The organism is Streptomyces zhaozhouensis (genome assembly GCF_900230195.1).
GTDB lineage: Bacteria > Actinomycetota > Actinomycetes > Streptomycetales > Streptomycetaceae > Streptomyces > Streptomyces zhaozhouensis.
The window spans coordinates 1-56,174 of sequence record NZ_OCNE01000026.1 but is presented as its reverse complement, the minus strand read 5'-3'; the positions used below and the strand labels follow the sequence as shown (position 1 = coordinate 56,174).

Sequence of the window (56,174 nt, the reverse complement as noted above, 5' to 3'; positions counted from 1 at the left end):
CGACTGGGGCCACCGCCGCCTGGAACGGCTCGTCGAGGCGGGCACCGCGCCCGCCCACTGAAGCCACCGCCCGCCCTCACCCGCACGGCCCGGCCCCGGCCGCCCCCACCAGCCTGACGGCGGGGGCGGGCGACGCCAAGTACCCACTTTTTTGTGGGTGCCCCGGGACGCGGCGCCCGGTGCGGGTGCCCCCCGGGCTTGGTGCCCCGTGTCGTGGCCCCCGGCCCTAGCTCCAGGTCGCGGTGTCGGGATCGATCCCGTGGGCCCGCGCGTTGGCGTCCACCACGCGGCGGAACCACGCCGCGAGGCCGACCCGGACGCCGTCGTAGTGCGCCGCGAACCCCGGGTCGGACGCGTACATGCGGCCCAGGCAGACCTGCATCCCCCGGGTGAGGGGGAAGTACGAGGCGAAGACCTCGCGATGCCGCTCGGCGAGCGCGTTGGCCTCCGCGCTGCCCGGAGCGACACCGGCGTCCATCGCCTCGCCGAGCGCGCGGTCGAGGGCGGTGACGGCGTCGGCGACGGCCCCCCACTCCTCGGGCCCGCGCGAGGCCGCACGCTCGACGTACTGCCGCCACTGCGCCGTGTCCCCGTAGCGCCGCCGCGCCTGGGCCGGCCACCGTGGGTCCCAGTCGGGGCCGAAGAGCGCGGCCTGCTGCTCGACGGTCAGCAGCAGGCCGCGCTCGTGGGCCTCGATCATCCGGTCCAGCCCGGTGCCGAGCCGCTGGAGGCGCTCGATCCGCTCGTCCACCTGCGCGCGCTGCGCGCGCAACGCGCCCGGCACGTCCGCCGTCGAGTCGTCCAGGACGGCGCGGATCGCGTCCAGGTCGAGCCCGAGCTCGCGGTAGACCACGACGCGGTGCAGGCGTTCCAGGTCGCCGGCGCCGTAGAGCCGGTACCCGGCGGCCGTGCGCGACGACGGCCGGGCGAGTCCGATCTCGTCCCAGTGGTGCAGCGCCCGGACCGTCACGCCCAGACGCGCGGAGACCTGTCCGACGGTGAACCCTCCGGCGTCCGAGGGCTCGTCGGCGTCGACGGCTTCAGCCATGTTCCCCATTGTCGCCCCGGCCGGGGCGGGTGCCGGGGCCGGTGATCCCGATGGCCTCCAGGTTCCGCGCCTCCTGGCTCGCCGGGTCGAAGGGCTTCGCCGCGGTGAGCACGATCCGCGCGTTCTCGGGGGTGATCACCGTGATGTCGCGGGTGTTCCAGGGGGTGTCCCGAGGGCCGTCGACGGAGTCGGGGCGCAGCGCGCGGCAGTCCGCGACGACGCCGTCGAGCTGGCTCAGCACACACGCGAAGCTCAGACTCATCGCCGGCGGCCGTTCCTGGGCCTCGGCCTCCGAGACGAGCAGCACGTCCTGGAACGCCCAGCGCCGCAGGTGCACCAGCGTGCCGGGGATGCCGAACAGCTCGAAGAAGCCGAGCCCGCGCACCCAGAAGTCGACGGAGGCCGCCAGGTCGTCGGTCGGCACGGTGGCGAAGGCGGGCATCCCGTAGATGCCACGGAACGGCTCCGGCGGCACCGCCTCAGGGCCCGGCGCGGGCACGGGGCTGATCTCGAACGCGTCGTAGTGGTCGCTCATGGCCCCGACCCTCCCGCCTCACGCCGCGTGAGGGTCAAGCCGGGACCGGTCGGACCTGGCGTGCGGTCGCTCGGGCGCGGCCCCGTCCCGCGCGCCGGAAGCCGGCGACAAGGACGTCTGGAACCGCGACGCGCCGGCCGGCGTAGTGCACCGAGACAGCGCCCGTGCGCTGCGCCGAGACGACGAGACGGAGACCGCGACGTGCCTGCCGCCGAGGACCGCGCCCAGTCCGCACCCGCCGCCCGGGTGAACGACTACGACAGCTTCGCCGAGACCTACTCGGCCCTCAACGAGACCAGCCTCCTGAACGCCTACTACGAGCGGCCCGCGATGCTGTCCCTCGCCGGGGACGTGGCCGGCCGCCGGATTCTCGACGCCGGCTGCGGCTCCGGCCCGCTGTTCGCCGCGCTGCGCGACCGAGGCGCCCTCGTCACCGGCCTCGACTCCAGTGCCGAAATGGTGGAGCTGGCGCGGCGGCGGCTGGGTGCCGGCGCGGACCTGCGGGTGGCCGACCTGGGCGACCCGCTGCCGTTCGCCGACGGCGCGTTCGACGACGTCCTCGCGTCGCTGGTGCTGCACTACCTGGAGGACTGGGGCCCGACGCTGGCCGAGACGCGGCGCGTGCTCGGGCCAGGCGGCCGACTGATCACGTCGGTGCAGCACCCCTTCGTGGACTACGCCCACCAGGACCCCCGGCCCGACTACCACGCGACCACCGAGTACGCCCAGGACTGGACCGACCTGCTGGGGCGGCCGGCCCGGATGACCTTCTGGCGCAGGCCACTGCACGCGATGACCGACGCCTTCACCGCGGCCGGCTTCCGTCTGGCCGTCATCAGCGAGCCACAGCCCGATCCGGCCGCCCGCGAGCTGTACCCCGACGACTTCCACGACCTGTCGACCAGGATGTGCTTTTTGTTCTTCGTGCTTGAGGTGCCCTCGGCCACCCCATAGCCTGCCGCAAGCAGGACGCTTGCAATAGCTAGCACGTTGGTGCACGCTGGAGCGCATGGCTTCACTCGGTGTGGGAGACCTGGGCGCGTTCCTGCGGGAGCAGCGGCGGCAGGCGCAGCTGTCCCTGCGGCAGCTCGCCGACGCGGCGGGGGTGTCCAACCCCTATCTCAGCCAGATCGAGCGCGGGCTGCGCAGGCCCAGCGCCGAGATCCTCCAGCAGCTCGCCAAGGCGCTGCGGATCTCCGCCGAGACGCTCTACGTGCAGGCCGGCTTTCTCGACGAGCGGGTACAGGAGGAGGCCGACGCGACCCCGGGCCCCGGGGTGCGCGAGGCGGTGCTCGCCGACCCCGGACTGACCGAGCCGCAGAAGGCGGCCCTGATCCAGATCTACACCTCGTTCCGTGCCGAGACCGCCGCGACCGCCGCGACCGAGCCGCGCGGGGCGGCGGACGAGGCGGCGGACGAGGCGCCGACGCCCGGGACCCCGCGCGGCGACGAGAGGCGCCACACAGGCGACGCGCACGCCGCGCACGAGACGCACGCCACGCACGACGACCACTGACCACCGAATCCCGGAGACCCACGGGAACCCACGGGAGGGGAAACCACCATGGCCATCACGGACGACCTGCGGAAGACGCTGACCGAGTCCACGCCGCTCTATGTGGCGGCCGGCACCGCCGATCTCGCCGCGCAGAAGCTGCGCGAGCTGCCCGCCACCCTGGAGCGGCTGCGCGCCGAGGCGCCCGAGCAGCTGCCCCGGATCCGCGAGCGCGCCCAGCACGCCGCGCTGACCGGCGTCGGAGTGGCGCTTGAGTACGCGGTCAAGGCGCGGGAGACCTATGACGGCCTCGCCGAGCGCGGCAAGACCGTGGTCGAGCGCCGCCGCGCCGAGGAGGAGGGCGCGGGCGACTGGGACGAGGTGACGGTGGAGCGCGCGTCGGTCACCGACCCGGTGGGCGCCGACCCGGTGGGCGCCGAGCCGTTCACCGAGCCCGCCAGCGTCACCGAGGAGGCGGAGGCCGCAGCCAGGGCGGCGGCCACCGCCACCGAGAAGCCCGAGGCGTCGGCCGAGCCCGCCGCGAAGAAGGCCACGGCCGCCAAGCCGCGCCGGGCCAACGGCACCCGCAAGACCAACACCGCGCCGCCCAAGCGGATGCCGCCCAAGGACTGAGCGCATACCGCGCCGACGGCCGGGAACCCTGGGCATTACCGACCGGGGCTCCCGGCCGGTAGCGTGGAAGGCAACCATCGGCAAACAGCCGCAAACGGACACAGTGGGTGGCGGAGCATGTTTTACGAGACGTTTTTGTCGCTGTGGTTCTACCTCTTCCTCGGGCTGCTGATCCTGAGCGGCTACGCGCTGATCCACGCGGCCCTCCAGCGGGAGGACGCGTTCCGCGCGGCGGACAAGCAGACCAAGCCGACCTGGCTGATGATCCTCGGCGGCGCGGTCGCCGTTCAGCTGGTCTTCCCGTGGCTGCTGCTGGTGCTGGTGTCGACCGTCGCCACCATCGTCTACCTCGTCGACGTCCGCCCGGCGCTGCGCGCCGTGACCGGCGGTGGCGGGCGCGGCGGCTGGAGCAGCAGCGACGGCCCCTACGGCCCGTACAACGGCGGCCGCTGAGGCGTCGGGCGGCGCGGGACGTGGGAGGGTTAGCCGTGGCTTGTTCCTGCACTTAGCATCAACAGGACAACAGCCGCTGAACGCCAGAGGAACTGCCGTGCGCTTTCGCCTGAAGCCGAAGGAGACCAGCTTCTACGAGCTGTTCGCCACCGCGGCCGACAACGTGCTCAGTGGCTCGAAACTGCTCATGGAGCTGCTCGGCGCCGACGCCGCTACGCGTGTTGAGATCGGCGAGCGGATGCGCGCCGCCGAGCACGCGGGGGACGACGTCACGCACGCGATCTTCCACGAGCTGAACTCCTCGTTCGTCACCCCGTTCGACCGGGAGGACATCTACCGGCTGGCCTCGCTCCTCGACGACATCATGGACTTCATGGAGGAGGCGGTCGACCTCGTGGTCCTCTACGAGATCGACGAGCTGCCCAAGGGCGTGGAGAGCCAGATAGAGGTGCTGGGCAGGGCGGCGGAGCTGACCGCCGCCGCGATGCCGAGGCTGCGCGACATGCGCGACCTCAACGAGTACTGGATCGAGGTCAACCGCCTGGAGAACCAGGCCGACCAGGTGCACAGGAAGCTGCTCGCGCAGTTGTTCAACGGCGGCTTCGAGGCCATCGAGGTCATGAAGCTGAAGCAGATCGTGGACGTGCTGGAAGAGGCGGCCGACGCCTTCGAGTCGGTCGCCAACACGGTGGAGACCATCGTGGTCAAGGAGTCCTGAAACCACCGTGGACACCCTCGCACTGGTCGTCGTCATCGGCGTCGCGCTCTTCTTCACCTACACCAACGGATTCCACGACTCCGCGAACGCGATCGCCACCTCCATCTCCACCAGGGCGCTGACCCCGAGGATCGCGCTGGGGATGGCCGCCGTGATGAACATGGCGGGCGCCTTTCTGGGCTCGGGCGTGGCCAAGACCGTCAGCGAGGGGCTGATCGCGACCCCGACGGGCCGACAGGGGATGGTGATCCTCTTCGCGGCGCTGGTCGGGGCCATCGCCTGGAACCTGATTTCCTGGCACTACGGGCTGCCCTCGTCGTCCTCGCACGCCCTCTTCGGCGGGCTGGTCGGCGCGGCGCTGGCCGGCAGTTCGACGGTGCACTGGGACGGGGTGCTCACCAAGATCGTGCTGCCGATGTTCCTCTCGCCGCTGATCGGCCTGGTCCTCGGCTATCTGGTGATGGTCGGCATCCTGTGGGCGTTCCGGCGGGCCAACCCGCACCGCGCGCAGCGGGGCTTCCGGATGGCGCAGACCGTCTCGGCGGCGGGCATGGCGCTCGGCCACGGGCTCCAGGACGCGCAGAAGACCATGGGCATCGTGGTGATGGCGCTGGTGATCGCCGACGTCCAGGACGAGGACGACGGCATCCCGGTCTGGGTGAAGATCTCCTGCGCGCTGATGCTCTCGCTGGGCACCTACGCCGGCGGCTGGCGGATCATGCGGACGCTGGGCCGGCGGATCATCGAGCTGGACCCGCCGCGCGGCTTCGCCGCCGAGACGACGGCGGCCTCGGTGCTCTACTCGGCGTCCTACTTCTTCCACGCGCCGATCTCCACGACCCATGTGATCACCTCCGCGATCATGGGCGTGGGCGCGACCCGGCGGGTCAGCGCGGTGCGCTGGGGAGTGGCGGGGTCCATCGTGCGGGGCTGGTTCATCACCATGCCGGCCGCGGGCGGGGTGGCGGCGCTCTGCTACTGGCTGGTGCACCTCGCCGTCGGCTGAGCGCCGGGGAGAGGGCCGGGGCGGCGGCTGAGAAACCATACGCGACCGTCCAGAAAACGCCCACGCATCGCCATGGTCACGAATCGGTCACAGCCCCCACACGCTTCCCACCCTCAGAGGCATGGCCTCCGGCTCTCCCTCTCGCCAATGATCGGAGTCGGGGAGGAGCTGTTTCTCCCGCCAACTACTGTTGTCAGGGGTAGATTTGAGATTTCGTCAAGGCAGGGAGGGCGGCCGCGCGGCCGGCCGGCGGACCGGGTTCCGGGTCACCACCGCCGCGACCGCCACGGCCGTCGCGCTCGCCGTCACCGCGGGCCTCACGACCACCGCCCAGGCAGAGACCTCGCGCGCGGGCGAGGTGCCCACCGTCACCGAGAAGCAGGCCGGGGGCGAACGCCTCACGTTGATCACCGGCGACCAGGTGGTCCTCGGCCACGACGGCGAGGTCGCCGGGCTGATACCGGCCGAGGGCCGGGAGTCCATACCGGTGCGCACCGCGCGCGTCGGCGACAGCGTCCAGGTGCTGCCGGCCGACGTGCTGCCGTTGATCCACGAGGGGAAGCTCGACCGGCGCCTCTTCGACATCACCGCCCTCGGCGCGGCGCGTGACCAGTCGGACGCGCTGCGGCTGATCGTCAGCTACTCCGGGGACAGGAGTGCGAACGAGCTGTTCGCCGACGCCGCCCCCGAGGTCGGGGCCACCCTGGCCTCCGTCAACGGCGAGGCGCTGTCGGTCGCCGACGCCACCGACGCCGCCGCGCTGTGGGGCGCGCTGACCGAGCGCGCCGACGGCGCGGCCACGCTCTCCACGGTCCCGGCCGTCGAGTCGGTCGCGCTGGACGGCGTGGTGACCAAGTCCCTCGACGTCAGCGTTCCGCAGATCGGCGCCCCCGACGCCTGGGAGGCCGGCTTCGACGGCACCGGCGTCACCGTCGCCGTCCTGGACACCGGCATCGCCGCCGACCACCCCGACCTCGGGGCGGACCGGGTGATCGCGGAGCAGAACTTCTCCGACTCGGACTCCGCCAGCGACCGCGACGGCCACGGCACCCACGTCGCCTCGACCGTCGCCGGCACCGGCGACCCGTACAACGGGGTGGCGCCCGGCGCCTCGCTGCTCAACGGCAAGGTGCTGGACGACGGCGGCAGCGGCTGGGAGTCCGACATCATCGAGGGCATGGAATGGGCCGTCGGCGAGGGCGCCGACATCGTCTCCATGAGCCTCGGCGGCCCGGCGCTCGACGAGGTCGACCCGATGGAGGAGGCCGTCGACAACCTCTCCGCCGAGAGCGACTCCCTCTTCGTGATCGCCGCCGGCAACTCGGGCCCCTTCGAGGCCAGCATCGGCTCCCCCGGCACCGCCGAGTCCGCGCTGACCGTCGGCGCGGTGGACGACGACGACGCGCTGGCGGACTTCTCCTCCATCGGGCCCCGGCTGCGCGACGGCGGCGTCAAGCCGGACGTGACCGCGCCCGGCGTGGACATCGCCGCCGCCGGCGCCGAGGGCGCGGCGATCTGGGAGTACGGCACCCCGGTCGACGACACCCATGTCGCGATCTCCGGCACCTCGATGGCCACGCCCCATGTCGCGGGCGCCGCCGCGCTGCTGGCGCAGGCCGACCCGGACCTCACCGGCGAGCAGCTGAAGGCGGTCCTCGCCGGCTCGGCGATCGGCGCCGACGGCTACACCCCGTTCCAGCAGGGCACCGGCCGCGTCGACGTGCCCGCCGCCCTGGCGCAGCAGGTCATCACCGAGGGCGCCGGCCTCAACTTCGGCCGGGTGGAGTTCCCGCACGAGGACGCCGAGCCGGTCACGCGGGAGCTGACCTACCGCAACCTCGGTGACGCCGACGTCACCCTGGAACTGACCGCCGAGGGCACCGACCCCGAGGGCGCCCCGGCGCCCGAGGGCCTGTTCTCGCTGAGCGCCGAGGAGGTGACCGTCCCGGCCGGCTCCACGGCGACCGTCGAGGTCACGGCCGCCACCTCCGCCGGCGAGGCGTTCGGCGCCCACACCCTCACCGTCACCGCCACCGGCGACGACACCACCGTCACCGCGGTCGGCGCCGTGGAGCGCGAGGAGGAGCTGTTCGACCTCACCGTCGAGGGCACCGACCGCGAGGGGAACCCGTCCGCGGAGTTCGACGCGACCGTCATCGACACGGCCACCTTCGACTCCTACCGGCTGCTCGGCTCCGAGGGCACCGCGACCGCGCGGGTGCCCGAGGGTGAGTACCTGGTCGAGGTGGGCCACTACCTCATCGACGAGGAGGCCGAGGAACTGGTCGGCCTCGACTGGCTGGTGGAGCCCGAGGTCCAGGTCTCCGAGGCCACGACGGTCGACGCCGACGCCTCCGTCGCCGCGCCCGTCGAGTGGACGGTCGAGGACGAGGCCGCCGGGGAGAACGACCTGAACGTCGGCTTCAACCTGCTCGACCCGGAGTCCGGCGAGACGACCCTCTCCTACGGCTGGTCCGCGGGCGGCCTCGCCCAGGGCTTCCACACCGGCGCGCTCGACACGCCGGACAACCCCGACGCGTTCCTCGGCACCGCCGACGCCAACTGGCTGAACACCGAGGAGAACGCCCGCTACGCGGACGCCACGACCCTCCCGGGCGAGTTCCCCACCGGGCTGACCGAGCACCTGGCGCTGGACGAGACCGCGCTGCTGCGGACGTCCGTCGGCTCCTCGGTACCGGACACCACCGGCTCACTGTTCGTCTACCCCGAGGCGTCCGGCTGGGTGTCCTCCCCGATCGTCGCGCTGCCGCTGACCGTCGACCTCCACGTCCGGGCCGGCACCGGCTGGGCGATGGACTTCACCCAGGACACCGAGGAGGTCCCCTTCGCGGTCTTCGGCTACACCGACGGCTACACCGCGTACGAGGCGGGCGAGACCCACGACGTCACGTTCAACGTGGGCGTCCACGGGCCCTCGGCCGACGGCGGTACCGGACTCTTCCGCGAGGGTGAGCTGCTCTACGGCACCGCGGGGCCGTTCACCGACGGCGGCGGCAACGGCGCCTGGAGCGAGTACGACGCGGGCTCCACCACGCTCTACCGCGACGGCGAGGAGTTCGCCACGGCGGAGAGCCCGTTCGAGGAGACGGAGTTCACGCTGCCCGCCGAGGAGGCCGAGTACCGGCTGGAGACCACCGTGTCCAGGAGCGCGCCGGTCGCGGCCGTCTCCACCGAGGTCAGCGCCGCGTACACCTTCACCTCCGCGGCGACCGAGGAGCCGACCGAACTCCCCTTCAGCGCCGTCCGCTTCGCCCCCGAGCTGGCGCTGGACAGCACCACCCCGGCCGGTGAGACGCTGGACGTGCCGGTCACCGTGGAGGGCGCGGCGGCCGACAACGCCGACGCGCTCGTCCTGACCTACTCCACCGACCGCGGCGAGAGCTGGCAGGACGTCGAGGTCGTCGACGGCGTCGCCCGGATCCCCAGCCCGGAGGCGGGCGGCAGCGTCTCCCTGCACGCCGAGATCGAGGACGGCCGGGGCAACGCCCTGGAACAGACCATCCTCGACGCCTACCTCACCAGGTAGGCGATGCGCGGGCCGCGTTCCCCTCCCCCTCGGAGGGGAACGCGGGCCGTCAGCCGAAGCGGCCCGAGATGTAGTCCTCGGTGGCCTGGACGGACGGGTTGGAGAAGATCTTCTGCGTGTCGTCGATCTCGATCAGCTTGCCCGGCTGGCCGATCGCCGCCAGGTTGAAGAACGCGGTGCGGTCGGAGACCCGCGCCGCCTGCTGCATGTTGTGGGTGACGATCACGATGGTGTACTCGGACTTCAGCTTGTCGATCAGGTCCTCGATCGCCAGCGTCGAGACCGGGTCAAGGGCCGAGCACGGCTCGTCCATCAGCAGCACGTCCGGCTCGACCGCCGTGGCCCGCGCGATGCACAGCCGCTGCTGCTGGCCGCCGGAGAGCCCGGAACCGGGCCGCGAGAGCCGGTCCTTGACCTCGTTCCACAGGTTGGCGCCCCTGAGGTTCCGCTCCACCAGCTCGTCCATCTCGGACTTGCGCCGCGCGCCCCCGTTGAGCCGGATACCGGCGGCGACGTTGTCGTAGATCGACATGGTGGGGAACGGGTTCGGCCGCTGGAAGACCATCCCGATCGTGCGCCGCACCGACACCGGGTCGACGCCGGGACCGTACAGGTCCTCGTTGTCCAGCAGCACCCGGCCCTCCACCCGGCCGCCGGGGGTCACCTCGTGCATCCGGTTGAGGGTGCGCAGAAACGTCGACTTGCCGCAGCCGGACGGGCCGATGAACGCGGTCACCGCGCCCGGCTCGACGTGCATGGTGATGTCCTCGATCGCCTTGTGGGCGCCGTAGTACGCGGTCAGTCCGCTGACATCGATGCGCTTGGCCATGATGGGTGGCACCTCTCCTAACGGCCGGTCTTGGGGGCCTTCCAGCGGGCGATGCCGCGGGCGACCAGGTTGAGAATCATCACCAGGGCGATCAGCACCAGCGCCGCGGCCCAGGCCCGGTCATAGGCGGCCTCGGTGCCGTAGGCCCACTGCTCGTAGACGTAGAGCGGCAGCGAGGACTGGGCGCCCTCGAAGACGTTGGCGTTGATCATGTTGTTGCCGAACACCAGCAGGATGATCGGCGCGGTCTCGCCGGCGATGCGGGCCAGGGCCAGCATCACACCGGTGGTGATCCCGCCGATGGCGGTCGGCAGCACCACCTTGAGGATGGTGCGCCACTTCGGGATGCCGAGCGCCAGCGACGCCTCGCGCAGCTCGCCGGGGACCAGCTTCAGCATCTCCTCGGTGGAACGGACCACGATCGGCATCATCAGGATGGACAGCGCCAGCGCGCCCGCGAAGCCGGAGTAGCCGAGGTCCAGCATCATGATCCACAGGCTGAGGACGAAGAGCCCGGCGACGATCGAGGGGATGCCGGTCATCACGTCGACGAAGAAGGTGATCGCCTTCGCCAGCCGGCCCCGGCCGTACTCCACGAGGTAGACGGCGGTCAGCAGCCCCACCGGGATCGCCAGCACCGAGGCGAGCGCGACCTGTTGGACGGTGCCGAGCAGCGCGTGGTAGATCCCGCCGCCGTCCTGCCAGCTGAGCACCCCGTTCATGGAGTGGGTCAGGAAGTACCAGTCGACGCCTGGCCCGCCGCGCGAGACCGTCTCCCACAGCAGCGAGGCCAGCGGCAGCAGCGCCACCACGAAGCTCGCCCACACCAGCGTCGAGGCCAGCCGGTCGACGGCCTGCCGCCGACCCTCGACGGCGGAGGTCAGCGCGAAGCGGGCCACCACGAAGACGATCGCGGCGATCAGGCCCCACTGCGCCCGGCTCTCCAGCCCGCCGAGCAGGCCGACGGCCACGCCGACGGCGGCGGACCCCAGCAGCAGCGCGGCCAGCGACCAGCGCGGCAGCCGGGGCGGACGCAGCGTCTTGGGCCGGACGTCGGCGGCCGTCGGGGCGGACTTCACGGTGGTCTGACCGGTCTGGCTCATGCGTTGGCCCCCGAGTACTCCTTGCGGCGGGCGATGATCAGCCGGGCCGCGCCGTTCACCAGCAGGGTCAGCAGGAAGAGCACCAGGCCGGAGGCGATCAGGGCGTCCCGGCCCATGGAGCCGGCCTCCTTGAACTGGCTGGCGATGTTCTGCGCGAACGTCCCGCCGCCGGACTCCAGCACGCTGGCGTTGATCAGGAAGCTCGGCGAGAGGACGGTGGCGACCGCCATGGTCTCGCCGAGGGCCCGGCCGAGGCCGAGCATCGAGGCGCTGATCACCCCGGACCTGCCGAACGGCAGCACGGTCACCCGGATCACCTCCCAGCGGGTGGCGCCCAGCGCGAGCGCCGCCTCCTGGTGGGCCTTGGGCGTCTGCTGGAAGACCTCGCGGGTGACGGAGGTGATGATCGGCAGGATCATCACGGCCAGCAGGACGCCGACGGTCATCAGCGAACGCGCGGGGCTGCCGTCGTAGGCGAAGACGCCGGTCCAGCCGAGGACGTCGTCCAGCCAGTCGTAGGTGCCGGTCAGCCGGGGCACCAGGTAGAGGGCGCCCCACAGGCCGTAGATGATGCTGGGCACGGCCGCCAGCAGGTCGACCAGGTAGCCGATGGGGGTGGCCAGCCGGCGCGGCGCGTAGTGGGAGAGGAAGAGCGCGATCCCGACCGCGACCGGCACCGCGATCACCATGGCGATCACCGAGGAGACGACGGTGCCGAAGAGCAGCACCGCGATCCCGAAGTACGGCGGGTCGGCGTTGGCGTCCCAGGCGAACGTGGTGAGGAAGTTGCCCTCGTTGGCCCGGATGGCGACCACGGCGCGGATGGCGAGGAAGACCGCGATCGCGGCCATGATCACCAGCAGCGCGATGCCGGAGCCCTTGGAGAGGTTGCTGAACACCCGGTCGCCGAGGCGCGTGGTGCTCTGGCCCCGGGCCCCGGCGGCGGGGGCGGGGTCGGGCGTCTTGGTGTCGTTCACGGTCATGTCTGGCCCTAGTCCATCGCCTCGACGCGGTTCCGCACCTGTTCGATGATGTCGTCGGAGATCGGCGCGTAGTCGATCTCGGCCAGCGCCCGCTGGCCTTCCTCGCCGGCGGTGTAGTCGAGGAACGCCCTGGTCAGGTCGAGGGTGGCGGGGTCGTTGCCGCCGTCGCAGACGATCTCATAGGTGACCAGCACGATGGGGTAGACGCCCTCCTCCCGGGTCGCGTAGTCCAGTTCGAGCGCCAGGTCCCCGTCCTCGCCGACCACCTCGGCCTGGCCGATCGCGTTGGACGAGTTGTCCACGGTGGCCTCGACCGGCTCGTCGGCGCCGGTGTCGACGTTGACGGTGTCCAGGCCGTTCTGGTGCGCGTAGGACAACTCGAAGTAGGCGATGGCGCCCTCGTTCTGCTGCACCATCCCGACCAGCCCGGACGAGCCGTCGGCCGACTGGCCGCCCCGGCCGCGCCACGCCTTGTCGGGCTCGTGGGGCCAGTCCTCGGGGGCCGACTCGTGCAGGTACGTCGTCAGGTTCTCGGTGGTGCCCGAGCCGTCGGAGCGGTGGAACGGGGTGATCGCCAGGTCCGGCAGGTCGACGCCGGGGTTGAGCGCGGCGATGGCCGGGTCGTCCCAGCGGGTGATCGCCGAGTCGAAGATCCGCGCCAGGGTGGAGGCGTCCAGCGCCAGGTCGGGCACGCCTGGCACGTTGTACCCCAGCGCGATGGGGCCGGCGGCCATCGGCAGATGGATCGCGCGCCCGCCGTCGCGGCAGACCCGGCGCGACTCCTCCACCTCGGCCGGGGAGAGCAGCGAGTCGGAGCCGGCGAAGGCGGTGGTCCCCTGGAGGAACTCCTGCACGCCGGCGCCCGAGCCGGTCGCCTTGTAGTTGATCTGGCTGCCCTCGCAGTTGGCCTGGTAGGTGTTCACCCAGACCTCCATGGCGTTGGCCTGGGCGCTCGATCCGGAGGCGAGCAGCGTGCCGCCGGGTCCGCAGTCGAGGTCGTCCACCGTGAAGTCGACCGCCCCGGGCAGCCCGGAGTTGTCGTCGGTGCCGCAGGCAGTGAGGACCAGGGCGCCCGCCGCGAGCGCGGCACCCAGGCCCAGTGCCCGCCGCCCCCTGGTGCGCGAAAGCTTCACTGTCGTCGATTCCTTCCGGTTACCGTTCTCACCTGAAAGTAGGTTGATCAGGTGAATCGACCTACGGTCGAAAGTGAATAGCAAATGAATCGAACCAGGCGGCCAGGTTGCCGGCCGGGTGCACGATACTGCCCGGTTGGCGGACCGATTCGTTACGCTATACCCGTCAGGGGTATATGAGCAGAAGGCGGCGATATGACCACGACCCAGAGGGCGGCCGAGCCCGGCGCGACCGGTGACGAGGGCGCGTCCGCCCCGGTCGAGGAGCACGGGCGGCATGGCCGGCACGGCTACAGCAAGGACAAGGACGCCCACCTCAAGCGGCTGCGCCGCATCGAGGGCCAGGTCCGGGGGCTCCAGCGGATGGTCGAGGAGGACGTCTACTGCATCGACATACTGACGCAGGTCTCCGCCTCCACCAAGGCGCTCCAGTCCTTCGCGCTCCAACTGCTGGAGGAGCACCTGCGGCACTGCGTCGCCCACGCCGCCCGGGAGGGCGGGCCGGAGAGCGACGCCAAGGTCGAGGAGGCGACGGCCGCCATCGCCCGGCTGCTGCGGACCTGAACGGCGCGCTCCCGGGGGCGGCCGGCCCTCAGGCCACGGCGCCCCAGTAGACCTCCGCCGGCTCCGGCAGAGCCACCTCCACGGGCACGCCGAAGCCGAAGAGCGTCACCGTGGAGGTCACCTCGACGACGCGCACCCCCTGGGCCAGGCTGAAGCGGTGGCGCACCCCGCGGGGCGCGCCCGCCTCGTCGAGATAGGCGTCGAACGGCACCTCGGTCCTGGCGAACCCGTCGACCGCCGCCGCCAACTGCTCCCTCGCGGGTCCGGGCCCGGCCGCCTCCGCCGCGGCGGCGATGTCGGTCACGCCCCGGTAGTGGCGCACCGGCTCGCCGCCGAGACGGGTCTCCCCGAGGTCGTCGGCGCTGCGCGCGCCGCGCAGCAGGGCGAACGCGGTCATCGGGTCGGTGGCGCCGCCGGTCACCAGGTTGCCGTCGGGGACGCCGACGACCTCGACCCGCACCCACTTGTCGGGCGGGACCCCGGCGCCGCGGTTCTTCATGAAGAGTTCACCAGGGGCGAAGACCTCGGTGACGGGCTCCGGCCCCGACCCCTCGTCGTCGGGACCCGGCGGCAGCGTCACCCGCAGCTCGCCGAGGCCCCTGGCGTAGTCGAAGACGCCCTCGCCCCTGATGGTGACCTCCGTGCCGCCGGAGGCCATCCGCATCGCGGTGCGGGCCCGCGAGCTGCCGGACTCCGCCAGCAGGTCGGCCGACTGCCGCACCGTCCCCAGCGGGTCGCCCGCCCCCCGCGCGTCGGGCGCGGCCGAGCCGGTGCCCGAGCACCCGCCCAACGCCAGCACCAGGACGAGCAGACCGCCCCAGCCACGCGCGGCCGTCCGCCGCCTCACCACCATGCCCTCTGGCACCCCCGGCACCGCCGCACGCGTCCGACCGTTCGCTCACCGCTTTCCGACTACCGGCTAACGAGGTCCGGTCCCGGCCGTTACGGTGGTGGGGTGGACGACCGCGTGGAACGCCGCATGGGCCCTGTCCCCGAGCCGCTGACCGCCCCACCCGACGCGACGTCCGACCACCGCGTGGAGCTGCTCGAACGCGGACCGTTCCTGCTCGCCCGCTGTAGCTGCGGCTGGGCCGCCCCGGCCCGCAGATCGCGGCCGCTGGCCAGGAACGAGGCCCGCACCCACGCGGCGGGGGCGTAGCCCCTCAGGCCGCCAGCCCGCTCTCGTCCGGCTCGGCCGCGGGGCGACCCGCCGCCCGGCCGGCGGTGGTGTCGCCCGGACGGGAGAGCCAACCGAACCACCTGGACCCGGCCGCCACCCGCACCAGCGGCGTGAGCACCGCCGTGGCCAGCGGCGCCAGCAGCAGCGCGACCGCCATGCCCAGCGCGTAGCCGCCGACCACGTCCGTCGGATAGTGCACCCCCATCACCACCCGCGCGACGCCCTGCGCCAGCGCCAGCGCGAACGCGACCAGGCCGAGCGTCCTGTGCACCAGGAAGAGCGCCACGGCGATCGCCATCGCGACCCCCGCGTGATCGCTGACAAACGCGTAACCGTCCTTACCCTCAAGGAGAACGGTCAGATCCGGATGGTTCTCCACCGGACGCGGTCGTGCGACGAACTCGCGGATCGGCGCGTTCGCCAGCCAGGTCAACCCCGCGGCCAGCAGCGCCCACAGACAGCCCGGCACCGCCTGCGGCGCGTCCGGGCGGCGGCGCACCAGCCCCCAGGCGACCACCACCAGCGCCAGCAGCGCCAGCGGAAGGCCCGTCTCACCGACGAGGTTCACCAGTGAGCGCCCCCAGCCGGGCAACCGCTCGGCAAGGCCGTTCACCTCGTAGAGGACGTCGAGTTCGAAGTCCGGGTCGTCGCGTTCAGCCATGTGCCGCGTGGCCCCTTCGTGCAGTGGGGGACCCCGCCCGGGCGGGCGGGGAGCAGGAGCCCCTGTACCGGTACAGGTAACGCCCTTCATCTCCCCCGGAGTGCCGAACACCATCGAATGCCGGGCACAGCGTTATCGAACAGCAACGCCGTGCCACGGTCCGTCCCCGCCCGCGTGGCCAGAGAAGAACGCGCGGTGACGAAGGCGGCGCCGGGGGCGGGACCGGGGGGACGAACGGGGACACGGGCGTCAGCTGGCGACGGGGCGCGTCGCGCCGAAGTAGCTGGCCCTGTCGATCGGGTCGAAGCGGATCTCGGCGCCGGTGTAGGGGGCGTTGATCATGTAACCGCCGCCGACGTAGATGCCCACGTGGTCGATGCTGCGCGGGTCGGAGAGATCGGTGCCGAAGAACACGAGGTCGCCGGGGAGGAGTTCGTCGCGCGAGGGGTGCGGCCCCGAGGTCCACTGGTCGTTGGCGACGCGGGGCAGCTCGATCCCCACGGAGGCGTAGGCCGCCTTGGACAGACCCGAGCAGTCGAACCTGCCGCCGTCCTCCGGGGTGCCGTCGCCGCCCCACAGATAGGGGGTGCCGAGGTGCTCCTGCGCGAAGTTCACCGCGCCGGCGGCCTGTTCGAGCGGGGGCAGCCGCCGGTCCTCCTCGTCCTCCTCCTCGGGCGGCGCCGCGTAACCCTGCTCGGCGGCGCGGATGATCCGCACGTAGTTCTGCGTCTCCTCGTACGGAGGGACGCCGCCGTAGCGGATCACGGCGTAGGGGCCGGCGTTGTAGGCGGCGAGCATGTTGTCCACGGGGTCGCCCGGCACGTCCTCCACGTAGCCGGCCAGGGCGCAGTCGTAGGAGGCGGCGGAGGGAATGGCGTCCTGCGGGTCCCAGACGTCGGCCACGCCGTCGCCGTTGGCGTCCATGCCGTGGGTGGCCCAGGTGCCGGGGATGAACTGCGCGATGCCCTGCGCCGCCGCGTGGCTCTCCACGTCCGGCTGCCAGCCGCTCTCCTGGCCGAGCTGGGCGGCGAGGATCGCCGGCGAGAGGGTGGGGCAGTGGTTGCCCCACTCCTCGACCAGCTTCTCGTACTCGGGCGGCACGGTGTTCGCCGCGAGGCGGCCACCGCCGCCGGGGCGCCCGGCGCCGCCGAGGAACCCCGAGGAGGCGGCGTAGACGGCGAAGATGAGGAAGCCGACGAACGCCATCAGCACTCCGAAGCCGATCCCGGCCCCCAGCACGACCCGACGCATCGCCCGCCCCTTCGTTCCGCCGACGGTCTTCCAGCGAGCCGCGCTCGTCGGCCCGTTCGATGGTGCCACGGGTCGCCGCGTCACGCCCGGCTCCCGGCTGATCGCCCGTCGAGAACCTCACCACATCCACACCCGGCCGATGTACTTCGCGCCAACTTCCGTGCCCACGGGTGGAGATCCGGCCAAGGTGCCGACACGACGCGTGATGTCCGTTACCCCGTGCGGCCGTTGGCCACCCCCGACCACACGCGGCGACGAACGGCCGTCACCGAGCGGGAGCCCAACGTCAGCGGGGCGTGGCACAATCCGATGAGGAGGCGACAAGAGAGCCAGTGAGGTGGTGAGTTCGCATGCTCCTAGGGGCGGAAGAAGAGGACATCAACGACATCATCGGCGGAATCGCGCCCAACTGGGGTCCGTTCGCGGCGGTGGGCGACGAGGCCAGAACGATGATCCAGGTGATCATGGCGCTGGCGATCCTGATCTGCATGGCGATCGCGATCTGGGGCGCCGCCAAGCAGCGGATCGGTTCGACCGCCATGCGGGACAGCTTCAGCGCCGAGCAGGGCAAGGGCCTGATCGTCGCAGGACTGACCGGGATCTTCATCATCGGCTCGCTGGGCACCCTGTTCACCATCATCTACGGCATGGCGATCTGAGGATCCGGTACCGGGGTCCACGCGAGCGCGGCCGAGGAGGGAACGGCGACTGATGGGTGAACGGGCGGCGCACCCGCGCCCGTTGAAGCACGCGTTGCTGTTCGCCGTCGCGGGCGCCACACTGCTCGCCGGCTGCGCGGGCGGTCCCGCCGAGAACCGCGCGCAGCACGTCGGCATCGCGTCCGACCCCTCACCTCCGTCCAAGGGCACGGACGGGATGGACGGCGAAGGAGCGAGCGACGGTTCGACGGGGGACCCGACCGAGGAGCCCGAGCCGGTCGCCCCCGCCGAGGGTTCGGCCGACTCCCCGGTGACCACCGAGGTCGAGGGCTTGGAGGATCCCTGCTGCCTCGCGCCGATCCCGGGCGGCGAAGACGTCCTGGTCGGCTCTCGCAGCGGAGCCCTGGTCCGCGTGACGGCGGAGGGCGAAAGCACACCCGTGGGCCAGATTCCCGCCCTGTCGCAGGAGCGCCCCGGTGAGTTGCTGGGCATCGCGCTCGATCCGGGCCACGAAGACGGCGAGGACAGCTGGATCTACGCCTCCTACAGCACCTCGGAACAGGTCCGAATCGCCCGACTCACCTACGAACAGGAAGCGGGGCTCGGCAGCACCCCGGGCATTCTGGCCGGGCAGCTCCCCCTCGCCGAGTCCGGCAGCGGTGGCGCGCTCACCTTCGGCCCCGAGGGGATGCTCTACGTCGCGACGGGCGGCGCCGACGCCGAGGAGGCCGGCGACCCGGAGTCGCTGGCCGGCAAGATCCTCCGCCTGGAGCCGAACACCACGGACTCCGGCGGCCACCAGACACCCGACCCCCGGATCTACTCCGCCGGCTACCCCCAGGTGCGCGGCCTCGCCCACGACCCCGCCCGGGACCGGCTCTGGGCGGTCACGGTCACCGAGGAGGACGTCGCCGGGGTCGCGCAGATCCCGCCCGGCGGCGCCGGTGAGGCCGGGGCCGGGGGCACGCCCCTGACCTGGGATTCGGAGGAGGTCGGCTGGCCCGCCGAGACATCAGACCCGGTCGGCGTCGGCTATGCGGCCGGTTCGCTGTGGGTCCCGTCGAGCGGGGACGCCGCGCCGCTCTCGCGGCTTCCGCTCGACGGCCCGCGCCTCACGGGCCCCCCGCAGCCGCTGACGCCCGAGGCGTTCCCCTCCCCCGTGGCCACCGCAGCCGGCCAGGACGGCGAGTCGTTGCTGGTGCTCGGCGCGGACGGGACGCTGACGCGCTACCGGGTGAGCTGAGCCGCCGCCCTCACAGGCCGAGGCCGAGGCCGAGGCCGCGGGTCGCCAGGTCCGCCAGCGCGAAGCAGAACAGCGCTATGCCTACGAAGCCGTTGACCGTGAAGAACGCCCGGTTGACGCGGCTCAGGTCGCCTGGCCCGACGATGCTGTGCTCGTAGGCGAACGCCCCCGCCACCACGGCCAGGCCCGTCCACAGCAGCGGGCCGCCGTCGGTGGCCAGCGCGTACCAGGCGAAGAGGATTAGCGTCACCAGGTGGCTCAGCCGCGCGCCCAGCAGCGCGCCCGCGACGCCGAACCTGGCGGGCACCGAGCGCACCCCGCCGTCCCGGTCGGAGTCCACGTCCTGGCAGGCGTAGATCAGGTCGAAGCCGCCGATCCACAGCCCGACCGCCGCGCCCAGCAGCACCGCGTCCCAGGACCAGGAGCCGGTGACGGCGAGCCAGCCGCCGACCGGGCCCATCGCCTGCGCCAGCCCGAGGATCGCGTGCGGGAAGTCGGTGAACCGCTTGCCGTACGGGTAGACCACCATCGGCACGACGGCCAGCGGGGCCAGCGCCAGGCAGAGCGGGTTGAGCAGCGCGGCGGCGCCCAGGAAGAACGCCAGCGCCACCGCGGACCCGACCCACGCGGTGCGCACCGAGACCGCGCCGGTGACCAGCTCGCGGTGGGCGGTGCGCGGGTTGCGGGCGTCGATCTCGCGGTCGATGACCCGGTTCGCCGCCATGGCGAAGGTGCGCAGGCCCACCATGGCGACGGTGACCAGCCCCAACGTGGGCCAGTCGACCTTCTCGTCGTCGAGGTACATCGCGGTCAGCGCCGCGATGTAGGCGAACGGCAGGGCGAAGACCGAGTGCTCGATCATCACCAGCCGCAGGAAGGCCCGCACCGGGCCGGGCCCGGCGGCCGGGCGTTCGTCCGTCGCCTCGGCCGTCACAGTCCGTACTCCTTCCAGCGGCTGGTCACCCGCTCGGCGATCTCCGGGTCGGAGACGATCATCTCCGGCCAGCCGCCGTCGCGCGTGTAACCCTCCTCCGGCCACTTGGCGGTCGCGTCGATGCCGGCCTTGCCGCCCCAGAACTGCTGGTAGGAGGCGTGGTCCAGGTGGTCGACCGGGCCCTCGGTGAGCAGCACGTCCCGCGCGTAGTCCACGTTGCCCAGCGCGCGCCAGGCCACCTCTCGCTCGTCGTGCACGTCGCAGTCCGCGTCCACGACGATGACCAGCTTGGTCAGCGACATCATGTGGGCGCCCCAGACGGCCGACATCACCTTCTGCGCGTGCTTGGGGTACTTCTTGTCGATCGAGATGATCGCGCAGTTGTGGAAGCCGCCGCTCTCCGGCAGGTGGTAGTCGACGACGTCCGGGATGATCACCTTCAGCAGCGGCAGGAAGAACCGCTCGGTGGCGCGGCCCAGCGGCCCGTCCTCGGTGGGCGGGCGGCCGACCACGATGGACTGGAGGATCGGCTTGCGCCGCATGGTCACGCAGTCGATGGTGAGCGCGGGGAACGGCTCCTGCGGCGTGTAGAAGCCGGTGTGGTCGCCGTACGGGCCCTCCGGCAGCGTCACGCCCGGCTCCAGCCAGCCCTCCAGCACGACCTCGGCCGCGGCCGGCACCTGGAGCGGAACGGTCTCGCAGTCGACCATTTCGACCCTTTTCCCGCCCACGAAACCGGCGAAGAGATATTCGTCGATATCTCCCGGCAGCGGCGCCGTCGCCGCGTAGGTGACGGCCGGCGGGCAGCCGAAGGCAATGGCGACCGGAAGGCGCTCACCGCGCCTGGCGGCGACCTGGTAGTGGTTTCTGCTGTCCTTGTGGATCTGCCAGTGCATTCCGATGGTGCGCCGGTCGTGGCGTTGCAGCCGATAGAGACCGAGATTGCGCACGCCGGTTTCGGGGTCCTTGGTGTGGGTGAGGCCCAGGTTGAAGAACGAGCCGCCGTCCCGCGGCCAGGTGAAGAGCGCCGGAAGCCGGTCGAGGTCGACCTGGTCGCCCTTGAGCACCACCTCGCGCACCGGACCGTCCTTGGCCTTCTTCGGCGGGACGTGGGCCATCGACGCGAGCTTGCCGAACGCCTCGCGGAATCCGACGAATCCCTGCGGCAGCTCCGGCTTGAGAAGGCCGCCGATGCGTTCGCCGATCTCCTCGTAGGAACGCAGGCCGAGCGCCTTCAGCAGCCGGCGGTCGGTGCCGTAGACGTTCATCGCCAGCGGCATGTCGGAGCCTTTGACGTTCTCGAAGAGGAGCGCGGGGCCGCCGGCCTTGTTCACGCGGTCCGTGATCTCGCCCACTTCGAGATGGGGGTCGACCTCCGCCTTGACCCGCTTGAGGTCGCCGTCCTTCTCCAGTGCCTTCAGCAGCGCGCGGAGGTCGTCGTATGCCATGGGCCTCAGTATTCCGGACGCATTACCCTTGGCCCTAGTCAGGGGCCACGCTGGGGCCCACACCGTCTCGCCCAGGGGGACTACCATGCTGCGGGTGCTGATGTTTCTGGTACCTCTGGCCCTGGCCATCTACGCCTTGGTGGACTGCATCAGCACCAAGGACGAGGAGGTGCGCCACCTCCCCAAGCTGGTCTGGCTGGCGCTGATCGTCCTGGCCTGGGTCATCGGCCCGCTGGCCTGGATCCTGATCGGCCGCCGCCGTGGCGAGGGCGGGCCGCGCCGCCGGGGGAACGCCGGCTGGGTCGCGCCGGACGACAACCCCGAGTTCCTCCGTTCGCTCGGCGAGGAGAAGGACCGCTCCGCCAAGGGCGAGCGGGACGGCGAGGAAGAGAAGGACAAGGAGCTGCTGGAGAGCTGGGAAGAGGATCTCCGGCGACGCGAGGACGAGTTGCGCCAGCGTGGCGACGGCGACGAGGGCCCGGGGACGCCCCCCGAGCCCCCCGCCGGCGGCAAGGGCTGACGCCCCCGCCCGCGCCCACCCGCTTCGAGGCCGGCCCCACCCCCCGCGGAGGCCGGCCTCAGTGCCGCGCGGCCTCCGCGGGCACCGTGAACGACTCCCGCGTGCGCGGGACCCCGACGCCCTCCCAGCGGAACGGCAGCCCGCAGGCGGTGTCCAGGTCGGGGCGGTCCATCAGCTGGAAGTGCAGATGCGGCTCGGTGGTGTTCCCCGAGTTCCCGCAGCGCGCCAACTCCTGACCGGCGCGCACGCGTTCACCGGGGCGCACGGTCAACGATCCGCGCCGCAGGTGCGCGTAGGCGGCGTAGGTGCCGTCGCCGAGGTCCAGCACCAGGTGGTTGCCCACCACCAGGCGTCCGCTGACGATGTCCCGCAGGGCGCCCTCGAAGAAGAGGTAGAGCAGCGCCGGCCACGAGTTCCGGCTGAGGTGGTCCCGCTGCCGGTCGCTCGCGCTGACCACGGTGGCGTCGGCGACGGCCAGCAGCGGGGCGTCGAACGCGGGGAAGTCCGCGTTCCGCCGGACCGGCGGCCACCAGCCGAAGGCGGGGCGCTCCCCCTCGGCGACGATGTCGATGGCGTGGCTCTGCCCGTACTTCCTGATGCCGTGGCTGGGCACCCGGTCGGCCGGGCTGTTCAGCGCCGACCAGGTGCCCGTGACGGGCGGCGCCACGGTCAGCGGGGTCGCGTCGCGCGGCTCGTCGCGGCGCAGGAGCACGGCGGCGGTGGCCTGGCTGGCGCAGGCGGCGGCGATCAGCAGCCAGCCGCCGAGCATCGGCAGCCCGGTCAGCAGGTCGGTGACCAGGTAGGCAAGGAACGCCAGCCAGCAGCAGCGGCCCAGCACGGCGAACGTCTTCCGCGCGCGTCGGGGGCTCGGGGGCGTGCGGGGGGCGCTCGGTCCCTCGCGCTCTCCCGCGGTGGCGTGGGTGGTGGGCTGGTTCGTGTGCGGCATAGTGTCTCCCCGTTTCCTGGTGGCTCCCGAAGGCGGTGGGCTGGCGGACCGCTGTCCGCCCGGACAGGTCCTAGGGACCGGTCAGGGTGACCGCGACCAGCAGCGGCACGACGCGCTGCGGCGGCACGGTCCAGCGCCCCCGCCCGGCGGCGGTCAGCCAGCCGGCGGCGGCCAGTTGGCGCAGATGGTGGTAGATCTGGCCGGTGGTGCCGGTCTCCGGCAGCTCGGCCAGCTCCGCCGCCGTGCGGCGGCCGGCCAGCACCTCGCGCAGCAGCCGCAGCCGCACCGGGTGCCCCAGCGCGGCGAACGCGTCGGCTCGCGAGGACCAGTCGCCCTCCAGCAGCGCCTCGACGGTCTGCCCGTACTGCCACTCGTAGCGCTCGTCGGTGGGCAGCCGGACCGCGCCGGTGTAGAGCACCGCGCCGCCCTCGTCGGCCGCCTCGTCCTGCCGCTCCTTGAGCCCGCGCAGGGCCCAGAACCGCTCGGCGAGCGCGTCCTCGTCCCGCGCGGAAGCACCCGTCGGAGGCCGGGCCCCGGCCTCCAGCTCCGCCAGCCGCCGCTCCAGGGCGGCGACGCGTTCCTCCAGCTCCATGACCACGAGACTACGTAATTACGTAATCCCGCACAAGCGCTCCCGCCCCCGGACAGGCCGACGGCCCGGGCGCGCCGGGCGCCCGGGCCGTCTCGTCGGTCGGCGGGTGGGGGTCACACCTCCGCGTCGTGCTCGCCGCGCAGGAACTCCATCGGGTCCACGGCGGTGCCGTAGTCGGCGGTCGTGCGGATCTCGAAGTGCAGGTGGGGGCCACTGCTGTTACCGGAGTTACCGGACAGCGCGATCTCCTCGCCCGTCTTCACCTGATCACCCACGGCCACGTCCACCTCGGAAAGGTGCGCGTACTGGCTGAACGTGCCATCACCGTGATCGATCACGACCGCGTTCCCATACGCGGGACCGTCACCGGCACCGTTGCCACCGGCCTTCACCACGGTCCCCTCGTGCACCGAGGACACCTCGGTACCCGTCGGCACGGCGAAGTCCTGACCACTGTGCTTGCTGGTCCAACGGTCACCACTGTTGCCGTACGTCGCCGACAGCTCGTAGTCACCCGAGATCGGCGACACCCAGTCACTCGCCTTCGGCTTCTCGGCGGTCTTGCCCGGGGCCTCCTCGGCGCCGGTGCCGGCCGACCCTCCGGTCGGCCCGCCGTGCCCGGAGCCCATCGCCTCGGCGACGGTGTGCGCGGCGTAGACGTCGGCGGGGTTGCCGTCGGCCGCCACCGCCGCGCCCGTGAGGACGGCCGACGCGGTCAGACCGGCGGCGGCCACGGTGGCCACGCGGGTGCGCAGTCGGAGGTTCTCGCGGATGCGGTGCGTGGTGATCTTAGGCATGGAAGTCCACCTCGATAAATCGGGGTTATCCGGACAAAACGACCGAACACCACCTTGATAACCGACGCTCGGAACCCCGCACAAGACCCCCTGATACGACCCGGTCTCGTAGCGGGCGCGGCCGTTTCCCGGCGCTTTCCCGGCCGTCGCCCCCGGGTGCGGAGCGCCCTTTCGCGCACGCGCTCCACCACCCTCGGCAGCGGCTCCGACCTGCGGCGCTCTCACCAGGAAGGGAACGGAGTGCGGGCGCCGCGCCCCCTGTCACACCGCCTTCTGACGGGATTCCCCACGCGCCCGGGACGAAAGTCCCGGGCCCTTTGTCATTTCCCGCTGCTAAGCGCGGCCGTAGGCCCGATTTCGCTGTGGCCGGGGTCACGAGAAAGGCCCGGAAACGACGCGGAGCCCGCGCCGGAAACCGGGCGGGCCCTCGTCGAAGGCGGGTGGACGACACCCCGCGGAAGCCGTTTCGGCGGCGGTGCCGTCCCTTCTCTCCGGCGCTCAGACCCCGCCGTACGAGTGCAGACTGTCAAAGAAGATGTTCACACCGTAGTAGTTGATCAGGAAGCAGATGAAGCCGATCACGGCCAGATAGGCCGCCTTCCTGCCCTTCCAGCCCGCGGTGGCCCTGGCGTGCAGATAGCCCGCGTAGGCGACCCACGTGATGAAGGCCCACGTCTCCTTCGGGTCCCAGTCCCAGTAGCGCCCCCACGCGTTCTCCGCCCAGATCGCCCCGGCCACGATCGTGAAGGTCCACAGCGGGAAGACCGCCGCGTTGATCCGGTAGGAGAACCGGTCCAGGGAGACCGAGGAGGGCAGCCGCCCCAGCACGGACGAGCTGAGCCTTCCCGGCGTCGCGCCGGCGGCCAGCTTCGCCTCGTGGCGGTCCTTGAGCAGGAAGAGGACGCTGCCGATCGCGCCCAGGTAGAGCAGCCCGCCGCAGAAGATGGCCAGCGGGACGTGGATCCACATCCAGATGGAGTCCAGCGCGGGCACCAGCTGCTGCGTCTCGGTGTAGAGCACGGTGGTGGCCAGCCCCAGGTCCAGCAGGACCGTGCCGACCAGGACCAGCCCCAGCCAGCGCACGTTGCGGCGCAGCAGGAGCAGGGTGAGGAACGCGCCCGTCACCACCATGGAGAACGCGGTGGAGAACTCGTACATGTTCCCCCAGGGCCCGCGTTCCACCGCGATCGCCCTGGTCACCACGCCGCCGAGGTGCATCAGAAAGGCCAGCGAGGTCAGCGCGACCGCGATCCGGCCGTAGGTGTCGCCGCGCTCGTCGCCGCCGGCGGCGCCCGGGCCGTCGAGGGTCTCCGGCCGGCCGGGGCCGGTGGAGCGGGTCACGACCCGGGGGCGCTCCAGCACGCTGGTCGCGCCGTTCTTCCGCACGGTGACGGCGGGGGTCGCGGCGTCCGTGTCCTGGTCCCCTGTGTCCAGGGAGGCCGCGGTCCTGGCGACCCGGCTGCGTCCGCCGAAGACCCACTCGGCGACGTAGGCCAGGAAGGCCAGGGCGTAGACGGCCATCGCCGTGTACACCAGCAGGTTGCTGGTGTCGGCGAGGCCCTGGTCGGCGGCGAGCATCATCAGCGCGCTCCTTCGGCGGGCGGTGAGTCTGGCTTCCGTGCGTCTGGCGCGTCGGGCGCGGCCCCGGCGTCGTCGTCCTCGGTGGCGTCCGTCCCCGTGGCGTCCGTCCCGGAGGCGTCACGCTCCGCGTCGTCGCCCTCCGCGTCGTCGCCCTCCGGGGCCTCGTTCGAGGCGTCCGCCGCCCCGTCCCGCTCCGCCGGCCGCTCCATCGGCGCGTCCGGCTGGAGGTCGGCGGCGAGGGCGGCCAGTTCCTCGGGGATCCTCGCCGACTCGGTGCGGCCGAGCGAGGCCATCTCCACGACGGTCAGCCCGTCCGCTTCGGTCCGCGCCCGCACCCACACGCGGCGGCGCTGGAGGAAGAGCGAGCCGACGAGCCCGGCGATGGCCGCCATCGAGCCGTACAGCGCCCAGCTGGTCCCCTCGCGCGTGGCGATCTGGAACGTGGCCCAGTTCTCGAACTCCTCGAAGGTCAGCGTGCCCCGCCCCTCCGGCAGCTCCACGGACTCGCCGGGCAGCAGGTCGAAGCGGAACAGGTCGCCGCTCTCGTCGGTCAGCTGCTCCATGTCCTCGGTGTCGAGCTGGTAGACGTTCTGCGGGATGCCGGAGGAGATGCCCAGGTCGCCGTGGAAGGCGTTGAGCGTCAGCACCGGGTAGTCCGGCTCGGGGAAGGTCGAGTGCGGGCCGCGCACCTCGTCGATGTTGTACGTCGGGTTGAAGAAGCCCTGGAAGCCGAGCTGGTCGTGCTCCCCGTCGGGCCCCACGTAGTCGCTGACCTTGATCACGCCGGTCGAGGTGAAGCCGTTGTCCTGCGGCAGGAACGGCACCGGGCCGCTGAACGCGGTGTTCCCCTCCGCGTCGGTGACGGTCACCACCGGGGCGTAGCCGTGGCCGAGCAGCCTCACCTTGGCGTCGCCGACCCGCAGCGGCTCGTTGACCTCGATGCTCGACGACTCCTCGGTGCCGTCGTCGGTCCAGTAGGTCACGTCCGCGCGGAACTCGGTGGGCGTCCCGATGTCGACGCTGTCCCTGCTGTAGGCGTAGTGGAACTCGTCGAGGGTGAAGCCGAACCGCTCCAGTTCGTCCACGTCGTAGAGCTGGCCGGAGGAGAAGTCGTCGTACTGCGGCAGCGCGTTGGTGAAGCCGCTGCCCTGGACGACCAGCTTGCCGCCCTCGGAGTGGTAGAGCTGCCCGGCGGCGAAGGCGACCAGCATGACGATCAGCGCGACGTGGAAGAGCAGGTTGCCCGCCTCGCGCAGATAGCCCTTCTCGGCGGCGACCTGCCCCTCGCGCCCCGGGGTGTCCGCGACGTCCGTGCGGAACCTCCGGCGCCGCAGCCGCTGCCGCGCCGCCGCCAGCACCTCCTCGGGCGGGGCGGTGGTGCGCCAGGTGGTGTACGCCGGCATCCGGTCCAGCCGCCGGGGGGCGCGCGGGGGGCGCCCGCGCAACTGTCCGATGAACTGCCAGGTCCGGGGGACGATACAGCCGATCAGCGAGATGAAGAGCAGGATGTAGATCGCGGAGAACCAGATCGACGAGTACACGTCGAAGAGCTGGAAGCGGTCGTAGAACTCGGAGAGTCCCGGGTTCCGCTGACGGAAGTCCGCCGCGACCGTGACGTCCGACCGCTCCTGCGGAATCAGCGAACCGGGGATGGAGGCCAGCGCCAGCAGCAGGAGCAGCAGCAGCGCCACCCGCATCGAGGTGAGCTGCCGCCAGAACCAACGCCCCCAGCCGAGCAGCTCGCGCGCCACCCAGGACAGCGCACCGCCCACGCCGGGGGCGCGCGTGCCCGCGAACGAGCCGGGCACGGCGGCGCCCGCGGCCCGTTCGCCGTCCGCGCGTCCGCCCTCGGCGGTGTCCTCGTCGCCGTCCAGCGGCGCCGTGGTCAGCCCCGCGGTCGCCGACTCCTCGTCGCGCCGCTGGTCGGGCACCTCGGCCGGCTCACCCTCCGGGCCGCCGTCCGTGGCGACGCCCGAGCGGGGAGCGTCATCTCGTGTCATGCGTCAGACTCCCGGGGTGAACTGGACGCTCCAGACCTGCATTTCGTACACCATCCGGTCCCAGGCGCCCGTGACCAGCAGCACCCCGGTGACCATCAGCATCGCGCCGCCCAGCCGCATCACCCACAGGTAGTGCCGCTTGACCCAGCCGAACGCCCCCAGCATCCTGCGGAACGCCAGGGCCGCGGCGATGAACGGCAGCCCGAGACCCAGACAGTAGGCGAACGCCAGCAGCGCCCCGCGCCCGGCCGTGCCCTCGCTGAACGCCAGCATGTTGACGGCGGCCAGCGTCGGGCCCACGCACGGCATCCAGCCGATGCCGAAGACGATCCCCAGCATCGGGGCGCCCGCGAGCCCTATCCCCGGCCGCGTCCGCAGCCGGAACTCGCGCGGCGTCAGCCAGGGCAGCGCGCCCATGAAGAAGAGCCCGAGCAGGATGGTCAGCACGCCGAACACCTTGTTCAGCACGGACCTGTGCTCCAGCAGCGTCGCCCCGAACCCGCCGAAGAGCGCGCCCCCGGAGACGTAGACGGCGGTGAAGCCCAGCACGAACAGCCCCGCGCCGGCGAGCATCCGCCCGCGCCTGGCCTCGGCGAGGTCGGCGCCGCCGACGCCCGTGACATAGGAGAGGTAGCCGGGCACCAACGGCAGCACGCAGGGCGAGAAGAACGACACCAGGCCGCCGAAGACCGCGACCGGCAGCGCCAGCAGCAGCGCCCCGCTCAGTACCGTCTCGTTGTAGCCCATGCTCGGGTCAGCCCTCCGCGATCACCGGATCGAGGGCGTCCCGCAACTCGTCCTCGGTCAGCGGCTTCAGCAGCCGCACCGCGATCCGCCCCTCCCGGTCCACGATCAGCGTGGAGGGCACGGCCTGCGGGTTGAGGCTCCCCTTCGGGAACTCCAGCAGCAGCCGCCCGTCCGGGTCGTACAGGCTCGGGTAGGGCACCTCGTGGCGTTCCTCGAACGCCCGGGCGTTCTCCACGGAGGGGTCCCTGGTGTTGATCCCGACGAACTGGACGCCCTGGTCGGCCGTCTCCTCGGCGACCGTCACCAGGTTGTCCGCCTCGGCGATGCACGGCGCGCACCAGGAGCCCCACACGTTGAGCACCAGGATGTCCCCGGCGTAGTCGCTCACGCTGAGCTGCTCGCCCTCGACCGTCTCGCCGGACAGCTCCGGCAGCGCCTGGCGGTCGGCGGCGTCGACGACGGTGATGTCGCCGTTGCCCTGCACGATGTTGCTGTCGCCGCCGGAAGGCCCCGCCTGGTCGCCCGAACACGCGGTCAGCGCCACCAGGCCGGCGACGGCCACGGCACCCTTGACAACCCGAGACTGGATCATGTGAAAAGTTTCCCATGCGTCCCGAAGCGATCTTTGTCGCCCCCCGTCTCCGGGCCGCCGGCCGCTTCCGTCAGGCGCCGAACCCCTTGGCGCCCTTGACCTTCTTCGCCCCCGCGCGCAGATGCGGCGGCACCAGGTCCAGCGCCGGCTCGGTGTAGGCGACCGACACGATCCGGTCCCCCTCGTAGGTGAAGCTGGTCAACGAGGCCAGCGTGCACTGCCGGCTGCGCGGGTCGTGCCACAGCCGCCGCCGCTCCACCCAGCTGCGCAGCACCCAGATCGGCAGCTGGTGGCTGACACAGACCGCCTCGTGGCCGCGCGCCGCGTCCCGGGCCGCGTCCAGCGCGCCCTTCATCCGCACCGCCTGGTCGACGTAGGGCTCACCCCAGGAGGGGCGGAACGGGTTGCGCAGATGGCGCCAGTTGGCCGGGCGGCGCAGCGCGCCGTCGCCGATGCCGAAGGTCTTACCCTCGAAGACGTTGGCCGCCTCGATCAGCCGGCCGTCCGTCTCCACCGGGAGCCCCAGCGCCTTGCCGATCGGCGCCGCCGTCTCCCGCGCCCGTTCCAGCGGCGAGGCCACCACGTGCGTGACGTCGCGCTCGGCGACCCGCTCGGCGACCCGCTCCGCCATCCGCCGCCCCAGGTCGGAGAGGTGGAAGTCGGGCAGCCGCCCGTAGAGGACGCCCTCCGGGTTGTCCACCTCGCCGTGCCGCATCACATGGACGGTCGTCCGCTCGCTGCCGCTCATCGCTCCACTCCCGCTGTCGTCGCACCCGCCGCTATCCGCGCGCGGCCCGGCGGCCCGTTCCGTTCCCCCGCCGTGCCCGTCGTTCCCGACCGGCGCCTCACTCCGGCGCCTCGGCCTCGGCCGCCGCCCGCGCCGCCGCCGGCAGCGCCTCGGCGATCCGCTCCAGCGCGCGCTCGTCGTGCGCCGTGGAGACGAACCACGCCTCGAAGGCGGACGGCGGCAGATAGACCCCGCGTTCCAGCATCGCGTGGAAGAACGCGGTGAAACGGTACGTCTGCTGGGCCTTGGCGGTGGCGAAGTCCGTCACCTCCGCGTCCGTGAAGAACACCGAGAACATGTTCCCCGCCGCGCTCACCCGGTGCGCGACGCCCTCGCGGGTCAACGCGTCGGCCGCCAGCGCGCGCAGCCGCGCCGAGGTGGCGTCCAGCCGCGCGTACGCGTCGTCGTCCAGCAGCCGCAGCTGGGCCAGGCCGGCGGCGGTCGCCACCGGGTTCCCGGAGAGGGTGCCCGCCTGGTAGACCGGGCCCGAGGGCGCCAACTTGTCCATGACGTCGGCCCGTCCGCCGAACGCCGCCGCCGGGAAGCCGCCGCCCATCACCTTCCCGAAGGTGAACAGGTCGGCCTCGACGCCCTCGACGCCGTACCAGCCCTGTCGGCTCATCCGGAAGCCGGTCATCACCTCGTCGGAGACCAGCAGCGCGCCGTGTCGCCGGCACAGCTCCGCGAGCCCCGCGTTGAACCCGGGCAGCGGCGGGACGACGCCCATGTTCCCCGGCACCGCCTCGGTGATCACGCAGGCGATCTCGCCCGGGTGCGCCTCGAACGCCTCGGTGACGGCGGCCAGGTCGTTGTAGGGCAGCACCAGCGTCTCGCCGGCCTGCGCGCCGGTGACGCCCGGCGTGTCGGGCAGCCCGAACGTCGCGACCCCCGAGCCCGCGGAGGCCAACAGGGCGTCGACATGGCCGTGGTAGCAGCCGGCGAACTTGATCACCTTGGCGCGCCCGGTGAAGCCGCGGGCCAGCCGGATCGCCGACATCGTCGCCTCGGTGCCCGAGGAGACCAGCCGCACCCGCTCGACCGGGTCGACCCGGCCCACGATCTCCTCGGCCAACTCGACCTCCCCCGGCGTCGGGGTGCCGAACGAGGTGCCGCGCTCGACGGCGGCGCGCACCGCCTCCAGGACGACCGGATGGGAGTGGCCGAGGATCATCGGCCCCCAGGAGCACACCAGATCGACATATTCCCTCCCGTCCGCGTCGGTGAGGTAGGGACCGGTACCGGACACCATGAAACGGGGCGTACCGCCCACGGCGCCGAAAGCACGTACCGGAGAGTTCACGCCACCGGGGGTGACACTGGCCGCGCGGTCGTAGAGCGTCTGCGAGACTGGGGCTTCGATGGATCGGGTCACGCGGTCCATGGTGACATCAGCCCCTCACAGCTCGGTGTCAGGGCGTTTCGCAGCCGCCTGAGGGGGGAGGTGTCTGGAACGATGATCGGGTTTGTGCGGCGGGGTCGCGAGTAGTCAGGTGGTGACATGCAGCGCGGTGGCGAAATCGGCGAGGGAACGGGAGATCACGGATCTGAGCCCTCACCCCGATCCCGCTCCCGCCGGGGCAGACACCGCCGCAGGACGGACAACGGCGAGTTCGAGTTGCGGGGTCGAGGCGGCCGGATGGCCGTGACGTACAAGTACTTCGGCGCCCCGGACGGCGCCACCGCGGCGCGGGTGCCGCTCTCCATGCGCCCCGAGGAGCTGGGCGGGGACGAGCTGGGTCAGGGGATGTTCACCCGGATCAAGCCGGAGACGATGGCCGCCATGGTGCTGACCGGCATCGAGGGCATACCGCTGCACCGGGTGCCCCCGCTGGAGCTGGTGGTGCTCCACCCCGACTACGCGGTCGTCAAGTTGCCGACCACGGTGGTGGACCCGCTGCGCGGCATCGGCGACGAGACCGTCGGCGCCGCCGCGTTCATCTGGTCGACGGTGCCCGACCGCAGCGGCCCCAACGACGCGTTCGGCGTCTACCGGCTGCTCAACGAGTGGCAGGACTTCTCCCGGCGACTGCACGAGGCGGGGCACCAGCCCTACTGCCTGGTCTGGCCCTGAACCGGCCCTCTCCCCCTCTCCCGGGCGCTCCCGGGCGCTCCCGGGCGCTCCCGGCACCGGACACGTCGCCCTTCTCAGCCGTGCCCGTTACCCGTTTGGCGGTCGCCTGGGGTAGACATGGTGCCCTGCGAACGTCGGCCGGCTGTCAAGAGTCCCGAGGAGGCCAGGTGCGAGGCTGGGCAAGGGTCACGCGGTGCGCGTTGCCCGTGGCGCTGATACTCGGAAGCGTCGCCTGCTCGGGCGGCGGCGGCTCCGAGGACACCGACGGCTCCGACACCACGGGCGACACCCGCACCGCCGCCGGCCAGGGCCGTTACTCCGGGCTCCCCGAACCCTGCGGCGCCGTGCGGCAGGAGACCCTCGCCGAACTGCTGCCCGGCGCCGACCCCGAGACCTACGCCGGCGAGCCGCTGGCCACCTACGACACCGGCCGCCGCGTCGGCTGCGAGTGGCGGCACGCGGACGGCTCCGACACCCGGCGGCTGAGCGTCGACTTCCAACGGGTGATCTCCTACGAGCCCGAGGTCAGCGACGACGACCAGGCCGAGCGGGACTTCGAGGAGCTGGCCGCCGAGGCCGGGGTCACCATCACCGAGGAGGACTCGGACGACGGCCCCGAGGAGGGCGGAGACGGCGACGGCGGCGCGGACCATGTCTCGCCCAACCTCGGGGACTCCACGAGCACCGCCGCCAGAAAGCTCGATGGCATTGGTCACGTCGCGTTTCTCGATGACCGTCTGACCAGCAACGACACCGGAGACCGCCGACAGGTGACCCTCGCGTTCCGCAACGCGAACGTTATCGTCACCGTCGTGTACGGCGTCTCCACCACCCGGCCGGAGGCGGCGCCCGACAGCTCCAGCACGCAGTCGCACGCCGAGTCGGTGGCCAGGCAGCTCGCCGAGGGCCTGGACGGCTGACGCCGCCGCGTCCTTCGGACCGGCGGCCCCGGGCGGGCGTACCGTGACGGGGCAGGACACGGCCCACCGCAACGAGTGACTGGTAACGGAAGCGAAGAAGACATGAACGGTAAAGCCTCGCGACTCGCCGTCCGCATGACGGCCCTGGCCGCAGCGCCCGTGCTGTTCGTCGCCGGCTGCTCCTCCGACCCGGAGCCGGAGAACGACGACGCGCCGGCGAGCGAGAGCCCGACCCCCGAGCCCGTCAAGTTCGCCGAAGTCCCTGAGCCCTGCTCGCTGGTGAGCGGCGACACCATCGGGGAGGTGGTGCCGGAGGCCGACCCCGAGGAGGGCGAGGAGCTGGAGTCCAGCAACACCACGACCTCGGCGGCCTGCCTGTGGAACGGCCTGGACGAGTACCAGTTCCGGTCGCTGACCGTCTCGTTGCGCCGCTTCGACTCCGACCCGGCCGTGGGCAGCGGCGACGAGCGGGCCACCGCCTACCTCCAGCAGATGGTCGACGAGATCACGGGCGACGAGGCCAACCAGGAGCCGGCGGCCGAGGAGTTGCCGGAGACCGGGGACGAGGCGGTCTCCGTCGCCTACCGGGTCACCAAGGAGGCCGAGGACGCGGAACACGACTACACGCAGCAGCGCGTGGTCGTTCGCGACGGCAATGTCGTGCTGACCGTCGACTACTCGGGCGCCGGCTTCGAGGACGACGACGCGCCGGGCGCCGGCGACGTCAAGGAGGCGGCCGACCGCGCCGCGCAGGAGGCCGCGGCCAAGCTCGGCTCGGCTGCCGGCGGCGGCGAAGGCGAGGAAGAGGGCGGCGAGGACTCGGAGGACTCGGGAGAGTCCGGGGACGCGGCCGAGGGAGTCGAGCCAGAACGCGACTGAGCGCGACTGGGCGCGACTCAGCGCGCCGGCGCGGCGAGCTCACCCGCGACGAGGGGCGTGCGCACGGGAGTTGACGGGCCGCCGTCGGCGGGGCGACGCCGCGGTGACGGGGCGCCGTCGGCGGGGCGCGGCACGGTCGGCGCGTACATGCCCTGTCGGCATGTGCCAGTCTGGGGCCGACACCGGGACCCCACCGGCGACCCCTGGGAGGCACCAGCAGTGGCCGCGATCCAACTCACCCGTGCGCATCGCGTCCTCGTCGGCATCGTGCTGGCCGGGGCCGTGGTCATCGCCACCATCGGGTTCGTCGGCTCCTACGCAGCCGTCCGCGACCTGGCGGAGCGCAAGGGGTTCGGCGACTTCGCCCCCTTCTTCCCCATCGGCGTCGACGCCGGCATCGTGGTGCTGCTCGCCCTCGACCTGCTGCTCACCTGGCTGCGCATCCCCTTCCCGCTGCTGCGCCAGAGCGCCTGGCTGCTGACCGCCGCCACCATCGCCTTCAACGGCGCCTCGGCCTGGGGCGATCCGCTCGGCGTCGGGATGCACGCGATCATTCCCGTGCTCTTCGTGATCACGGTCGAAGCGGCCCGTCATGCGATCGGTCGCGTCGCGGACATCACCGCCGACCGTCACATGGAGGGCGTGCGGATGTGGCGGTGGTTCCTCTCGCCGATCCCGACGTTCCGGCTCTGGCGGCGGATGAAGCTGTGGGAGCTGCGCTCCTACCAGGAGGTCATCACGATGGAGCGCGACCGACTGGTCTACCAGGCGCAGTTGCGCGCCGAGTACGGCAGGGCCTGGCGGCGCAGGGCGCCGGTCGAGGCGAGGATGCCGCTCAAACTGGCGCGCTACGGCGTGCCGTTGCGCGAGACGGCCGCCACCGGCCTGGCCGCGGCGCGGCCCCGGCTGGCGGTGGGCGCCCAGGAGCGGCCGCCGGCGCCGGAGGGCGGCGTGCCGCCGGAGAACGGGGGGCGCGCGGGGGGCGATGAGCGCGTACGGCTGAGGGAACGCGCGGGGCGTGAGCGCCCCGAGGTCCGCCATCCGGAGGATGGCTCGGGCGCCGCCGAGGTGGTCGAGGAGGCGGTCGAACCGGCGTGGTTGAACGGCGGGTTCCGGCCGGTACCCGGCGAGGTCAACGGCGGGGACGAGCACGCCGGCGCCCGCGCCGCCCGGACCGCCCGGGAGCCGGTGGACGCGGTGCCCCCTGCGCGGGGGGAGGCGGCGGGCGCCGGCCGGGGTGGCCGACCGCGCGTCGCGGAAGAGGAGTACGCGCCGTCGGACGCGGGGGCGCCGTCCCGCACCGAGGAAACGTTTCGCGCCGAGGAGCATCACCGGGCCGAGGAGCCCGACCGGATCGAGGAGCCGTACGGCGACGGGGAGCGGGCGCCCGCGGCGGAGGCCGCGCCGGGTGAGGCGGCGGTGACCGTGCCGGTGGGACCGGGGCGGCGGCGCGCGCTGGGGAACGCCCCGGCCGTCGGGGAGGCGCACGAGCAGTCCTGGCAGGCGGAACACGCCGAGCGGGGCGGGCGACCGGCCGAGGGCGGGCCGCCGAGCGACGCCTTCTACGACGCCTATCGCCAGTACATAGTCGAACAGGGCGACTTCCCCAACGCCCGGCAGCTCTCCCGGTTTCTGCACGAACGGTTCGCCATCACCGACACCGACGGGACGCTGCTCAGCGAGCAGTATCTGCGGGCCTACACCCGGGGGTTCAGGGAGCGGTACAGCGCGGAGATGGGCACCGGGGTCTGACACGGAGCGCCCGCGTGCGGCCGTGCCCGCCCTCCGCCCTGCCCGCCCTCGGCCCTGCCCGCCCTCGGCGGGCGACGGGCCCCCGGGGGGGCGCGGGCGTTCGACACGCGCCCCCGCGACGCGCTCCTCCTCGGCGCGTCCTTCTCGTCGCTCTGTGTAGTCCTTTCGTAGGGCGGGGAACCCTCCCCGGGGATGACGACGGAGTGTCACTTACCCCCGCACCATGGTGACAGTCAGTGAAGAGTCGTCGGGCGTCGTGGGGTTGGACGCCGGGGGGAGAGCCATGCCGTCCTCGTTCGCCGCCGGGAAGCGCCACGTACCGGGGCCACGCGCCCTGCCCCGCCCCTGGCGTCGCCCCACCGCGCCGCCCCGGCCCGGCATCGCGCACGGTCCGCCCGGGAGCGCGGCGGGGCCTCCGGCGGCCGCTCGGCCGCCGGAGGCCCCGGAGAGACGTGCGAGGACGCGCCGCGCGGGGAGGGCGGCCTCAGCCGCCGAGCAGCCGCCGGACGCGCTCGGCGCCGACGGCGAGCAGCAGCGTCGGCAGGCGGGGGCCGGTCTCACCACCGACCAGCAGCCGGTAGAGCAGCGCGAAGAAGCCGCGCTGCGCCGCCTTCAGCTCCGGAGTGGGCTTGGCGTCCACCGCGAGCCCCGCCCGCAGCTTGGGCACCCCGTAGAGCAGCGCGGTCAGCCCGTCGAGGGACCACTGGTTGTCCAGTCCCTCCAACAGCAGCTCAAGCGAGGCGCGTTGCTCCTCGTCGAGCGAGTCCAGCAACGCGGTGTCCGGCTCCGTGCGCACGCGGGTGCGCTGCTCGGCCGGCACCTGGGTCTCCACCCAGCGGGTCGCCCGGTCCAGCCGGGGCCGGACCTCGTCCAGCGACCCGACAGGGTTGTCGGGGTCGACCTCGCGCAGGATGCGCAGCGTCTGCTCCGCCTCCCCGGTGGTGATGTCCACCACGGAGGCGAGCATCCGGTAGGGCAGCGGGCGCGGGGTTCGCGGCAGCGCGCCGGCCGCCGTGGAGACGGCGCGGCCGTGCGCGGCGAGGTCGGCCGGCTGCGCCGTGCCGGCGGCCACGCGGCGGGTCAGCGCGTCGAACTCGTCGTAGGTGCGCTGGATCTCGGAGTCGAAGGCGATCTTGAACGCCTGGTTGGGGCGCCGCCGCGCGTACAGCCAGCGGAGCAGCGGGGCCTCCATGATCTCCAGCGCGTCGGAGGGCACCGGGACGCCGCCTCGGGAGCTGGACATCTTGGCCATGCCGCTGATCCCGACGAAGGCGTACATCGGCCCGATCGGCTGCTTGCCGCCGAAGATCTCGGAGACCAGCTGGCCGCCGACCACCCAGGAGGAGCCCGGCGAGTGGTGGTCGACGCCGGCGGGCTCGAAGACCACGCCCTCGTAGGCCCACCGCATCGGCCAGTCGACCTTCCAGACCAGCTTCCCCCGGTCGAACGCGCTGAGCTTGACGGTCTCCTCGAAGCCGCAGGCGCAGGTGTAGCGCAGCTCGGTGGTCTCGTCGTCGTAGGAGGTGACGGTGGTGGTGTCCCGGCCGCAGGCGCCGCAGTAGGGCTTGTACGGGTAGTAGCCGGAGTCCCCGGAGCCGCCGTCGTCCTCGCTCGCGGCCCCGGAGCCCTCGACGGCCGCCAGCTCCGCCGCGTCCTCGCTGGCCGCCAGAGCGGCGTCCTGGAAGTCCTTGCCCTTGGTGCGGTAGCGCTCCAACACGGCGTCGATCCGCCGGCGTTCGCGCATCGCGAAGAGGATCTGCTCGCGGTAGGCGCCCGAGGTGTACTGCTCGGTCTGGCTGATGCCCCTGACCTCGATGCCCATCTCCGCCAGCGCGGCCTTCAGCGGCGCCTTGAAGTGCTCGGCCCAGCTGGTGTGGGCGCTGCCGGCCGGGGGCGGCACGGAGGTCAGCGGACGGCCGATGTGCTCCTGCCAGCTCTCGTCCACGCCGGGGACGCCGGCCGGCACCTTGCGGAAGCGGTCGTAGTCGTCCCAGGAGACGAGGTGCTCGCAGGGCACCCCGCGCCGCTTGATCTCGTCGGCCACCAGGTGGGGGACCATCACCTCGCGGAGGTTGCCGAGGTGGATCGGGCCCGAGGGGCTCAGGCCCGAGGCGCAGACGACCGGTTTGCCGGGGGCGCGACGCTCCGCCTCGGCGATGACCTCGTCGGCGAGTCGGGAGACCCAGTCGGTCTCCATGGTGGTCTGACCCACGGCTGGCACTTCTCCTTCTTGCTTGAGGTGACCGGCTCATTGTCCCACCCCGGCCGCGCGCCCCGCACCCGCGTTCACGGGGCGGGGGTGTCGCCCACCGGCGGTCGGGGGCCGCCCCAGCCGCCCCGCACCCACGTTCACGGGGCGGGGTCGCGGAGAAGCGTTCCGTGCCACAACTCCGTTGCGCCGCTTTGCATTTATATGACAAAAACGCACCTACCGCCCGCACCCCCTTGCTCAATTCCTCATGTTCGACGAACCTTTCGAGCTGACAGGTGATGAGCGCACGAGTGTCATGCTCACGCCCGTTACTCAGAGCACTTCCCCCACACACATTCGCGCTTCACCTTTCGAGGAGGACCCCTCTATGGCAGGGATGCGTATCACTCGTCGCGCCACCGCGGTGGCGGCCACGGCGGCTCTCGGCCTCGGCGCCGGCGTGCTGCTCCCCACGATGGCCTCGGCCGACGAGACCCCCGTCGACGCACGGACGTTCATCTCCAACGCGAACGCGCCCGGCACCGTCGACGACAGCTACCTGGTGGTGCTGAAGGACAGCGCCCTCAAGGCCGCCTCGGGCGGCGCCGAGGAGCTGGCCGAGCGCTACGACGCCGAGGTCACCAGCACCTACGACACGGTGCTCAACGGCATGGCCATCTCCGCCTCCGAGGAGGAGGCCGTGGCCCTGGCCGAGGACCCGGCGGTGGCCGAGGTCGTGCAGAACCAGGAGTTCACCATCTCGGGCACCCAGTCGCCCACCCCGTCCTGGGGCATCGACCGGCTGGACCAGGCCGAGCTGCCGCTGGACGACTCCTACACCTACCCCGACCACGGCGGCGAGGGTGTCACGGTCTACGTCCTGGACACCGGCGTCCACTACAGCCACGAGGACTTCGGCGGCCGCGCCGAGTTCGGCTTCGACTCCTTCGGCGGCGACGGCAGCGACGCCCAGGGGCACGGCACCCACGTGGCGGGCACGGTCGCCGGCGGCGAGTACGGCGTCGCGAAGAACGCCAACATCGTCTCCGTCAAGGTGCTCGACGACTCCGGCTCCGGCACCACCCAGTCCGTGGTCGACGGCATCGAGTGGGTCACCGAGAACGCCAGCGGCCCCTCCGTCGCCAACATGAGCCTCGGCGGCGGCGTCGACGAGGTGCTGGACGCGGCCGTCAGCGAGTCCATCGCCGCGGGCGTGACCTACTCCATAGCCGCCGGCAACGACTACGGCGCCGACGCGGACGACTCCTCGCCGGCCCGCGTGCCCGAGGCCATCACGGTGGCCGCGAGCAACGACGCCGACAGCTCGGCCGAGTTCACCAACATCGGCTCGGTCGTGGACATCTACGCCCCGGGCGAGGACATCACCTCCGCCTGGAACACCGGCGACACCGCGGAGAACACCATCTCCGGCACCTCGATGGCCGCCCCGCACGTGGCCGGTGCCGCCGCGCTGTACCTGGCCGACAACCCGGACGCCACCCCGGACGACGTCCTGGCCGGCCTCACCGAGGCCGCGCTGCCGGACGCCGTCGCCAACCCGGGCGCCGACACCACGGGCAACCTGCTCCAGGTGGGCTGACCCGCTCGCGCCCGGCCCCGCTCAGGGGCCGGCGCGCAGCGCCCGTGCCAACACAGCGGCCGGGGCCCGGCGGAACGCTCCGTCGGTGCCCCGGTCGCGGCGCGGATGGACCCGGTTGGTCAGCACCACCAGCAGCACGCCCGTGGCCGGGTCGGCGACCAGCGCGGTCCCCGTGAACCCGCCGTGGCCGAAGGCCGTGGGCGAGGCCAAATCCCCCATCAGCGCCGGCTGGTCGAGCTGCCAGCCCAGGCCCCGGGCGGCCTCGGGCCCCAGCCCCGCGTTCTGCTGACGCAGCATCTCCGCCACCCACCCCGCCCCCAACACCCGCACCCCGCCCAGCACGCCCCCGTCGAGCACGGCCTGCGCCAGCGTCGCCAGGTCCCGCGCGGTCGAGAAGATCCCGGCGTGCCCCGCGACCCCGCCCAGATAGTGGGCCTTCTCGTCGTGCACCTCACCGCGCAGCATCCCCCGCCCGCTCCACGGCTGGTACTCGGTGGCAGCGCAGCGCGCCCGCAGCGCGCCCGAAGGGCGATAGCCGGTGTCGCTCAACCCCAGGGGTCCGGTGACCAGTTCGGCGACCAGCGCGTCCAACGGCGCGCCGGCGGCCCGTTCCACCAGCGCCCCCAGCGCGATCAGCCCCAGGTCCGAGTACCGGTAGGCCGCCCCCGGAGCCGACTCCGGCGGCTCGGCGCCCACCGCCGCCAGCCGCGCCGCCGCGTCCGGATGGCCCTCCAGCGCGATGTCCGCCGGCCAGCCGCCGGTGTGCGTCAGCAACGACCGCACCGTCATGTCGGGAAACCCGGGCAGCCAGCGGCTGATCGGCGCGTCCAGCCCCACCTCGCCCCGCTCGGCGAGCCGGACCACGACCAGCGCGGTGAACACCTTGGAGAGCGAGGCCAGGTCGAAGACCGTGTCCGGCGCCATCGGCACCCGCTCCGCCTCCGGCAGCTCGACCACCGCGCCGTCCCGCACGCCGAACCGCACCGCGTACCCGCCCGCCTCGTGGGCCGCGATCACGCCGTCGCGCGCCGCCAGCACCACGAACCCGGCGAACGACGGCTCCGGCCCGTCGAGGAACGCGCCCAGACTGGGCGCGAGTTCGGCCAGCGCCTCCGGGTCCAGCCCCGCCTCCTCGGCCGTGCCGAGACGCAGCGCCCCCGCCGCCCCGGTCACCGCCCCCGAGCCTCACCGGGCGCGTCCGTCCGGACCGGTCCCCGGTGCACCTTGCTGTTGGACGCCTGGGCGCGCGGGCGCAGCACCAGCAGGTCGACGTTGACGTGCGGCGGCCTGGTCACCGCCCACGCGACGGTGTCCGCGACGTCCTCCGCCGTCAGCGGCTCCGCCACCCCCTCGTACACCTGCGCCGCCCGCTCCGCGTCACCACGGAACCTGGTCAGCGAGAACTCCTCCGTCCTGACCATCCCCGGCGCGATCTCGATCACCCGCACCGGCCGGTCCACGATCTCCAGCCGCAGCGTCTGGGCCAGCACATGGGCGCCGTGCTTGGCCGCCACGTAGCCGCCCCCGCCCTCGTAGGTGCCGTGCCCCGCCGTGGAGCTGACCACCAGCACCGTGCCCGCCCCCGAGGCGACCAGCCGCGGCAGCAGCGCCTGCGTCAGATGCAGCACACCCAGCACGTTGACCTCGTACATGGCGCGCCAGTCGGCCGGGTCGGCCTCCGCCACCGGCTCCAGGCCGACGGCGCCGCCCGCGTTGTTGACCAGCACGTCGCAGCGGTCGAGGGAGGCGGCGAACGCGTCCACGTCCGCCCGGTCCGTGACGTCCAGCCGCCGCGCCCACGCGGCGTGGCCCGCCGCCCGCAGCTCCTCGGCCAGCGCCTCGACACGCTCCTCCCGCCGGGCGGTCAGCACCACCTCGTATCCCTCGGCGGCCAGCCGCCGCGCCGTGGCCGCGCCGATGCCGCTGCTGGCGCCGGTGACGACGGCGAGCGAGGTGGATGCGGTGGTGGATGACACGGAAGCCTCCCAGGTACGCGCGGAACGAGTCATGCCGGAACGATCCACCCCATCATCCCCATCCGGACCCCCGAACGGAGACCGCCCCTCAGAGACGTTCGCGCGACCGGCGGGCGAACTCCGTCGCCCAGTACGTCAGCACCAGATCCGCGCCGGCCCGCTTGAACGCCGTCAGCGTCTCGTCGATCGCCCGCTCCCGGTCCAGCAGCCCGCGCTCCGCCGCCACCTCCACCATCGCGTACTCGCCGGAGATCTGGTACGCGGCGACCGGCACCGTCACCCGGTCCGCGATCGTCCGCAGCACGTCGAGATAGGGCAGCCCCGGCTTGACCATCACCATGTCCGCGCCCTCCGCCAGATCCAGCGCCAGCTCCCGCAGCGCCTCCCGCGCGTTCGGCGGGTCCTGCTGGTAGGTCGAGCGGTCGCCGCGGAGCGAGGAGTTCACCGCCTCGCGGAACGGGCCGTAGAACGCCGAGGTGTACTTCGCCGTGTAGGCCAGCAGCGCCACGTCCTGATGCCCGGCCGCGTCCAACGCCCGCCGGATCACGCCGATCTGGCCGTCCATCATCCCGCTCGGCCCCAGCACCCGGGCGCCGGCCTCCGCCTGCACCACGGCCATCTCGCCGTACCTGGCCAGCGTCGCGTCGTTGTCCACCCGCCCCTCGGAGTCCAGGACCCCGCAGTGGCCGTGGTCGGTCACCTCGTCCAGACAGGTGTCGGCCATCAGCACCAGCTCGTCGCCCACCTCGGCCCGCACCGCGCGCAGCGCCACCTGGAGGATGCCGTCCGGGTCGGTGCCCGGGGTGCCGACCGCGTCCTTCTTCTCGTCCTCCGGCACGCCGAAGAGCATCAGCCCGCTGACGCCGGCCTCGACCGCCTCCACGGCGGCGGCCCGCAGCGAGTCCAGCGAGTGCTGCACCACACCCGGCATCGAGGAGATCGGCACCGGGGCGTCGACGCCCTCCCTGACGAAGGCCGGCAGGATCAGGTCGGCCGGATGCGTCCGGTGCTCGGCCACCATCCGGCGCATCGCCGGCGTGGTCCGCAGCCGCCTCGGCCGCACCGTGGGGAAGGTCCCCGACGCACCGCTGAACTCCGCGTCCACTCCACTCAACGCGACCACCGATCTCCGTTGCTCACCTCGCCCACGGGTTGCCCACGGGCCCTTCCAGGACTCCCGTCGCCCGGCTCACCACCGCCGGGACGCGGAACGGCGCGGGGCGAGCCGTCCGCCCCACGCCGTTCCATCCAAGCACCCCGCGCCGACAGCCGTCGGAGCGGCCGTCCAAGCCGGCGCGCACGCCCCGCGCACGCGCCCTATGTCGTCCGCGCGCGCCGCCGCTGCGGGCGCTTCTCGCTCGGTCGCTTCAGCGCCTCGCCGGCGCGCGCCGCCGCGTCCCGCCGCGCCGCGCCGAAGTCGGCCAGCGCCTCCGCCAGTTGGTGCACCGACGGCTCCGGCGCCAGCACGTCGACCCGCAGCCCGTGCTCCTGCGCGGTCCGCGCCGTCGCCGGGCCGATACAGGCGATCACCGTCACGTTGTGCGGCTTGCCGGCGATGCCGACCAGGTTGCGCACCGTGCTGGAGGAGGTGAAGAGCACCGCGTCGAACCCGCCGCCCTTGATCGCCTCCCGCGTCTCGGCCGGCGGCGGCGAGGCGCGCACCGTGCGGTAGGCGGTCACGTCGTCGACCTCCCAGCCCATCTCCACCAGCCCCGCGACCAGCGTCTCGGTCGCGATGTCGGCGCGCGGCAGGAAGATCCGGTCGATCGGGTCGAAGACCGGGTCGTACGGCGGCCAGTCCTCCAACAGCCCGGCCGCCGACTGCTCGCCGCTGGGCACCAGGTCCGGGCGGACGCCGAACTCGACCAGCGACCTCGCGGTCTGCTCGCCGACGGCCGCGACCTTTATCCCCGCGAACGCCCGCGCGTCGAGCCCGTACTCCTCGAACTTCTCCCTGATCGCCCGCACCGCGTTGACCGAGGTGAAGGCGATCCACTCGTACCGCCCGGTGACCAGGCCCTTGACCGCCCGGTCCATCTGCTGCGGGGTGCGCGGCGGCTCCACGGCGATCGTGGGCACCTCGCTGGGCACCGCGCCGTAGGACCGCAACTGGTCGGAGAGCGAGGCCGCCTGCTCCTTGGTGCGCGGCACCAGCACGTTCCAGCCGAAGAGCGGCTTGGACTCGAACCACGCCAGCCGGTCGCGCCGGGCCGTCGCGCCGCGCTCGCCGACCACGGCTATGACCGGGCGCTCGGCTCCGGCCGCCGGCAGCACCTTGGCGGACTTCAGGGTCCGCTCCACGGTGCCGAGCGTCGCCGTCCAGGTGCGCTGCCTGGTGGTGGTGCCCGCCACGGTCACCGTCAACGGGGTGTCCGGCTTGCGGCCGGAGGCCACCAGCCGCGACGCCGTCGCGCCGATCGTCTCCAGCGCGCAGCTCAGCACCAGCGTCGCGTCGCTGCCGCCGATCTCGCTCCAACAGCGCTCGTCTGCGGTACGCGCGTCGACGAAGCGGACGTCGCCGCCCTCGGCGTCGCGCAGCGGAACCCCGGCGTACGCGGCCACGCCCACGGCGCGCGCCACGCCGGGCACCACCTCGAAGGTGATCCCGGCGTCGGCCAGCGCCAGCATGTCGCCGGCCGCGTCGGTGTCCATGCCCGGGTCGCCGACCACGGCACGGACGACCCGCTTGCCGGCGCTCGCGGCCCGCATGACAAGATCTGCGGCATCGTCACCCGCGCAGACCGGGGGGTCACCCTCAGCCATGCCCTGCAGCGGTGTGTCCGTGCCCGGATCGACGTGGCCGCGCACCACCTCGTAGGCGGCCGGGTCGGCGACCAGTACATCGGCCTGCGCCAGGGCCTCGACCGCGCGCAGGGTCAACAGACCCGGGTCCCCGGGTCCCGCACCGAGGAAGGTGACGTGTCCCAGGGCGCCCGTGGTCGGTTCGGCGCGCGCGAGGCGCGCTGCGGTGGGGTTCACAGTGCTCGCTCCCCCATCAGACCGGCCGCGCCCTTGGCCAGCATCTCGTCGGCGAGCTGGCGGCCCATGGCCACCGCCTCGTCGACGGACCCCGGCAGGGGACCGGTGGTGGACAGCTGCACCAGCTGGGCGCCGTCGGTGGTGCCGACGACGCCGCGCAGGCGCAGTTCGGTGAAGGTCTGCCCGTCGCGCAGCAGATCGGCGAAGGCCCCCACGGGGGCGCTGCAACCGGCCTCAAGATCGGCGAGCAGGGTGCGCTCGGCGGCGACGGCGATCCGGGTGTGGGGATCGTCGAGCCGGGCGAGTTGGGTGACCAGCTCCGGGCGGGACGCCGCGCACTCGACCGCCAGCGCTCCCTGCCCTGGGGCGGGGAGAACGGTGTCGGGAGCCAGGAAGTCGGTGATCTCGGCGCCGCGTCCGAGCCGGCGGAGCCCGGCCGCGGCCAGCACGACCGCGTCCAGCTCGCCGGAGCGCACGAACCCGATGCGGGTGTCGACGTTCCCCCGGATCGGCACCATCTCGATCTCTCGGCCCAACGAGCGGGCCCAGGCGTTGAGTTGGGAGATCCGCCGAGGCGAGCCCGAGCCGATCCTGGCCGGTCCCGAGGCTCGGCCGGCCATCGCCAGCGTCTCGAAGCCGAGCCCGTCGCGGGCGACCAGCGCGTCCCTCGGGTCGGCTCGCGGCGGGACGGCGGCGAGCGCCAGCTCCACGGGCTGCGATGTCGGCAGGTCCTTCAGCGAGTGCACGGCGAAGTCGATCTCCCCGGCGAGCAGCGCGTCGCGCAGCGCCGAGACGAACACACCGGTGCCGCCGATGCTCACCAGGCTCTCCCTGGAGACGTCCCCGTAGGTGGTGATCTCCACCAGCTCGACGGGCCGCCCGGTCAGCCGGGTCACCTCGTCGGCGACGCCGCGTGACTGCGCCATCGCCAACTGGCTCCGCCGGGTTCCGAGCCGCAGGGCATTCATGACCGCTCCTGTTCAGGGTTGCGAACGGCGACGGCCGCCCGCGGGTCGAGGTCGAAGAGCTGGCGCAGCGCGGTCGCGTAGTGGTCGCCGCCCGGCTCGCCGGCCAGTTCCTTGACCCGCACCGTCGGCGCGTGCAGCAGCTTGTCCACCACGCGGCGCACCGTCCTGGTGATCTCGGCGCGCTGCTTGTCGTCCAGGTCCGGCACCCGACCGTTCAGCCGGGTCAGCTCGGCGGCCACCACGTCCGACGCCATCTCGCGCAGCGCGACCACGGTGGGGGTGATGTAGGCGGCCCTGCGGGCGGCGGAGAAGGCGGCGACCTCCTCGTCGACGATCGCCCGCACCGCGTCCACGTCGGCGGCCATCGGGGCGTCGGCCGAGGCGGCGGCGAGCGACTCGATGTCCACCAGCCGCGCGCCGGCGAGCCGGTGGATCGCGGCGTCGATGTCGCGCGGCATGGCCAGGTCGAGCAGGTCGAGCGTGCGGTCGCGCTCGCGCAGGGCGTGCGCCACCGCGTCCGCCGTCAGGACCAGTCCGGTGGCGCCCGTGCAGGACACCACCAGGTCGGCGACGGCCAGCTCGGCGGCGACGGAGATCGCGTTGATCGGGACGGCGCGCGCCTTCACTCCCTCGTCGCGCGCCAACGCGCCGGCCAGTCGGTCGGCACGCTCCAAGGTCCGGTTGGCGATCACCAGTTCGGCCACGCCGGCGCGCGCCAGCGTGGTGGCGGCCAGCGAGGACATCGATCCCGCGCCGATCACCAGCGCCCGCCGGCCGGCCGCCCAACCGGGCACGGTGTCCTCGGTCGCCAGCTGTTCGAGACCGAAGGTGACCAGCGACTGGCCGGCGCCGTCGATGCCCGTCTCGCTGTGCGCCCGCTTGCCGACCCGCAGCGCCTGCTGGAACAGCTCGTTGAGCAGCCGGCCCGCCGTGTGCTCGTCCTGGGCCAGCGCCAGCGCCGCCTTGATCTGGCCGAGGATCTGCCCCTCGCCGATCACCATCGAGTCCAGGCCGCAGGCGACGTTCATCAGGTGCCGCACCGCGCGGTCCTCGTAGTGCACGTAGAGATGGGGCCGCAGCTCGTGGGCCGGCACGCCGCAGTGCGCGGCGAGGAGCTCGGTCAGCCCGTCGACGCCCGGGTGGTAGCGGTCGACCTCGGCGTAGAGCTCGATCCGGTTGCAGGTGGCCAGCAGCGCGCCCTCGGCGGCGGTGCCGTCCACCAGGTCACGCAGCAGCGCGCCGCCCGCGCCGGCCGGCAGCGCCGCGCGCTCCAGCAGGCTGACGGGGGCGCTGCGATGGCTGAGCCCGACGACCAACAGCGTCATGCCGGCATCACCGCCGGGATGTCGCCGTCGGGGCCCTGGTCCCTGCCGGACCCCGCGGGGGCGGCCTCGGCCGCCAGCGGCTCCGGCACCTCCTGGGCGAGGGCCTCGGCGGCCTTGCGCTGCTCGTGGAAGGCGAGGATCTGGAGCTCGATGGAGAGGTCGACCTTGCGCACGTCGACGCCGTCCGGCACGGAGAGCACGGTCGGCGCGAAGTTGAGGATCGAGGTGACGCCGGCAGCGACCAGCCGGTCGCACACCTGCTGGGCGGCGCCGCCCGGGGTGGTGATCACGCCGATGGAGACGCCGTTGGTGTCGATGATCGACTCCAACTCGTCGACGTGGCGCACCTCGATGCCGGCCACCTGCCGGCCGGAGAGCGCCGGGTCGGCGTCGATCAGCGCGGCGACCCGGAAGCCCCGGGAGGCGAAGCCGCCGTAGTTGGCCAGCGCGGCGCCGAGGTTACCGATACCGACGATCACCACGGGCCAGTCCTGGGTGAGACCGAGCTCACGCGAGATCTGGTAGACCAGGTACTCGACGTCGTAGCCGACGCCCCTGGTGCCGTAACTGCCCAGGTAGGAGAAGTCCTTGCGGAGCTTGGCCGAGTTGACGCCGGCGGCGCTCGCCAGCTCCTCCGAGGAGACCGTGGGCACCGAGCGCTCGGAGAGCGCCGTCAACGCCCGCAGGTACAGCGGAAGCCTGGCGACGGTCGCCTCGGGGATTCCCCGGCTTCGGGTCGCCGGTCGGTGATTTCGGCCAGTTGCCACGGTGCTCCTGCCGGTCGGGCCATCCGGAAGGCGGCTTCCTGCGACGCATCCGCCACAACCGCTCAACCGCGCCCAGGCTATGCCTTTGTGAACGCGTGCACAAAGATTGTGTCCGTTTTGTCCGGGCAAAGTGACCGGTGCCACATGCACCAACGCGGACACCCAGCCACACTCCTCACCTATACGCACCGCGGGGGAAAAATCGACCCCGAATGCTAATCCAAACCGGGTCAAGCCCCCAAAGCGCGACGGAGCCGCCCCTCGTCCACCCGCCAGAAGGTGTGCTGCTCGCCGTCGACCAGCACGACCGGGATCTGCTCCCAGTACATGCGGTGCAACTCCGCGTCGCGTTCGATGTCCTTCTCCTCCCACCGTGCCCCCAGGTCCCCGCAGACCTCGCTCACCACCCGTCGCGCGTCGTCACAGAGGTGACAGCCGGGCCGACCGATCAACGTGACCAACCGCTCGGTGGGAGGCGTCTTCCGTGAGGCGCGGCGCAACGGGTTCATGGCGCCCATTCTGCCGTCGCACGGCCACCCTGACTCCCCCTCGTCGCCATACCGGCGCCATCCGCCGGTCCACGGCGCATCGCTATGCTCGGGGGCATGGCCAGGCGACCCCTCACCGAGCTGTCCGCCTCGTGGGCCGGCCGCCCGCGCGGCTGGTTCGCCGCGCGTCGCCGCGCGGCCACGGAGCGCAGTGTGGTGGCGGGGGAGGCGGCGGCCGAGGCCGCGCGCCAGGCCGCGCACGCCCCGGCGCACCAGGGCGAGGACGCGCCGGAGTTCCCGACCCCGGGCGACCCGAAGGCCGCCGCGTTCTTCGACCTGGACAACACGGTGATGCAGGGCGCCGCGATCTTCCATCTCGGCCGGGGCCTCTACAAGCGGAAGTTCGTCACCAAGCGGGAGCTGCTGCGCTTCGCCTGGCAGCAGACCTACTTCCGGCTGGCCGGCGCCGAGCACGCGGGGCACATGGCCGACGCCCGCGACAGCGCGCTCTCCATCGTCCGGGGCCACCGGGTCTCCGAGCTGACGACCATCGGCGAGGAGATCTACGACGAGTACATGGCCCACCGCATCTGGCCCGGCACCCGCGCCCTGGCCCAGGCCCACCTCGACGCGGGCCAGCGGGTCTGGCTGGTGACGGCGGCGCCGATCGAGACCGCGACCATCGTCGCCCGCCGGCTCGGGCTGACCGGGGCGCTGGGCACGGTCGCCGAGTCGGTCGGCGGGGTCTACACCGGCCGCCTGGTCGGCGAGCCGCTGCACGGCCCGGCCAAGGCGCTGGCCGTGCGGGCGCTCGCCGAGGCCGAGGACCTCGACCTCTCCCGCTGCGCCGCCTACAGCGACTCGGCCAACGACATACCGCTGCTCTCCCTGGTCGGCCACCCCTACGCGGTCAACCCGGACAGCCAACTGCGCGCGCACGCCCGGGAGATGGGCTGGCGGCTGCGCGACTACCGCACGGGCCGGAAGGCCGTGAAGATCGGCGTTCCCGCCGCCGCGGGCGCCGGCGCCCTGGTGGGCGGAGCGGCGGCCGCGCTGGCGGTCCACCGCCGCCGCCGCTGATCACCGCTGTCCCCCGCTGATCGTCTCTGAACAGCGGGAACGCGCCAACGGTGTCGTAAACGGGCGCGGTGAAGTGACCAACGACCGGTCGGTTCGTTGGGTGGACATAAACCCCGCTCGCCCCAGGCGGCACAGCGTGAACGCGGACGCCCCGATCAAATTCGATCACCAAGGCGTCAAAAGGCGTGCCCAACTAGTCACGATCAGCCTGGCGTTTCCGTGGCGCGATGCGCACAACGCATAACTCTTCAAACTGAATCGACGATTTCCGCAACTGGGCGTAGCACCACCTACACGAAGCGTTATTCTCCTCAGACGCGTTCCGGTCCCCACCCGTCTCCCGCCAGGGGACGGCACCGGGACCCGGCACCGCTCGACTTGGAAGCTCTGCCTCTGGGAGTCCCGTGTACCCACACGTCGGGGTTGTCGCCTCGGGCCTGGCCACGCTGCGCACGACGGTCCTGGACCGGTTGCGCGCTCTCGTCCCCCACGCGTACGCCGGCCCCGCCCTCGCCACACCCCTCCCCGCCGGTGTCCCCGCCGGGCCGTTCGCCTTCGCCATGGCCGGAAGCGCCGTGTCCACCGCCACCGTGGGCAGACGCGCCCGCTCCGGCTCCGCCGGCGCGTCCACCGCCGCCCGCCGCCCCGCGGCCGACAGCGACAGCCGCCGGATGATGGATCTGGTCGAGCGCGCGCAGAACGGCGAGTCCGAGGCGTTCGGCAGCCTCTACGACCACTACTCCGACACGGTCTACCGGTACATCTACTACCGCGTCGGCGGCCGGGCCACGGCGGAGGACCTCACCAGCGAGACCTTTCTGCGCGCCCTGCGCCGGATCGGCACCTTCACCTGGCAGGGCAGGGACTTCGGCGCCTGGCTGGTCACCATCGCTCGCAACCTGGTCGCCGACCACTTCAAGTCGAGCCGCTTCCGACTCGAAGTGACCACCGGCGAGATGCTCGACGCCAACGAGGTCGAGCGCAGCCCCGAGGAGTCCGTCCTGGAGTCCCTGGCGAACTCGGCCCTGCTGGACGCCGTCCACAAGCTCAACCCACAGCAGCAGGAGTGCGTGACCCTCCGCTTCCTCCAGGGCCTGTCGGTCGCGGAGACCGCCCGGGTCATGGGGAAGAACGAGGGCGCCATCAAGACCCTCCAGTACCGCGCCGTACGCACCCTCGCACGCCTGCTGCCCGACGACGCGCGCTGACCGGCCGCGCGGTCGCCCCGTTCACGACGGGTCGCCGCCACCGCGGGACCCATCCGTTGAACACGACGGAGGGTAGACATGTGCGATCACTCAGTCACATAATCTGCCAGCCGTAACCCGAGTGCCGGTCCACTCGTTGTCGGGTTCGCGGGTTCCCTACGGCCACATTCCCCCAGGGGTTTCACTCTTCCGGATGCTCCTGGCGGAAGCCCGAAACTTCCGGCCCCGTCAGGGAGTCCTTCGTGTGACGAGAGGAGGTGCCGTCCGTGATCGGTTCCGTGTCGGCAAACCGCCGCGCCCAAGCCTTCGCCCAGCTGCTCGACGAGGCCCGACCGCCCGGCGATGCCCAAGCGCCCGAAGCGCCCCACCGGGGGGAGGGCGCGACGACGGCCGAGCGCGGCACGACGGCCGCGCAGGCCGACCAGTCCGCCCTGCTGTCCGTGGTCGAGCGGCTGGCCGCCCTGCCCAAGCCCGAGCTGTCCGCCGACGCCCGCGCCGCCCAACGCGCCGCGCTGCTCGCGGCGATGGACGAGGCCGGGAGCACGGCCGCCGAGCCGCCCCGGGTGCCCGCGCAGACGCGCCGCGCGGACGAGCCCCGGCCGAGCGCGAGCCCGCTGAGCAGGCTGCGCCCCAGATCCCGGCTCTCCAAGGGCCTGGCCGCCGGCGGGCTGACCTTCGGCGTCGCCGCCGGCGCCTTCGGCGGGGTCGCCGCCGCGTCCAACGACGCGCTCCCCGGCGACACCCTCTACGGCCTCAAGCGCGGCATGGAGGACCTCCGGCTCGACTTCGCCAGCGGCGACGCCGACCGCGGCCAGCTCTACCTCGACCAGGCGACGACCCGCCTCCACGAGGCCAGGGACCTGCTCGCCCGCCAGACGAGCGCCGCCCTCGACCACGAGCGCCTCGGCGACATCCGCCGCGCCCTCTCCAACATGCGCGACGACGCCTCCGAGGGCCACCGCCTGCTCACCCGCGCCTACGAGAACCAGGGCTCGATCGGCTCGATCCAGTCCCTCTCCAGCTTCTTCGAGGGACAGAACACGACGTGGGAGGAGGTCCGCCGCTCCCTCCCGCCCCAGCTCGGCGACGTGCGCCAGGAGGTCACCGACGTCCTCGACGCCATGCGCGAGGACATCGCGCCGCTGCGCTCCCTGCTGCCGCCCGAGCCGGCCGACGAGGAGTCCGACGAGGAGTCCGACGAGCGGCACAACGCCTCGCTGCGCCCGCCGACCGCGGCCACCACCGACGAGGAGTCGGGCGAGCGCCCCGAAGAGACCACGTCCGAGCCGCTGCGGACACGTTCCGAGCCCTCCACCACCGGCCCCGAGCCCTCCGAGGAGAGCGAGGGCCTGCTGGAAGGCACCGGCGGCCTGCTCGACGGGGTCACCCCCGAGACCGAGGACCCGACGGAAGGACCCGACGCCTCCCCGGAGAGCCCGAAGGGCGAGACCGACATCACGATCCCGCCGCTTCTGGAGGACCTGCTCCCCCGGCTCGACCTCGACGTCAGCTCGACCGAGGAAGGCCGCTGACACCGGAAGCACCCCACGACAGGGCCCCGAGGGAACGAGCCCTCGAAGGACGGCCTCAGAAGAAGACGGAGCGGCGCGCCATCAGCAGCTTGTACAGCGTGTGCTGAATGGTCTCCCGCACCTGATCCGTCAGTTGGAACATCAGCATCGGGTCCTCCGCCGCCTCCGGCGGCTGATCGTCCGTCTCGATCGGCTCACCGAACTCGATCGTCCACTTGGTAGGCAACGGCACCGCCCCCAACGGCCCCAGCCACGGGAACGTCGGCGTCAGCGGGAAGTACGGCAGCCCCAACAACCGGGCCACCGTACGGGCGTTGCCCACCATCGGATGGATCTCCTCCGCGCCCACGATCGAGCACGGCACGATCGGCACCCGCGCCCGCAGCGCCGTGGCGACGAAGCCGCCCCGCCCGAAGCGCTGCAAGCGGTACCGCTCGGCGAAGGGCTTCCCTATGCCCTTGAACCCCTCGGGCATCACCCCCACCAACTCGCCGCGCTCCAACAGCTCCTGCGCGTCCTCCGCACACGCCAGCGTGTGCCCGGCCTTCCGCGCCAGCTCGTTGACCACCGGCAGCTGGAAGACCAGATCGGCCGCGAGCAACCGCAGCCGCCGCTCCGCCGGATGCCGCTCCCGCACCGCGACCTGCGCCATCAGGCCGTCCCACGGCAGCGTCCCCGAGTGGTTGGCCACGATCAGCGCGCCGCCCTCGGCCGGCACGTGCTCGATGCCCCGCACGTCCACCCGGAAGTAGCGCTCGAAGACCGGCCGCAGCAGCGGCATCAGCACCTCGTCGGTCAGCTCCCGGTCGAAGCCGAAGTCGTCCACCTCGTACTCGCCGGTCAACCGCCGACGCAGAAACGCCAGCCCCCGCTCCAGCGCCGACTCCCCGGCCTCCGCCGCCGAAGGCCCCCCGGCGTCCCCCGCGCCGGCCGCACCGGCCCGCAGCGAACGCCGCTCCTCCTCGTCGAACGGGATCACCTTCGCGTCAGCCACGACGCACCACCTCCTCCAGCCGCCCGACCATCCGCGACAGCCGCTCCGGGGCCAACGGCCCCCCGCCGTGCGCCGCGACGAAGTCGGCGAACGTCTCGGCCGTGGAGTGCGGCAGCGGGCCGCCCCGCACCTCCCGCAGCAGGGTGGTCCGCGCCACCCGCCCGGCCATCAACGAGCGGAACTGCTCGGCGGAGAGCCCCGAGACCCCCACCGTACGCAGTGCCGTTCCCACCCACGGGGTCAACGGCGACAGCACCGGCACCGTGGGCCGCCCCAGCCGTCGTGCCGCCTGGGTCAGCGTCAGCACCCCGTCGCCCGCCACGTTGAAGACGCCGGCGCCCAGGCCCGGCTCGGCCACGGCCCCGCCGACCACCTCCAGGGCGTCGTCCTCGTGCACCAGTTGGAGCCTCGGATCGTGGCCGAAGACGGTGGGCAGCACCGGCAGCCGGAAGTACGCCGCCATCCGGGAGTCGGAGGCGGGCCCCAGGAGATGCGCGAAGCGCAGCACGGTCACCGCCACCTCGGGGCGTCTGCGGGCGAACCCCCGCACATACCCCTCGACCTCCGCCACGTCGCGGGCGAAGCCGTCACCGGCCGCCGCGCGCGGGGGGCTGTCCTCGCCGAAGACCGCCGGCTCCCTGGCCGGACTGCCATAGACCTGGGTGCTCGACCTGACCACCAGGCGCCGCAGTCCCGGCACCTTCTGGCAGGCGCCGAGCAGTTGCATGGTGCCCAGGACGTTGTTCTCCTTGACCGTCGACCGGCCCTCGCCCGGCGCCAGCGGCGCCTCCCGCACGTCGAGATGGATTACGGTGTCCACGGCACGCTCGGCCAGCAACGGGACCAACGTCGGCCGTCGCACGTCCGTGTACAGGAACTCGACGCCCGGCAGCCGGCTCGGCGGCAGGCGCCGGTCGACGGCGATCAGCCGCCCCACACCGGGGTCGCGCCGCAGCAGGGCGAGAACCCGGCTCCCCCAGGCGTCCCCGGCCCCGGTGACCAGCACCGTCCTGCCCATGGCATCCCCTCACGCACGTCGGCCCTCCCGCCACGAGGGCGAGAGGGCCGGTCAGCAGCGTTCGCTCACTTCTTGTTGCGACGCTGCACACGCGTGCGCTTGAGCAACTTGCGGTGCTTCTTCTTCGCCATCCGCTTACGCCGCTTCTTGATAACAGAGCCCACGACTACCCTCGCTCACTTCGCTTACCCGGTGCGGGGCGTCCGAGCCCACACGACCTACATGGGCTCAGCCTACCGTTCACCGAGTGATACGGGTTAATCGAGGGGTGTGCTCGGGCTCCGCCCGATGTCAGGCGCTTTCGACGCCGACAAAGGACTCGCGGAGGTACTCATGGACGGCTTGCTCGGGAACTCGGAAGGACCTTCCCACTCGGATCGCGGGCAGATGACCGGCGTGCACCAAGCGGTACACGGTCATCTTGGAGACTCGCATCACCGCGGCGACCTCCGCCACGGTCAGGAACTTGGCCTCGCTCAGAAGCCTTTCAGCAGCCATGTCACACCTGACCTTCCGCACATGTCGGACACCGGCTTCCCCTCCGGTGACTCCCTCTCGCATGTGCGCTCCTCCCCAGATTAGGGGCGCGTGATGCGAGTGGGGAAGAGGTGCCTCAACCGGCCTTTTCCAGCGAGCCGCCCCGTACCACGACAGAGAACACCCTTCGTCACATAGTGCGTACGCGGAGCGTAGTCCCCGTCTCACACCGCGGCAGTCCCGCGACGGAACGCCTTCCGGGCGCCGCCCCGCCCCCCGCGCACCCGGGCAACGTGCGGCGACGCCCCTCCCGCCAGCCCCCCACGCCCCGCGCTGACCTGCGCCGGAGCGGCGGCGACCACACCCAACCGAGGGACACCCAACGTCAACTCGCTGCAACGCCAGATCACTTGAAGGGGCGAGGCGGCAACGCCCGGAAGCCGGCACCCGCCCAGGGGACGGCTCGCCGTCCGAGCCGCGTGACGTAGGAAGGGCAGGTAGCTTTGTCGATAGATCCCCACTACAGAGGGCGCAGGGAAAACGGTGCGGCACGACGGCCGTTCGTCTCCCGCGACCGTAGCGCCGCCTCCGTCACATCCGCCCCACGGGAGCGATGACGGCTCAGGCAAGCAGCCCGTGGTGCGGGTAGACCGCCCGCCGGGTCGCCAGGATCGCCTGGTCCACCCGGTCCGCCGGATCATAGCCGGAGCCCCAGTCCGCCCAACGCGGGGCCCGCCCGTCGGTCATCCGCCGGGGCCCGTCGCCCCGGGTCAACGCGAACACCCGCTGAAGCCACTCCTCGGGCACCTCGGTCTCGGGCTCCACGGGCGCGTGGGCCGCGATCCCGACCAGATGGCTCCAGATCCTGGGGACCACGTCCACCACCGCGTAGCCGCCCCCGCCGAGCGCCAACCAGCGCCCCTGCGCGTACTCGTGGGCCCAGCCGTGCGCCGCCTCGGCGCCGAGCCGCTGGGCGTCGAGGCTGAGCGTCAGATGGGCGAGCGGGTCCTCGAAGTGGGTGTCCGCGCCGTGCTGCGAGACCAGCGCCTGGGGCCCGAACGCGCCCAGCAGCTCGGGCACGACGGCGTGCAGCGCCCGCAGCCACGCCTCGTCGGAACTCCCCGCGGGCAGCGCCACGTTCACCGCGCCGCCGGCGGCGGACGCGGCACCGGTCTCCTCGGGGTGCCCGGTACCGGGGAAGAGGGTGCGGGGGTGCTCGTGCAGCGAGATGGTCAACACCCGCGGGTCGGACCAGAAGGCGTGCTGCACCCCGTCGCCGTGGTGCACGTCCAGGTCGAGGTAGGCGACGCGGGTGGCGCCGAGTTCGAGCAGGCGCGCGATGGCGAGCGCGGCGTCGTTGTAGACGCAGAAGCCGGAGGCGCCGGCGGGCATCGCGTGGTGCAGGCCCCCCGCGAAGTTGACGGCGTGTGCGGCCTCGCCGCCCCAGACCGCCTCGGCGCCGGCGACGGACTGCCCGGCGATCAGCGAGGAGGCCCGGTGCATCCCGGGGAAGGCCGGATTGTCGACGCTGTCGAAGCCGAACCCGTCCGCCACCACGCCCGGTCGCTCGGAGGCCGCGCGCACGGCGGCGACATAGTCGGGGTCGTGGACCAGTGCCAACGTGGCGTCGTCCGCCGGCGGCGCGCCGCGCACGGTCAGCCGGCGGTCGAGTCCCAGCGCCTCGACGAGCGCCATGGTCAGGGTCAGCCGAACCGGGTCCATGGGGTGGCCGGGACCGAAGTTGTACCCGGTGACCCCCTCGTCCCACAGCAGGCGCGCTTCTCCACTCATGGGGCCACCGTAACGGAAAAAGGGAGGGTCTCGTCGGAATCGGAATTCCGACGAAACCCTCCCTCATATTCAAATAATTGTCCGGCGGCGTCCTACTCTCCCACACGGTCCCCCATGCAGTACCATCGGCGCTGAAGAGCTTAGCTTCCGGGTTCGGAATGTAACCGGGCGTT

At 72.6% G+C, this 56,174-nt stretch carries 55 protein-coding genes and 1 rRNA gene (1 of these 56 running past the window's edge); 21 read left to right on the top strand and 35 right to left on the bottom strand.

Translation table 11 applies throughout. From position 1 onward, the window contains the following. Window positions 1–61, top strand: the 3' portion of a protein-coding gene (locus CRP51_RS25915) for a winged helix-turn-helix transcriptional regulator (RefSeq protein ID WP_097233771.1). The gene continues 296 nt to the left of window position 1, outside the view; only the last 61 of its 357 coding nucleotides appear in the window; its start codon lies beyond the left edge, outside the window; it ends in the stop codon at window positions 59–61. A gap of 165 nt (window positions 62–226) precedes the next feature. Here the strand turns inward: CRP51_RS25915 and CRP51_RS25910 are convergent, their stop codons facing one another. Together CRP51_RS25910 and CRP51_RS25905 are read right to left on the bottom strand one after the other, a co-directional pair. Then, a complete protein-coding gene (locus tag CRP51_RS25910; RefSeq protein WP_097233770.1) occupies window positions 227–1,048 on the bottom strand; it encodes a MerR family transcriptional regulator in 822 nt (273 codons plus the stop codon). Then, window positions 1,041–1,583, bottom strand: a complete 543-nt coding sequence (locus CRP51_RS25905) for a VOC family protein (protein ID WP_097233769.1) — start codon at window positions 1,581–1,583, stop codon at window positions 1,041–1,043. The genes CRP51_RS25910 and CRP51_RS25905 overlap by 8 nt, the downstream gene beginning before the upstream one ends. Before the next feature lie 201 nt (window positions 1,584–1,784). On the opposite strand from CRP51_RS25905, the gene CRP51_RS25900 reads away from it, so the two are divergent. From CRP51_RS25900 to CRP51_RS25870, 7 genes are all read left to right on the top strand, one after another. Next, a complete protein-coding gene (locus CRP51_RS25900) occupies window positions 1,785–2,537 on the top strand; it encodes a class I SAM-dependent methyltransferase (protein ID WP_097233768.1) in 753 nt (250 codons plus the stop codon). Between the two features lie 55 nt (window positions 2,538–2,592). Beyond that, window positions 2,593–3,099, top strand: coding sequence for a helix-turn-helix domain-containing protein (locus tag CRP51_RS25895; RefSeq protein WP_097233767.1), 507 nt, complete (start codon window positions 2,593–2,595; stop codon window positions 3,097–3,099). 48 nt (window positions 3,100–3,147) lie between these two features. Further along, complete coding sequence (locus tag CRP51_RS25890) at window positions 3,148–3,711, top strand: hypothetical protein (protein ID WP_097233766.1); 564 nt, start codon at window positions 3,148–3,150, stop codon at window positions 3,709–3,711. Between the two features lie 117 nt (window positions 3,712–3,828). After that, window positions 3,829–4,164, top strand: coding sequence for a DUF2516 family protein (locus CRP51_RS25885; RefSeq protein WP_097233765.1), 336 nt, complete (start codon window positions 3,829–3,831; stop codon window positions 4,162–4,164). Window positions 4,165–4,261: 97 nt separating this feature from the next. Then, window positions 4,262–4,882 (top strand): DUF47 domain-containing protein, encoded by a 621-nt coding sequence (locus CRP51_RS25880; protein WP_097233764.1) that lies wholly within the window; start codon window positions 4,262–4,264, stop codon window positions 4,880–4,882. A 7-nt stretch (window positions 4,883–4,889) separates the two neighbouring features. Further along, window positions 4,890–5,888, top strand: a complete 999-nt coding sequence (locus CRP51_RS25875; RefSeq protein WP_097233763.1) for an inorganic phosphate transporter — start codon at window positions 4,890–4,892, stop codon at window positions 5,886–5,888. A gap of 205 nt (window positions 5,889–6,093) precedes the next feature. Continuing rightward, entirely contained in the window at window positions 6,094–9,435 is a 3,342-nt protein-coding gene (locus CRP51_RS25870; RefSeq protein WP_097233762.1) for a S8 family peptidase, read from the top strand. A gap of 49 nt (window positions 9,436–9,484) precedes the next feature. On the opposite strand, the gene pstB is transcribed toward CRP51_RS25870, so the two are convergent. From pstB to pstS, 4 genes are read right to left on the bottom strand one after another with little or no spacing between them, the layout of a single operon-like run. After that, window positions 9,485–10,264 carry a phosphate ABC transporter ATP-binding protein PstB gene (gene pstB / locus CRP51_RS25865; RefSeq protein WP_097233761.1) on the bottom strand — a complete coding sequence of 260 codons (780 nt, stop codon included), beginning with the start codon at window positions 10,262–10,264 and terminating at the stop codon, window positions 9,485–9,487. 17 nt (window positions 10,265–10,281) lie between these two features. Beyond that, complete coding sequence (gene pstA, locus CRP51_RS25860; RefSeq protein ID WP_097233760.1) at window positions 10,282–11,367, bottom strand: phosphate ABC transporter permease PstA; 1,086 nt, start codon at window positions 11,365–11,367, stop codon at window positions 10,282–10,284. Next, a complete protein-coding gene (gene pstC / locus CRP51_RS25855) occupies window positions 11,364–12,350 on the bottom strand; it encodes a phosphate ABC transporter permease subunit PstC (protein ID WP_097233759.1) in 987 nt (328 codons plus the stop codon). Before pstC ends, pstA begins: the two co-directional genes overlap by 4 nt. 8 nt (window positions 12,351–12,358) lie before the next feature. Then, the gene (gene pstS, locus CRP51_RS25850) at window positions 12,359–13,483 is read right to left on the bottom strand and encodes a phosphate ABC transporter substrate-binding protein PstS (RefSeq protein WP_245880810.1); all 1,125 of its coding nucleotides are present in this window, start codon (window positions 13,481–13,483) and stop codon (window positions 12,359–12,361) included. Window positions 13,484–13,678: 195 nt separating this feature from the next. Between pstS and CRP51_RS25845 the strand changes: the two genes are divergently transcribed. After that, a complete protein-coding gene (locus CRP51_RS25845; RefSeq protein WP_097233793.1) occupies window positions 13,679–14,047 on the top strand; it encodes a metal-sensitive transcriptional regulator in 369 nt (122 codons plus the stop codon). Between the two features lie 28 nt (window positions 14,048–14,075). Here the strand turns inward: CRP51_RS25845 and CRP51_RS25840 are convergent, their stop codons facing one another. After that, window positions 14,076–14,900 carry a hypothetical protein gene (locus tag CRP51_RS25840; protein ID WP_097233757.1) on the bottom strand — a complete coding sequence of 275 codons (825 nt, stop codon included), beginning with the start codon at window positions 14,898–14,900 and terminating at the stop codon, window positions 14,076–14,078. 102 nt (window positions 14,901–15,002) lie between these two features. Between CRP51_RS25840 and CRP51_RS25835 the strand changes: the two genes are divergently transcribed. Then, the gene (locus CRP51_RS25835; protein WP_245880809.1) at window positions 15,003–15,206 is read left to right on the top strand and encodes a hypothetical protein; all 204 of its coding nucleotides are present in this window, start codon (window positions 15,003–15,005) and stop codon (window positions 15,204–15,206) included. Window positions 15,207–15,210: 4 nt separating this feature from the next. On the opposite strand, the gene CRP51_RS25830 is transcribed toward CRP51_RS25835, so the two are convergent. After that, complete coding sequence (locus tag CRP51_RS25830; protein WP_097233756.1) at window positions 15,211–15,888, bottom strand: phosphatase PAP2 family protein; 678 nt, start codon at window positions 15,886–15,888, stop codon at window positions 15,211–15,213. 249 nt (window positions 15,889–16,137) lie between these two features. Continuing rightward, window positions 16,138–17,139 (bottom strand): C40 family peptidase, encoded by a 1,002-nt coding sequence (locus tag CRP51_RS25825; protein WP_097233755.1) that lies wholly within the window; start codon window positions 17,137–17,139, stop codon window positions 16,138–16,140. Between the two features lie 350 nt (window positions 17,140–17,489). On the opposite strand from CRP51_RS25825, the gene CRP51_RS25820 reads away from it, so the two are divergent. Both CRP51_RS25820 and CRP51_RS25815 read left to right on the top strand, forming a co-directional pair. Next, window positions 17,490–17,798, top strand: coding sequence for a DUF8827 family protein (locus tag CRP51_RS25820; RefSeq protein ID WP_097233754.1), 309 nt, complete (start codon window positions 17,490–17,492; stop codon window positions 17,796–17,798). A gap of 52 nt (window positions 17,799–17,850) precedes the next feature. Continuing rightward, window positions 17,851–19,041, top strand: coding sequence for a PQQ-dependent sugar dehydrogenase (locus tag CRP51_RS25815; protein WP_097233753.1), 1,191 nt, complete (start codon window positions 17,851–17,853; stop codon window positions 19,039–19,041). Between the two features lie 10 nt (window positions 19,042–19,051). Here CRP51_RS25815 and mqnP read toward each other — a convergent pair whose 3' ends face one another. Continuing rightward, window positions 19,052–19,975: a menaquinone biosynthesis prenyltransferase MqnP gene (mqnP, locus tag CRP51_RS25810; protein ID WP_245880808.1), complete on the bottom strand. Its 924-nt coding sequence runs from the start codon at window positions 19,973–19,975 to the stop codon at window positions 19,052–19,054. Continuing rightward, window positions 19,972–21,423 carry a menaquinone biosynthesis decarboxylase gene (locus CRP51_RS25805; protein WP_097233752.1) on the bottom strand — a complete coding sequence of 484 codons (1,452 nt, stop codon included), beginning with the start codon at window positions 21,421–21,423 and terminating at the stop codon, window positions 19,972–19,974. The genes mqnP and CRP51_RS25805 overlap by 4 nt, the downstream gene beginning before the upstream one ends. 85 nt (window positions 21,424–21,508) lie before the next feature. Here CRP51_RS25805 and CRP51_RS25800 point away from each other — a divergent pair, with 85 nt between their 5' ends. Next, a complete protein-coding gene (locus tag CRP51_RS25800) occupies window positions 21,509–21,943 on the top strand; it encodes a PLD nuclease N-terminal domain-containing protein (protein WP_097233751.1) in 435 nt (144 codons plus the stop codon). A gap of 58 nt (window positions 21,944–22,001) precedes the next feature. On the opposite strand, the gene CRP51_RS25795 is transcribed toward CRP51_RS25800, so the two are convergent. From CRP51_RS25795 to hemL, 9 genes are all read right to left on the bottom strand, one after another. Then, window positions 22,002–22,889 carry a M23 family metallopeptidase gene (locus tag CRP51_RS25795; RefSeq protein WP_097233750.1) on the bottom strand — a complete coding sequence of 296 codons (888 nt, stop codon included), beginning with the start codon at window positions 22,887–22,889 and terminating at the stop codon, window positions 22,002–22,004. A 70-nt stretch (window positions 22,890–22,959) separates the two neighbouring features. Then, complete coding sequence (locus CRP51_RS25790; RefSeq protein WP_097233790.1) at window positions 22,960–23,481, bottom strand: ArsR/SmtB family transcription factor; 522 nt, start codon at window positions 23,479–23,481, stop codon at window positions 22,960–22,962. A gap of 113 nt (window positions 23,482–23,594) precedes the next feature. Beyond that, complete coding sequence (locus CRP51_RS25785) at window positions 23,595–24,278, bottom strand: M23 family metallopeptidase (RefSeq protein ID WP_097233749.1); 684 nt, start codon at window positions 24,276–24,278, stop codon at window positions 23,595–23,597. Window positions 24,279–24,776: 498 nt separating this feature from the next. Beyond that, window positions 24,777–25,859, bottom strand: coding sequence for a c-type cytochrome biogenesis protein CcsB (gene ccsB / locus CRP51_RS25780; RefSeq protein WP_097233748.1), 1,083 nt, complete (start codon window positions 25,857–25,859; stop codon window positions 24,777–24,779). Beyond that, on the bottom strand, window positions 25,859–27,859 hold the full coding sequence (gene resB / locus CRP51_RS25775; RefSeq protein ID WP_097233747.1) for a cytochrome c biogenesis protein ResB: 2,001 nt from the start codon (window positions 27,857–27,859) through the stop codon (window positions 25,859–25,861). Before resB ends, ccsB begins: the two co-directional genes overlap by 1 nt. Window positions 27,860–27,862: 3 nt before the next feature. Next, window positions 27,863–28,606, bottom strand: coding sequence for a cytochrome c biogenesis CcdA family protein (locus CRP51_RS25770; RefSeq protein WP_097233746.1), 744 nt, complete (start codon window positions 28,604–28,606; stop codon window positions 27,863–27,865). 7 nt (window positions 28,607–28,613) lie between these two features. Then, window positions 28,614–29,198 (bottom strand): TlpA family protein disulfide reductase, encoded by a 585-nt coding sequence (locus tag CRP51_RS25765; protein ID WP_097233745.1) that lies wholly within the window; start codon window positions 29,196–29,198, stop codon window positions 28,614–28,616. A 70-nt stretch (window positions 29,199–29,268) separates the two neighbouring features. Next, the gene (locus CRP51_RS25760) at window positions 29,269–29,946 is read right to left on the bottom strand and encodes a histidine phosphatase family protein (protein WP_097233744.1); all 678 of its coding nucleotides are present in this window, start codon (window positions 29,944–29,946) and stop codon (window positions 29,269–29,271) included. 97 nt (window positions 29,947–30,043) lie between these two features. Continuing rightward, complete coding sequence (gene hemL / locus CRP51_RS25755) at window positions 30,044–31,366, bottom strand: glutamate-1-semialdehyde 2,1-aminomutase (RefSeq protein ID WP_097233743.1); 1,323 nt, start codon at window positions 31,364–31,366, stop codon at window positions 30,044–30,046. A gap of 117 nt (window positions 31,367–31,483) precedes the next feature. On the opposite strand from hemL, the gene CRP51_RS25750 reads away from it, so the two are divergent. The 4 genes from CRP51_RS25750 (at window position 31,484) to CRP51_RS25735 (ending at window position 35,607) form a co-directional block, all read left to right on the top strand. After that, on the top strand, window positions 31,484–32,056 hold the full coding sequence (locus CRP51_RS25750) for a hypothetical protein (RefSeq protein WP_097233742.1): 573 nt from the start codon (window positions 31,484–31,486) through the stop codon (window positions 32,054–32,056). A 206-nt stretch (window positions 32,057–32,262) separates the two neighbouring features. Beyond that, a complete protein-coding gene (locus tag CRP51_RS25745) occupies window positions 32,263–32,976 on the top strand; it encodes a hypothetical protein (RefSeq protein WP_097233741.1) in 714 nt (237 codons plus the stop codon). Between the two features lie 102 nt (window positions 32,977–33,078). Next, window positions 33,079–33,855, top strand: a complete 777-nt coding sequence (locus CRP51_RS29010) for a DUF3558 domain-containing protein (protein WP_170970677.1) — start codon at window positions 33,079–33,081, stop codon at window positions 33,853–33,855. A gap of 219 nt (window positions 33,856–34,074) precedes the next feature. Beyond that, window positions 34,075–35,607: a DUF2637 domain-containing protein gene (locus tag CRP51_RS25735; protein ID WP_245880807.1), complete on the top strand. Its 1,533-nt coding sequence runs from the start codon at window positions 34,075–34,077 to the stop codon at window positions 35,605–35,607. A gap of 484 nt (window positions 35,608–36,091) precedes the next feature. On the opposite strand, the gene lysS is transcribed toward CRP51_RS25735, so the two are convergent. Beyond that, window positions 36,092–37,804 (bottom strand): lysine--tRNA ligase, encoded by a 1,713-nt coding sequence (gene lysS, locus CRP51_RS25730; RefSeq protein ID WP_170970679.1) that lies wholly within the window; start codon window positions 37,802–37,804, stop codon window positions 36,092–36,094. 382 nt (window positions 37,805–38,186) lie between these two features. On the opposite strand from lysS, the gene CRP51_RS25725 reads away from it, so the two are divergent. Further along, entirely contained in the window at window positions 38,187–39,398 is a 1,212-nt protein-coding gene (locus CRP51_RS25725) for a S8 family peptidase (protein ID WP_097233737.1), read from the top strand. Between the two features lie 21 nt (window positions 39,399–39,419). Here the strand turns inward: CRP51_RS25725 and CRP51_RS25720 are convergent, their stop codons facing one another. The 8 genes from CRP51_RS25720 to CRP51_RS25685 all read right to left on the bottom strand — a co-directional run bounded on the left by CRP51_RS25720 (window position 39,420) and on the right by CRP51_RS25685 (window position 47,931). Then, the gene (locus tag CRP51_RS25720; protein WP_097233736.1) at window positions 39,420–40,571 is read right to left on the bottom strand and encodes a serine hydrolase domain-containing protein; all 1,152 of its coding nucleotides are present in this window, start codon (window positions 40,569–40,571) and stop codon (window positions 39,420–39,422) included. Then, window positions 40,568–41,374, bottom strand: a complete 807-nt coding sequence (locus tag CRP51_RS25715) for an SDR family NAD(P)-dependent oxidoreductase (protein ID WP_245880806.1) — start codon at window positions 41,372–41,374, stop codon at window positions 40,568–40,570. Before CRP51_RS25715 ends, CRP51_RS25720 begins: the two co-directional genes overlap by 4 nt. Window positions 41,375–41,462: 88 nt before the next feature. After that, window positions 41,463–42,479, bottom strand: a complete 1,017-nt coding sequence (gene hemB, locus CRP51_RS25710; RefSeq protein WP_281259706.1) for a porphobilinogen synthase — start codon at window positions 42,477–42,479, stop codon at window positions 41,463–41,465. A 212-nt stretch (window positions 42,480–42,691) separates the two neighbouring features. Further along, a complete protein-coding gene (locus CRP51_RS25705; protein ID WP_097233734.1) occupies window positions 42,692–44,353 on the bottom strand; it encodes a bifunctional uroporphyrinogen-III C-methyltransferase/uroporphyrinogen-III synthase in 1,662 nt (553 codons plus the stop codon). Further along, entirely contained in the window at window positions 44,350–45,321 is a 972-nt protein-coding gene (gene hemC / locus CRP51_RS25700; RefSeq protein ID WP_097233733.1) for a hydroxymethylbilane synthase, read from the bottom strand. Before hemC ends, CRP51_RS25705 begins: the two co-directional genes overlap by 4 nt. Next, on the bottom strand, window positions 45,318–46,646 hold the full coding sequence (locus tag CRP51_RS25695) for a glutamyl-tRNA reductase (RefSeq protein ID WP_097233732.1): 1,329 nt from the start codon (window positions 46,644–46,646) through the stop codon (window positions 45,318–45,320). The genes hemC and CRP51_RS25695 overlap by 4 nt, the downstream gene beginning before the upstream one ends. Further along, complete coding sequence (locus CRP51_RS25690) at window positions 46,643–47,413, bottom strand: redox-sensing transcriptional repressor Rex (RefSeq protein ID WP_097233731.1); 771 nt, start codon at window positions 47,411–47,413, stop codon at window positions 46,643–46,645. Before CRP51_RS25690 ends, CRP51_RS25695 begins: the two co-directional genes overlap by 4 nt. A gap of 230 nt (window positions 47,414–47,643) precedes the next feature. Then, complete coding sequence (locus CRP51_RS25685; RefSeq protein WP_097233730.1) at window positions 47,644–47,931, bottom strand: glutaredoxin family protein; 288 nt, start codon at window positions 47,929–47,931, stop codon at window positions 47,644–47,646. Between the two features lie 87 nt (window positions 47,932–48,018). Here CRP51_RS25685 and CRP51_RS25680 point away from each other — a divergent pair, with 87 nt between their 5' ends. The 3 genes from CRP51_RS25680 (at window position 48,019) to CRP51_RS25670 (ending at window position 51,721) form a co-directional block, all read left to right on the top strand. Beyond that, window positions 48,019–48,981: an HAD family hydrolase gene (locus CRP51_RS25680; protein ID WP_097233788.1), complete on the top strand. Its 963-nt coding sequence runs from the start codon at window positions 48,019–48,021 to the stop codon at window positions 48,979–48,981. Between the two features lie 404 nt (window positions 48,982–49,385). Next, window positions 49,386–50,189: an ECF subfamily RNA polymerase sigma factor, BldN family gene (locus CRP51_RS25675; RefSeq protein ID WP_097233729.1), complete on the top strand. Its 804-nt coding sequence runs from the start codon at window positions 49,386–49,388 to the stop codon at window positions 50,187–50,189. A 266-nt stretch (window positions 50,190–50,455) separates the two neighbouring features. Continuing rightward, on the top strand, window positions 50,456–51,721 hold the full coding sequence (locus CRP51_RS25670; RefSeq protein WP_097233728.1) for a DUF5667 domain-containing protein: 1,266 nt from the start codon (window positions 50,456–50,458) through the stop codon (window positions 51,719–51,721). Between the two features lie 55 nt (window positions 51,722–51,776). Here the strand turns inward: CRP51_RS25670 and CRP51_RS25665 are convergent, their stop codons facing one another. From CRP51_RS25665 to rrf, 6 genes are all read right to left on the bottom strand, one after another. Then, window positions 51,777–52,715, bottom strand: coding sequence for a lysophospholipid acyltransferase family protein (locus tag CRP51_RS25665; RefSeq protein WP_097233727.1), 939 nt, complete (start codon window positions 52,713–52,715; stop codon window positions 51,777–51,779). After that, window positions 52,708–53,733 (bottom strand): NAD-dependent epimerase/dehydratase family protein, encoded by a 1,026-nt coding sequence (locus tag CRP51_RS25660; protein ID WP_097233726.1) that lies wholly within the window; start codon window positions 53,731–53,733, stop codon window positions 52,708–52,710. The genes CRP51_RS25665 and CRP51_RS25660 overlap by 8 nt, the downstream gene beginning before the upstream one ends. A gap of 65 nt (window positions 53,734–53,798) precedes the next feature. Continuing rightward, complete coding sequence (locus CRP51_RS25655; protein ID WP_003948845.1) at window positions 53,799–53,897, bottom strand: 30S ribosomal protein bS22; 99 nt, start codon at window positions 53,895–53,897, stop codon at window positions 53,799–53,801. 127 nt (window positions 53,898–54,024) lie between these two features. Further along, a complete protein-coding gene (locus CRP51_RS25650) occupies window positions 54,025–54,231 on the bottom strand; it encodes a helix-turn-helix domain-containing protein (RefSeq protein WP_052849337.1) in 207 nt (68 codons plus the stop codon). Between the two features lie 600 nt (window positions 54,232–54,831). After that, window positions 54,832–56,001, bottom strand: coding sequence for an acetoin utilization protein AcuC (locus CRP51_RS25645; protein ID WP_097233725.1), 1,170 nt, complete (start codon window positions 55,999–56,001; stop codon window positions 54,832–54,834). A 79-nt stretch (window positions 56,002–56,080) separates the two neighbouring features. Next, window positions 56,081–56,174, bottom strand: a 5S ribosomal RNA gene (gene rrf, locus CRP51_RS25640); the annotation flags it as partial.

Bases quoted from the DNA above. Each gene is read 5' to 3' on its own strand.
- CRP51_RS25910 (WP_097233770.1), bottom strand. From the start codon at position 1,048: ATGGCTGAAGCCGTCGACGCCGACGAGCCCTCGGACGCCGGAGGGTTC.
- CRP51_RS25905 (WP_097233769.1), bottom strand. From the start codon at position 1,583: ATGAGCGACCACTACGACGCGTTCGAGATCAGCCCCGTGCCCGCGCCG.
- CRP51_RS25895 (WP_097233767.1), top strand. From the start codon at position 2,593: ATGGCTTCACTCGGTGTGGGAGACCTGGGCGCGTTCCTGCGGGAGCAG.
- CRP51_RS25890 (WP_097233766.1), top strand. From the start codon at position 3,148: ATGGCCATCACGGACGACCTGCGGAAGACGCTGACCGAGTCCACGCCG.
- CRP51_RS25885 (WP_097233765.1), top strand. From the start codon at position 3,829: ATGTTTTACGAGACGTTTTTGTCGCTGTGGTTCTACCTCTTCCTCGGG.
- pstB (WP_097233761.1), bottom strand. From the start codon at position 10,264: ATGGCCAAGCGCATCGATGTCAGCGGACTGACCGCGTACTACGGCGCC.
- pstA (WP_097233760.1), bottom strand. From the start codon at position 11,367: ATGAGCCAGACCGGTCAGACCACCGTGAAGTCCGCCCCGACGGCCGCC.
- pstC (WP_097233759.1), bottom strand. From the start codon at position 12,350: ATGACCGTGAACGACACCAAGACGCCCGACCCCGCCCCCGCCGCCGGG.
- CRP51_RS25845 (WP_097233793.1), top strand. From the start codon at position 13,679: ATGACCACGACCCAGAGGGCGGCCGAGCCCGGCGCGACCGGTGACGAG.
- CRP51_RS25840 (WP_097233757.1), bottom strand. From the start codon at position 14,900: ATGGTGGTGAGGCGGCGGACGGCCGCGCGTGGCTGGGGCGGTCTGCTC.
- CRP51_RS25830 (WP_097233756.1), bottom strand. From the start codon at position 15,888: ATGGCTGAACGCGACGACCCGGACTTCGAACTCGACGTCCTCTACGAG.
- CRP51_RS25825 (WP_097233755.1), bottom strand. From the start codon at position 17,139: ATGCGTCGGGTCGTGCTGGGGGCCGGGATCGGCTTCGGAGTGCTGATG.
- CRP51_RS25820 (WP_097233754.1), top strand. From the start codon at position 17,490: ATGCTCCTAGGGGCGGAAGAAGAGGACATCAACGACATCATCGGCGGA.
- CRP51_RS25815 (WP_097233753.1), top strand. From the start codon at position 17,851: ATGGGTGAACGGGCGGCGCACCCGCGCCCGTTGAAGCACGCGTTGCTG.
- CRP51_RS25805 (WP_097233752.1), bottom strand. From the start codon at position 21,423: ATGGCATACGACGACCTCCGCGCGCTGCTGAAGGCACTGGAGAAGGAC.
- CRP51_RS25800 (WP_097233751.1), top strand. From the start codon at position 21,509: ATGCTGCGGGTGCTGATGTTTCTGGTACCTCTGGCCCTGGCCATCTAC.
- CRP51_RS25795 (WP_097233750.1), bottom strand. From the start codon at position 22,889: ATGCCGCACACGAACCAGCCCACCACCCACGCCACCGCGGGAGAGCGC.
- CRP51_RS25790 (WP_097233790.1), bottom strand. From the start codon at position 23,481: ATGGAGCTGGAGGAACGCGTCGCCGCCCTGGAGCGGCGGCTGGCGGAG.
- CRP51_RS25785 (WP_097233749.1), bottom strand. From the start codon at position 24,278: ATGCCTAAGATCACCACGCACCGCATCCGCGAGAACCTCCGACTGCGC.
- ccsB (WP_097233748.1), bottom strand. From the start codon at position 25,859: ATGATGCTCGCCGCCGACCAGGGCCTCGCCGACACCAGCAACCTGCTG.
- resB (WP_097233747.1), bottom strand. From the start codon at position 27,859: ATGACACGAGATGACGCTCCCCGCTCGGGCGTCGCCACGGACGGCGGC.
- CRP51_RS25770 (WP_097233746.1), bottom strand. From the start codon at position 28,606: ATGGGCTACAACGAGACGGTACTGAGCGGGGCGCTGCTGCTGGCGCTG.
- CRP51_RS25765 (WP_097233745.1), bottom strand. From the start codon at position 29,198: ATGATCCAGTCTCGGGTTGTCAAGGGTGCCGTGGCCGTCGCCGGCCTG.
- CRP51_RS25760 (WP_097233744.1), bottom strand. From the start codon at position 29,946: ATGAGCGGCAGCGAGCGGACGACCGTCCATGTGATGCGGCACGGCGAG.
- hemL (WP_097233743.1), bottom strand. From the start codon at position 31,366: ATGGACCGCGTGACCCGATCCATCGAAGCCCCAGTCTCGCAGACGCTC.
- CRP51_RS25750 (WP_097233742.1), top strand. From the start codon at position 31,484: ATGCAGCGCGGTGGCGAAATCGGCGAGGGAACGGGAGATCACGGATCT.
- CRP51_RS29010 (WP_170970677.1), top strand. From the start codon at position 33,079: ATGAACGGTAAAGCCTCGCGACTCGCCGTCCGCATGACGGCCCTGGCC.
- lysS (WP_170970679.1), bottom strand. From the start codon at position 37,804: ATGGAGACCGACTGGGTCTCCCGACTCGCCGACGAGGTCATCGCCGAG.
- CRP51_RS25725 (WP_097233737.1), top strand. From the start codon at position 38,187: ATGGCAGGGATGCGTATCACTCGTCGCGCCACCGCGGTGGCGGCCACG.
- hemC (WP_097233733.1), bottom strand. From the start codon at position 45,321: ATGAATGCCCTGCGGCTCGGAACCCGGCGGAGCCAGTTGGCGATGGCG.
- CRP51_RS25695 (WP_097233732.1), bottom strand. From the start codon at position 46,646: ATGACGCTGTTGGTCGTCGGGCTCAGCCATCGCAGCGCCCCCGTCAGC.
- CRP51_RS25685 (WP_097233730.1), bottom strand. From the start codon at position 47,931: ATGGGCGCCATGAACCCGTTGCGCCGCGCCTCACGGAAGACGCCTCCC.
- CRP51_RS25680 (WP_097233788.1), top strand. From the start codon at position 48,019: ATGGCCAGGCGACCCCTCACCGAGCTGTCCGCCTCGTGGGCCGGCCGC.
- CRP51_RS25660 (WP_097233726.1), bottom strand. From the start codon at position 53,733: ATGGGCAGGACGGTGCTGGTCACCGGGGCCGGGGACGCCTGGGGGAGC.
- CRP51_RS25650 (WP_052849337.1), bottom strand. From the start codon at position 54,231: ATGGCTGCTGAAAGGCTTCTGAGCGAGGCCAAGTTCCTGACCGTGGCG.
- CRP51_RS25645 (WP_097233725.1), bottom strand. From the start codon at position 56,001: ATGAGTGGAGAAGCGCGCCTGCTGTGGGACGAGGGGGTCACCGGGTAC.